The sequence below is a fragment of the Kosakonia pseudosacchari genome, assembly GCF_900184035.1.
GTDB lineage: Bacteria > Pseudomonadota > Gammaproteobacteria > Enterobacterales > Enterobacteriaceae > Kosakonia > Kosakonia pseudosacchari.
Map to the genome: position 1 here is coordinate 344,075 of NZ_FXWP01000009.1, position 57,671 is coordinate 401,745.

General features: G+C 56.7%; 48 protein-coding genes (1 of these 48 cut by a window edge). 27 read left to right on the forward strand and 21 right to left on the reverse strand.

Annotated features, from left to right (window positions below; translation table 11 throughout):
- The first annotated feature begins 205 nt into the window (after nt 1-205).
- Complete coding sequence (gene tehA / locus BN2591_RS03630) at nt 206-1,159, forward strand: dicarboxylate transporter/tellurite-resistance protein TehA (RefSeq protein ID WP_086869097.1); 954 nt, start codon at nt 206-208, stop codon at nt 1,157-1,159.
- Between the two features lie 43 nt (nt 1,160-1,202).
- Here tehA and glgX read toward each other — a convergent pair whose 3' ends face one another.
- From glgX to bla, 4 genes are all read right to left on the reverse strand, one after another.
- A complete protein-coding gene (gene glgX / locus BN2591_RS03635; protein WP_086869098.1) occupies nt 1,203-3,281 on the reverse strand; it encodes a glycogen debranching protein GlgX in 2,079 nt (692 codons plus the stop codon).
- Nucleotides 3,282-3,352: 71 nt separating this feature from the next.
- Nucleotides 3,353-5,863: a malto-oligosyltrehalose synthase gene (gene treY / locus BN2591_RS03640; protein WP_086869100.1), complete on the reverse strand. Its 2,511-nt coding sequence runs from the start codon at nt 5,861-5,863 to the stop codon at nt 3,353-3,355.
- Nucleotides 5,860-7,647 carry a malto-oligosyltrehalose trehalohydrolase gene (gene treZ, locus BN2591_RS03645; RefSeq protein WP_086869102.1) on the reverse strand — a complete coding sequence of 596 codons (1,788 nt, stop codon included), beginning with the start codon at nt 7,645-7,647 and terminating at the stop codon, nt 5,860-5,862. Before treZ ends, treY begins: the two co-directional genes overlap by 4 nt.
- A 296-nt stretch (nt 7,648-7,943) precedes the next feature.
- Entirely contained in the window at nt 7,944-8,813 is an 870-nt protein-coding gene (gene bla / locus BN2591_RS03650) for a class A beta-lactamase (RefSeq protein WP_086869104.1), read from the reverse strand.
- A gap of 45 nt (nt 8,814-8,858) precedes the next feature.
- On the opposite strand from bla, the gene BN2591_RS03655 reads away from it, so the two are divergent.
- Complete coding sequence (locus tag BN2591_RS03655) at nt 8,859-9,800, forward strand: zinc-dependent alcohol dehydrogenase family protein (RefSeq protein ID WP_086869106.1); 942 nt, start codon at nt 8,859-8,861, stop codon at nt 9,798-9,800.
- Here the strand turns inward: BN2591_RS03655 and BN2591_RS03660 are convergent.
- Nucleotides 9,797-10,621: an SDR family oxidoreductase gene (locus BN2591_RS03660; protein ID WP_208616131.1), complete on the reverse strand. Its 825-nt coding sequence runs from the start codon at nt 10,619-10,621 to the stop codon at nt 9,797-9,799. The genes BN2591_RS03655 and BN2591_RS03660 overlap by 4 nt on opposite strands.
- Before the next feature lie 101 nt (nt 10,622-10,722).
- Between BN2591_RS03660 and BN2591_RS03665 the strand changes: the two genes are divergently transcribed.
- Nucleotides 10,723-11,625, forward strand: a complete 903-nt coding sequence (locus tag BN2591_RS03665; RefSeq protein WP_086869108.1) for a LysR family transcriptional regulator — start codon at nt 10,723-10,725, stop codon at nt 11,623-11,625.
- On the opposite strand, the gene BN2591_RS03670 is transcribed toward BN2591_RS03665, so the two are convergent.
- A complete protein-coding gene (locus tag BN2591_RS03670) occupies nt 11,626-12,231 on the reverse strand; it encodes a hypothetical protein (RefSeq protein WP_086869110.1) in 606 nt (201 codons plus the stop codon).
- A gap of 153 nt (nt 12,232-12,384) precedes the next feature.
- Here BN2591_RS03670 and BN2591_RS03675 point away from each other — a divergent pair, with 153 nt between their 5' ends.
- The gene (locus BN2591_RS03675; RefSeq protein ID WP_086869112.1) at nt 12,385-13,113 is read left to right on the forward strand and encodes a metallophosphoesterase; all 729 of its coding nucleotides are present in this window, start codon (nt 12,385-12,387) and stop codon (nt 13,111-13,113) included.
- Between the two features lie 113 nt (nt 13,114-13,226).
- Here the strand turns inward: BN2591_RS03675 and BN2591_RS03680 are convergent, their stop codons facing one another.
- The 3 genes from BN2591_RS03680 to nifJ all read right to left on the reverse strand — a co-directional run bounded on the left by BN2591_RS03680 (nt 13,227) and on the right by nifJ (nt 20,572).
- Entirely contained in the window at nt 13,227-16,115 is a 2,889-nt protein-coding gene (locus tag BN2591_RS03680; RefSeq protein WP_086869114.1) for an RHS repeat domain-containing protein, read from the reverse strand.
- A 258-nt stretch (nt 16,116-16,373) separates the two neighbouring features.
- Nucleotides 16,374-16,871: a cupin domain-containing protein gene (locus BN2591_RS03685; protein ID WP_086869116.1), complete on the reverse strand. Its 498-nt coding sequence runs from the start codon at nt 16,869-16,871 to the stop codon at nt 16,374-16,376.
- A 188-nt stretch (nt 16,872-17,059) separates the two neighbouring features.
- Nucleotides 17,060-20,572 carry a pyruvate:ferredoxin (flavodoxin) oxidoreductase gene (gene nifJ / locus BN2591_RS03690; protein ID WP_086869118.1) on the reverse strand — a complete coding sequence of 1,171 codons (3,513 nt, stop codon included), beginning with the start codon at nt 20,570-20,572 and terminating at the stop codon, nt 17,060-17,062.
- Between the two features lie 368 nt (nt 20,573-20,940).
- On the opposite strand from nifJ, the gene nifH reads away from it, so the two are divergent.
- From nifH to nifM, 14 genes are all read left to right on the forward strand, one after another.
- Complete coding sequence (gene nifH, locus BN2591_RS03695) at nt 20,941-21,822, forward strand: nitrogenase iron protein (protein WP_017456751.1); 882 nt, start codon at nt 20,941-20,943, stop codon at nt 21,820-21,822.
- Between the two features lie 16 nt (nt 21,823-21,838).
- The gene (nifD, locus tag BN2591_RS03700) at nt 21,839-23,287 is read left to right on the forward strand and encodes a nitrogenase molybdenum-iron protein alpha chain (RefSeq protein WP_017456750.1); all 1,449 of its coding nucleotides are present in this window, start codon (nt 21,839-21,841) and stop codon (nt 23,285-23,287) included.
- 55 nt (nt 23,288-23,342) lie between these two features.
- Nucleotides 23,343-24,905, forward strand: coding sequence for a nitrogenase molybdenum-iron protein subunit beta (gene nifK / locus BN2591_RS03705; protein ID WP_086869120.1), 1,563 nt, complete (start codon nt 23,343-23,345; stop codon nt 24,903-24,905).
- Between the two features lie 40 nt (nt 24,906-24,945).
- Complete coding sequence (gene nifT, locus BN2591_RS03710) at nt 24,946-25,164, forward strand: putative nitrogen fixation protein NifT (RefSeq protein WP_017456748.1); 219 nt, start codon at nt 24,946-24,948, stop codon at nt 25,162-25,164.
- An 11-nt stretch (nt 25,165-25,175) separates the two neighbouring features.
- Nucleotides 25,176-25,838 carry a NifB/NifX family molybdenum-iron cluster-binding protein gene (locus tag BN2591_RS03715; RefSeq protein ID WP_086869122.1) on the forward strand — a complete coding sequence of 221 codons (663 nt, stop codon included), beginning with the start codon at nt 25,176-25,178 and terminating at the stop codon, nt 25,836-25,838.
- Nucleotides 25,839-25,993: 155 nt separating this feature from the next.
- A complete protein-coding gene (gene nifE, locus BN2591_RS03720) occupies nt 25,994-27,367 on the forward strand; it encodes a nitrogenase iron-molybdenum cofactor biosynthesis protein NifE (protein ID WP_086869124.1) in 1,374 nt (457 codons plus the stop codon).
- A gap of 10 nt (nt 27,368-27,377) precedes the next feature.
- The gene (gene nifN / locus BN2591_RS03725; RefSeq protein ID WP_086869126.1) at nt 27,378-28,763 is read left to right on the forward strand and encodes a nitrogenase iron-molybdenum cofactor biosynthesis protein NifN; all 1,386 of its coding nucleotides are present in this window, start codon (nt 27,378-27,380) and stop codon (nt 28,761-28,763) included.
- Nucleotides 28,750-29,208 carry a NifB/NifX family molybdenum-iron cluster-binding protein gene (locus tag BN2591_RS03730; protein ID WP_086869128.1) on the forward strand — a complete coding sequence of 153 codons (459 nt, stop codon included), beginning with the start codon at nt 28,750-28,752 and terminating at the stop codon, nt 29,206-29,208. The genes nifN and BN2591_RS03730 overlap by 14 nt, the downstream gene beginning before the upstream one ends.
- 206 nt (nt 29,209-29,414) lie before the next feature.
- Nucleotides 29,415-30,239: a Fe-S cluster assembly protein NifU gene (gene nifU / locus BN2591_RS03735; protein WP_086869130.1), complete on the forward strand. Its 825-nt coding sequence runs from the start codon at nt 29,415-29,417 to the stop codon at nt 30,237-30,239.
- A 32-nt stretch (nt 30,240-30,271) separates the two neighbouring features.
- Nucleotides 30,272-31,465: a cysteine desulfurase NifS gene (gene nifS, locus BN2591_RS03740; RefSeq protein WP_086869132.1), complete on the forward strand. Its 1,194-nt coding sequence runs from the start codon at nt 30,272-30,274 to the stop codon at nt 31,463-31,465.
- 9 nt (nt 31,466-31,474) lie between these two features.
- On the forward strand, nt 31,475-32,620 hold the full coding sequence (nifV, locus tag BN2591_RS03745) for a homocitrate synthase (protein WP_086869134.1): 1,146 nt from the start codon (nt 31,475-31,477) through the stop codon (nt 32,618-32,620).
- Nucleotides 32,621-32,622: 2 nt separating this feature from the next.
- Nucleotides 32,623-32,880 (forward strand): nitrogenase-stabilizing/protective protein NifW, encoded by a 258-nt coding sequence (locus tag BN2591_RS03750; RefSeq protein ID WP_086869136.1) that lies wholly within the window; start codon nt 32,623-32,625, stop codon nt 32,878-32,880.
- Nucleotides 32,877-33,320: a nitrogen fixation protein NifZ gene (locus tag BN2591_RS03755; protein ID WP_086869138.1), complete on the forward strand. Its 444-nt coding sequence runs from the start codon at nt 32,877-32,879 to the stop codon at nt 33,318-33,320. The genes BN2591_RS03750 and BN2591_RS03755 overlap by 4 nt, the downstream gene beginning before the upstream one ends.
- Nucleotides 33,317-34,102 (forward strand): nitrogen fixation protein NifM, encoded by a 786-nt coding sequence (gene nifM / locus BN2591_RS03760; protein WP_086869140.1) that lies wholly within the window; start codon nt 33,317-33,319, stop codon nt 34,100-34,102. Before BN2591_RS03755 ends, nifM begins: the two co-directional genes overlap by 4 nt.
- 37 nt (nt 34,103-34,139) lie before the next feature.
- On the opposite strand, the gene BN2591_RS03765 is transcribed toward nifM, so the two are convergent.
- Nucleotides 34,140-34,670, reverse strand: a complete 531-nt coding sequence (locus tag BN2591_RS03765; protein WP_086869142.1) for a flavodoxin — start codon at nt 34,668-34,670, stop codon at nt 34,140-34,142.
- 50 nt (nt 34,671-34,720) lie between these two features.
- On the opposite strand from BN2591_RS03765, the gene BN2591_RS03770 reads away from it, so the two are divergent.
- The 7 genes from BN2591_RS03770 to BN2591_RS03800 all read left to right on the forward strand — a co-directional run bounded on the left by BN2591_RS03770 (nt 34,721) and on the right by BN2591_RS03800 (nt 43,401).
- Nucleotides 34,721-34,945: a hypothetical protein gene (locus tag BN2591_RS03770; RefSeq protein ID WP_086869145.1), complete on the forward strand. Its 225-nt coding sequence runs from the start codon at nt 34,721-34,723 to the stop codon at nt 34,943-34,945.
- Nucleotides 34,946-35,024: 79 nt separating this feature from the next.
- Complete coding sequence (nifL, locus tag BN2591_RS03775; RefSeq protein WP_086869147.1) at nt 35,025-36,512, forward strand: nitrogen fixation negative regulator NifL; 1,488 nt, start codon at nt 35,025-35,027, stop codon at nt 36,510-36,512.
- Nucleotides 36,509-38,083 carry a nif-specific transcriptional activator NifA gene (gene nifA, locus BN2591_RS03780; protein ID WP_086869149.1) on the forward strand — a complete coding sequence of 525 codons (1,575 nt, stop codon included), beginning with the start codon at nt 36,509-36,511 and terminating at the stop codon, nt 38,081-38,083. The genes nifL and nifA overlap by 4 nt, the downstream gene beginning before the upstream one ends.
- A gap of 146 nt (nt 38,084-38,229) precedes the next feature.
- Nucleotides 38,230-39,624 carry a nitrogenase cofactor biosynthesis protein NifB gene (nifB, locus tag BN2591_RS03785; protein ID WP_086869151.1) on the forward strand — a complete coding sequence of 465 codons (1,395 nt, stop codon included), beginning with the start codon at nt 38,230-38,232 and terminating at the stop codon, nt 39,622-39,624.
- Nucleotides 39,621-40,133, forward strand: coding sequence for a nitrogen fixation protein NifQ (locus BN2591_RS03790; RefSeq protein ID WP_086869153.1), 513 nt, complete (start codon nt 39,621-39,623; stop codon nt 40,131-40,133). Before nifB ends, BN2591_RS03790 begins: the two co-directional genes overlap by 4 nt.
- Before the next feature lie 206 nt (nt 40,134-40,339).
- Nucleotides 40,340-41,578: an EAL and HDOD domain-containing protein gene (locus BN2591_RS03795; protein WP_086869155.1), complete on the forward strand. Its 1,239-nt coding sequence runs from the start codon at nt 40,340-40,342 to the stop codon at nt 41,576-41,578.
- Between the two features lie 257 nt (nt 41,579-41,835).
- Complete coding sequence (locus BN2591_RS03800; RefSeq protein WP_086869157.1) at nt 41,836-43,401, forward strand: methyl-accepting chemotaxis protein; 1,566 nt, start codon at nt 41,836-41,838, stop codon at nt 43,399-43,401.
- Nucleotides 43,402-43,445: 44 nt separating this feature from the next.
- Here BN2591_RS03800 and BN2591_RS03805 read toward each other — a convergent pair whose 3' ends face one another.
- Nucleotides 43,446-44,861, reverse strand: coding sequence for an aldehyde dehydrogenase family protein (locus BN2591_RS03805; RefSeq protein WP_086869159.1), 1,416 nt, complete (start codon nt 44,859-44,861; stop codon nt 43,446-43,448).
- A 99-nt stretch (nt 44,862-44,960) separates the two neighbouring features.
- On the opposite strand from BN2591_RS03805, the gene BN2591_RS03810 reads away from it, so the two are divergent.
- Complete coding sequence (locus BN2591_RS03810) at nt 44,961-45,851, forward strand: LysR family transcriptional regulator (protein WP_086869162.1); 891 nt, start codon at nt 44,961-44,963, stop codon at nt 45,849-45,851.
- Here the strand turns inward: BN2591_RS03810 and BN2591_RS03815 are convergent, their stop codons facing one another.
- A complete protein-coding gene (locus BN2591_RS03815) occupies nt 45,852-46,331 on the reverse strand; it encodes a carboxymuconolactone decarboxylase family protein (protein WP_017456727.1) in 480 nt (159 codons plus the stop codon).
- A 92-nt stretch (nt 46,332-46,423) separates the two neighbouring features.
- Between BN2591_RS03815 and pdxR the strand changes: the two genes are divergently transcribed.
- On the forward strand, nt 46,424-47,842 hold the full coding sequence (gene pdxR / locus BN2591_RS03820) for a MocR-like pyridoxine biosynthesis transcription factor PdxR (RefSeq protein ID WP_086869164.1): 1,419 nt from the start codon (nt 46,424-46,426) through the stop codon (nt 47,840-47,842).
- 165 nt (nt 47,843-48,007) lie between these two features.
- Here pdxR and BN2591_RS03825 read toward each other — a convergent pair whose 3' ends face one another.
- From BN2591_RS03825 to BN2591_RS03865, 9 genes are all read right to left on the reverse strand, one after another.
- Entirely contained in the window at nt 48,008-48,922 is a 915-nt protein-coding gene (locus tag BN2591_RS03825; RefSeq protein WP_086869167.1) for a bestrophin family protein, read from the reverse strand.
- Between the two features lie 300 nt (nt 48,923-49,222).
- The gene (locus BN2591_RS03830) at nt 49,223-50,674 is read right to left on the reverse strand and encodes a tagaturonate reductase (protein WP_086869170.1); all 1,452 of its coding nucleotides are present in this window, start codon (nt 50,672-50,674) and stop codon (nt 49,223-49,225) included.
- Nucleotides 50,675-50,790: 116 nt separating this feature from the next.
- Nucleotides 50,791-51,315 carry a GNAT family N-acetyltransferase gene (locus BN2591_RS03835; RefSeq protein ID WP_086869172.1) on the reverse strand — a complete coding sequence of 175 codons (525 nt, stop codon included), beginning with the start codon at nt 51,313-51,315 and terminating at the stop codon, nt 50,791-50,793.
- Between the two features lie 79 nt (nt 51,316-51,394).
- Nucleotides 51,395-52,363, reverse strand: a complete 969-nt coding sequence (locus tag BN2591_RS03840) for a sensor domain-containing diguanylate cyclase (RefSeq protein ID WP_086869175.1) — start codon at nt 52,361-52,363, stop codon at nt 51,395-51,397.
- A gap of 102 nt (nt 52,364-52,465) precedes the next feature.
- Nucleotides 52,466-53,458 carry a sensor domain-containing diguanylate cyclase gene (locus BN2591_RS03845; protein WP_086869177.1) on the reverse strand — a complete coding sequence of 331 codons (993 nt, stop codon included), beginning with the start codon at nt 53,456-53,458 and terminating at the stop codon, nt 52,466-52,468.
- A 190-nt stretch (nt 53,459-53,648) separates the two neighbouring features.
- Entirely contained in the window at nt 53,649-55,091 is a 1,443-nt protein-coding gene (locus tag BN2591_RS03850; RefSeq protein WP_086869179.1) for a GGDEF domain-containing protein, read from the reverse strand.
- 72 nt (nt 55,092-55,163) lie between these two features.
- Nucleotides 55,164-55,526, reverse strand: a complete 363-nt coding sequence (locus tag BN2591_RS03855) for a DUF4186 domain-containing protein (protein ID WP_086869181.1) — start codon at nt 55,524-55,526, stop codon at nt 55,164-55,166.
- Nucleotides 55,526-56,452 (reverse strand): glutaminase B, encoded by a 927-nt coding sequence (gene glsB / locus BN2591_RS03860; protein WP_086869183.1) that lies wholly within the window; start codon nt 56,450-56,452, stop codon nt 55,526-55,528. The genes BN2591_RS03855 and glsB overlap by 1 nt, the downstream gene beginning before the upstream one ends.
- 62 nt (nt 56,453-56,514) lie before the next feature.
- Nucleotides 56,515-57,671, reverse strand: partial view of a methyl-accepting chemotaxis protein gene (locus BN2591_RS03865; RefSeq protein ID WP_086869185.1) — the 3' portion only. Its footprint extends 433 nt past the window's final position; only the last 1,157 of its 1,590 coding nucleotides appear in the window; its start codon lies off the right edge, out of view — the gene reads right to left on this strand; the stop codon is at nt 56,515-56,517.

The following is a 57,671-nucleotide window of genomic DNA, read 5'->3' on the forward strand; positions in this document are numbered from 1 at the left end:
TTTGAGATGGCTGTAAATAACAGGAAAGCACAGTCGATCATTTACGCTTTAACGGTAGACCAAGGTAAAAATAATTCAATACCGTTAATTAATCGGTTATTTAATCAACAGATTAAGCTGAATAAAAAGTGAAACCTGCATATGAAATGTCATATATAATGGCGCGCGTCTTACTTCAGGGTTTACACATTTCAGGAGTTTGGTGATGAAAGCGTCACACCTCAATCTTCCGGCCGGTTACTTTGGCATTGTGCTTGGCATTATCGGGCTCGGCTTTTCCTGGCGTTTCGCCGCCACTATCTGGCCGGTAACCCTGCTGCCCGCGAATAGCTTAATCATTCTGGCGATGGTCATCTGGGCGCTGTTGATGCTGGCCTTTATTAGCCGCATGTTCCGCCACGGCGCAAGCGTGCTGGAAGAGATCACCCATCCGCTGAAAAGCAGTTTTGTCAGCCTGGCACCAGCAACCTCGATGCTGGTCGCCATTGGCCTTGCGCCGTGGTTGCACACGCTGGCGCTGGGGCTTTTTCTGGTTGCTGTCGTTATTCAGCTCACCTATTCCGCCTGGCAAACCGCCGGGCTGTGGCGCGGTCAGCATCCGAAAGAAGCGACGACGCCGGGTCTTTATCTGCCCACGGTTGCCAATAACTTTATCAGCGCCATGGCCTGCGGCGCGTTCGGTTTTAACGATGTCGGGATGTTGTTTCTCGGCGCCGGGCTCTTCTCCTGGCTGAGCCTTGAGCCCGCGATCCTCAGTCGGATGCGCAATCTTGATGAAATGTCGCCCGCCGTGCGCACCTCGCTTGGCATTCAGATGGCACCTGCATTCGTCGCCTGTAGCGCCTGGCTGAGCATCAATGGCGGGCAGGCCGATGTGTTCGCCAAACTGTTATTCGGTTATGGCCTGTTGCAGATGCTGTTTATGATAAGGCTGCTCCCCTGGTACAGTTCGCAGCCGTTCAACCCGTCGTTCTGGAGCTTTTCATTCGGCGTGGCGTCGCTGGCGACCACCTCGATTCGTCTGGGGCACGGCACGCCAGGCGGCGCACTGTACTGGATGTCATTTCCGCTGTTCATCGCGGCTAATCTGGTGATCACGCTGTTGATGATAAAAACCTTCGCGCTGTTACTGCGGGGCAAATTACTGATTCGTACATAATCGAGAATGCGCCAGGCATGTTACCTGGCGCATCGCTTGCTGTTTACGGGCGACGGAACAGTACGATACTGCGCCCTTCGAGTTCGAAATCCTTCTCCTTGGTGATCACAATCCCGCGTTTCGCGCTATCCGTCGTGGTCAACTCCAGCACCCAGCCACCTTCGCCGAACTGCGGAATACGAAACGGCACCGTACCTTCAAACGGGTTAAACAACATCAGCACGTCATGCCAGACGCCCTCTTCTTCCTGCAAATCCGGGCGGCCGATATAAACGCCGAGCGTCGAGCCTTCATCCCACTGTTCCGGCAACTGCTCGCCGCCACCCGCGTTGTACCAGCGGATCTCCATGCCATCGCGCCAGTTTTCACGCCGCAGGATCGGCTGTTGGGCGCGCAGCGCAATGACGTGACGGGTAAATTCCCGCAGCGCTTCACCGTTGCCGCTGTGCGGCGCGTCCCAGTTGATCCACGAGATTTCACTGTCCTGGCAGTAGCCATTGTTATTGCCCTGCTGGGTACGGCCAAACTCGTCCCCGGCCAGCAGCATTGGCGTGCCATGGGAGAAGAACAGTGTGGCGAGGAAGTTGCGTTTTTGCCGTTCGCGCACGGCATTGATGCCTTCATCCTCAGTCACGCCTTCCGCGCCGTAGTTATAGGAGCGGTTGTCGTTGTGACCGTCGTTATTGTCCTCGCCGTTGGCTTCATTATGTTTTTCGTTGTACGAGACCAGGTCGTTCAACGTAAAACCGTCGTGGGCAGTAATAAAATTGACGCTTGCCCACGGGCGACGCCCGCGCTGATCGTAGAGATCGCCGGAGCCCAGCAAGCGGGCGGCAAAGTCCGTCGAGACGTTATCACCCTTCCAGTATTCACGCAGCGTGTCGCGGTATTTGTCGTTCCACTCCGCCCAGCCCGGCGGGAAACCGCCCACCTGATAACCGCCGGGACCGATGTCCCACGGTTCGCCGACCAGTTTCAGCCTGGACAGGAGCGGGTCCTGCGTCATGGCGTCAAAAAAGCCGCCGCGCTGGTCGAATCCTTCCGGCTCGCGCCCGAGAATGGTGCCCAGATCGAAGCGAAAACCGTCGATATGCATCGCTTCTGCCCAGTAACGCAGCGAATCCATCACCATCTGCAATACGCGCGGGTGTGAAGTGTTCACCGTATTGCCGGTGCCGGTGTCATTGATGTAGTAGCGGTGCTGATCCGGTAACGTGCGGTAATAGGAGAAGTTGTCGATGCCTTTAAACGACAGCGTTGGCCCCAGTTCGTTGCCTTCTGCCGTGTGGTTATAAACCACATCAAGGATCACTTCGATACCGGCATCGTGAAACGCCCGCACCATATCGCGAAAGCCCTGGATGCCGCGCGGCCCGTAATAGCGCGACGCCGGAGCGAAGAAACCAAGCGTGTTGTAACCCCAGAAATTGCGTAGGCCTTTATCGAGCAAATGTTGATCGTCCGGGAACCAGTGTACCGGTAGCAGTTCGACAGAGGTGATACCGAGGCTTTTGATGTACTCGACCGACGCCTTATGTCCCATCCCTTCAAACGTGCCGCGCAGTTCCGGCGGCAGCGCCGGATTAAGCTGGGTGAAACCTTTGACATGGGTTTCGTAGAAAACCGTACGCGGCCAGGGAATGTTCGGCCTGGCGTGATCCTGCCAGTCGAACGCCTGCGGATCGATAACCCGGCATTTGGGCGTAAACGGCGCGCTATCCTGGGTATCAAACGTCAGGTCTTTATCTTCGTGCTCTAAATCGTAAGCGTAATGGGCCGCGTTCCACTCGATATCACCGGCCAGTTCGCGGGCATACGGATCAATTAAGAGTTTATTGGGGTTAAACCGGTGGCCGTTTTCCGGCTCAAACGGACCATGCACCCGGTAGCCATACAGCGCGCCGGGTTGCAGGCCTGGCACATACCCGTGCCAGATCTCGTGGGTATTTTCCGGCAGATCAAACCGGGCGATCTCCTGCTTGCCATCGGGGGCGTATAAACAGAGCTCCACACGATGCGCATGCGCTGAAAAAAGGGCAAAGTTAACGCCCTCACCGTCGTAATTCGCACCGAGTTGCTGGCCGTGCCCCGCCGTAATGTAAAACTGTTTTCCGTCAGACATTGCTTCCCCTTGATCGCCTGTAAAGTCTCACCAGACATCACGATTGATGAACCACACCCTTTTTTTTGCAATCACGCACTGACCAGTACCGCAAAGGTGAAACCGCCTATCGAGCGCAGGTTCACTTTGTCGGTGAGAAAAACCTCCTCTGAACTGAGTATGTCCCGGTAACGCCGATTCGCCAGTTCCGGCGGCAAGGCAATATTGGCGCCCGCCAGGCTGCCGTCGATGGCATCGAACAGCAGACGCGGGGCGAGCACAATTAACGCATCCTGTTTTTCCACACGCGCAAAGGCGATCAGGTGCTCCGCCTCTTCGCCCGCAACGGTCAAGGGCAGATAGGCCCCCCGGCGGAACAACGACGGCATCTGCTGGCGTAAATGCAGCAGCCGGTAGATGAAAAATTGCTTTAATTGCCCGCTCGACCAGCTCTCCTGCGAATGCGGATCGGCCTGCTCTTCGTCGACCAGCAAGCGTTCCAGCTCGGCGTAATCCGGCTCCAGCCGGTTATCCGGATCGACCAGACTAAAATTGAGCGCTTCGCTGCCCTGATAGATATCCGGCACGCCGGGTGCCGTCAGTTTGATCACTGTTTGCGTCAGGCTATTGACCAGCCCGGCGCGGATAAACGGCTGTAACGAGGCGATAAAATCGGTTAAGAACACGTGGTTGTCCGGCGACAACAAATGCCGCACGTAATCGAGCACCGCCTGTTCATAGGCATCGTTAGTCTCGATCCAGTCGGTGCGTTGCTTCGCTTCGCGCAGCGCTTTTTCGACAAACGCCACAAACCGCTCTTCCAGCGCGCGCAAACCGTCCACGTCATCGGCCTGTAAGTTGACCGGCCAGACACCCGCCAGCGCCTGGTAAATCATCCACGCCACCATCGGTCGCGGCGCGTGACCATCGTCCAGCAGTTGCACTTTGCTATGGTTCATCTGCCGCCAGCGCGCCACGCAATCGGCCCAGCGCTCGGGCGCTTCCGTCAGGGTGTAGAGCCGCGCTCTGGCATCTTCCCCGCGTTTGGTGTCATGGGTCGAAGTGCCGGAAAGCGCGTCCGGCTGGCGCTCAAGCCGGGTTTGCATCTCCGCGTGGAAACGATCGAGCGAAAAGGTACGCGGTAGTGGCTCCGCGCCGACTTCGTTGAGTGCCAGATCAACATGCTGGCGGAAAAAGAGCGTATCTTCGACGGATTTCGCCATCAGCGGCCCGGTGAGCTGCTGAAAACGGGTGCGAAAACGTGCCGCCGCGCTGAGCGCGCTTTTCGCCACATCTCCCACTAAAATGCGGCGCACAAAATCGAGCGCGGCAGCGTCCGGCGCATACGGACTGCGCTGAACGCTCTCCACCACCTTGTTTAACAGCGCGGCGTCAGCCGCCGGTAACCCCTGTTCCGTGCCATAAGTGCGATAAACCGGGAAAGCAATCAGCAACTCGCGCAACGCCTGGCGCACCGCGTCCTCCTGTGGCACCGGGATTTCCGCGTGACCAATGGTGAGCGCCAGCGACACCAGCACGTTGAATTCGCCGTTAAAGTTACGATCGACCATCAACAGTTTGGCCGCACGCAACTCCTCGTGCATATCCACGCGCCGTCCGGCAACGCTGTCGTAGGCTTTGCGCAGGTTGTTGAGCTGTGCGTCATCCACCAGCACGTCCGACAGCGCGGCGATAAATTCATACCCGGTGGTGCCGGAAACTGGCCAGTCCGGCGGAAGATGCTCGCCTTTGCCGAGGATCTTCTCCACCGTGAGGTAACACTCAGCGCCCACTTTCTGACGCAAGCGCGTCAGATACCCCTGCGGATCGGCCAGCCCGTCAATATGATCGATACGTAAACCGTCCACCGCGCCGCTGTGTACCAGTTCCAGGATCAGCCGGTGCGCGTCATCAAATACCGCCTCATCTTCGACACGCACGCCAACCAGGCCGGTGATTTCAAAAAAACGCCGGTATGAGAGATCATTCGCCGCATCGCGCCAGCTCATCAAACGCCAGGGCTGCTGCGCATGCAGTTCGGCTATCAACGTGTGATCGGTCTCACCGATGAGCGCCTGCTCCCGCCCTTGCCAGCTTTCTGCCACCAGCGGATAAAAATTATCGTAATAGGCCAGCGCCGGTTCGCCGGTCAGCGGATCGGCTTTGATCGCCAGCTCGCCGTTCGCCAGCACAATGTCAAAATCATCGCCGAGAAACGGCAGCGTCAGCCGCCGCGACCAGTCGATGTCGAAATGGTGGGCATACGGACTTTTTTCGCCTTTGGCTATCACATCGCGCCACCAGGCGTTTTCCAGCGAGGCGGCCATATGGTTTGGCACAATATCCAGAATCAACCCCAGCCCGGCATTTTTTAACGCCCTCACCAGCCGGTCAAAGCCGTCGCGCCCGCCAAGCGTGGGATCGATCTCATTGGCGTTGGTGACGTCATAACCATGGGTTGAACCGCTGGCGGCGGTAAAAATGGGCGAAGCGTAAAGGTGGCTGATGCCAAGGTGTTTAAGGTACGGAACCAGCGCCGCAGCGCGATCAAACGTCATTCCGTTACGAAACTGCAAGCGATAAGTCGCGGTTGGCGTATTCACATTCCCTCTCCCAAAGCCAGACGAACAATGAACGCATTCGGCGGCAAATCATCCTGTCCGCGCGGCCACGCCGCCAGCGTTTTACCGGGTAGATCCGGCAACGGTTGCGACGTCTCGCCAATATTGAGCGCCAGCGATAATGTCCCTTGCGCGAAGCGCCAGCGCACCGCGATAAACCCCGGCGCGGTGGCGATCACTTCGCCATTTTGCCGCTGCGCATGAGCCAGTAGCGGCACAACATATTTCTGGCGCAGTGTCAGCCAGTCGCGGGTTTGCGTCAGCCAGCGCTGACCGCTCTCCCGCTGCGTTTTTGCCCAGTCAAGTTGCGAACGGGTAAAGGTGTCAGGCGCGTTCGGATCGGGAACGGCTTCCCCTTCATGTCCGGCATGGCCCTGGAACTCCCGCGCACGCCCTTCACGCACCGCGCGCGCCAGATCGCCATGAAAATCAGTAAAGAAGAGAAAAGGATGGGTTTCGCCATACTCTTCGCCCATAAACAGCAGCGGAATATGCGGTGAAAACAGCAGTGCGCCAAGCAGCACGCGCGTTCTCTCCTCGCCCGCCAGCGTGATGAGCCGCTCGCCCTGCGCACGGTTGCCGGTCTGATCGTGGTTCTGGATAAAATCGACAAACGCCACCGGCGGCTGATTGCGGCTGTCCACGCCGCGGGTTTCACCCGTTGAGGGCGCAACTTCCCCCTGAAAAGCGAACCCTTCCGTTAACGCGCGCGCCAGCCACACTTCGGGCTTATCCGCAAAATCCTGGTAATAGGCATGGGTTTCGCCGGTGGCAAACACATGCGCAGCATTGTGCAGATCGTCGTTCCACTCGGCGGTAAACAGCGGCACACGACCGTCCGGCTCGCGCGGATGCAGCGCGATAATGTTGCGGCAATCTTCGGTGGTCAGATGTACCGGCCTGTCGGTGATCTCCGCGCGAATACGTTCGGCAATCTCTACCAGCACGTGCGGCGTCGAACTGTCGTCAATCTGGTCGATGGCATCAAACCGCAGCCCGTCCAGGTGGTATTCGTTGAGCCAGTAGAGCGGTGCTTCAACGATATAACGCCGCACCGCGTCAACGTCATAAGCGATGCCAGGCCCCCACGGCGTCTGGCGTTCGGCGTGGAAAAAATCCGGCGACAGCGCGGGCAAGTAGTTGCCTTCCGGGCCAAAGTGGTTGAGCACAATATCCAGCACCACGGAAAGACCGTAGCCATGAGCCGCGTCGATAAAGGCTTTAAAATCATCCGGCGTACCGTACGCCGAGTGTGGCGCATAGAGCAGCACGCCGTCATAGCCCCAGCCGCGATTGCCGCCAAACTGGGAGACGGGCATCACTTCTATCATCGTGATGCCGAGTTGCGCGAGGTACGGCAATTTTTCCATCGCCGCGCGAAACGTCCCCTGCGGGGTAAATGTCCCGATGTGCAGTTCATAGACCACCGATTCTTCCCACGGGCGGCCCTGCCACTGCGGGTGCTGCCAGACGTAATGATCAGGATCGACGACCAGCGAAGGGCCGTTCACGTCGGCGGCCTGCGCGCGCGAGGCGGGATCGGGAACCGCCATACCATTATTCAGGACAAACTGGTACGCCGTACCCACGGCGATATTTTCGACGGTCAGTTCAAACCAGCCGTCATCAAGGCGTTGCATTGGCATTTCGCCAGCCGGTAAACGCAGTGAAACGTGCTGCTGCCCGGTGGCCCATAACCGAAAACGCACGCGACCATTCGCGAGGTATTCGGCTCCCCAGCTTTTAGAAAACGATTTCGACGCCATGCAATTACCTCTCCACGATGTCACGAAGAACAATCATAGTCGATAATCTGCAAAGCCATTGGCGGGCCGCCCGGTGATGCTGACGCATACCGGGTGGTGAGTGGGTTATTGCTGATGTTTCTCTGGCACCACGCTGGCGTTAAGTCATCACGCCGCGACCAAAGCGCACAAACGGTCTGGTCGTGACATAAATGCGCCAGACAGGCGATCGTCACCATGCCCGGCGCGCGGGTAATTTGGGACAGAAAGTTATTTAACTCATATTAGCGGCAGAGGTATTTCCTCTGCCTTTTTCATTATTTGGTCGCACTGAATATGGCTTTACCGATACGGGCGATGGCGTCATTACTTTGCGCCATTGTCGCTTTAGTATCCGTTATATAAATAGATACGATACGAGGCGCGCCTTTTTTCGGCCAGACAATACTGATAATCGAGCGCGAACCATAGCCGCCTGCTCCGGTTTTATCGCCAATCACCCAGCCTTTTGGCAATGTGGAACGCAGCAGCGCACCGGCAACTTTATCCTCTTTCATCCACTGCACCAGTTGCGCGCGCGAAGCGGGAGTCAGCGCACTGCCCAGGGCCAGCTTTTGCAGCGTGTGGCTGACGGCAAGCGGCGTGGTGGTATCACGCACATCGCCCGGCACGGCACTGTTCAGTTCCGGCTCTGCGCGATCGAGTCGCGTGACACTGTCACCTGAATCAGCGAAGAAACGCGTCACCGCTGCCGGTCCGCCCAGCTTTTTCGCCAGCAGATTTGCCGCCGTGTTGTCACTTTCAGTGATTGCCGCGCTGCACAGTTGCTGCCAGCTCATCGAGGCAGGCGCAACAAACTTGCTGGTCACTGGCGAATAGGTCACTACATCGCTTTGGGCAAACTGGGTAGTCTCATTTAACGCCAGTTCGCCTTTATCGACCTTGCTCAGCAACGCGCCGCACAGCAGCGCTTTGTGGGTGCTGTTAAGCGGAAAACGCTCATCGCCGCGATAGCTCACCGTCTCACCGCTGGCGGTATCGATCACCGCAATGCCGATGCGGGCACTCAGGCGTTCTTCCTGCAGGCGGGCCACCGCCGTCAAAGTGGCGTTATCAATGTTGGCGGCGCTGGCGGCAAACGCGCTCAACAACAGTAAAGAACAGATTGATTTTACTGGGAAAAACATAGATATAATCCTTGTTCAAACAGAGCAACATCACAAGTGGGCATCATGTATAACACCGCGTTAGTGTACAGAAATTTCGGCGAACCGCAGACTGTTCTGCACGCTGAAACCAGCGTCCTGGCACCGCTTCAGGCAGGACAGGTTCGCGTCAAAATGCGCCTTGCGCCGGTGAATGCCTCGGATTTGATCCCGGTAACCGGCGCCTACCGCCACCGTATCACCCTGCCCGCCATCGCAGGTTATGAAGGCGTTGGCGTGGTTACAGAAACGACGGAATCAGACGCGCATCTGCTGGGAAAACGCGTATTGCCGCTGCGCGGTCAGGGCACCTGGCAGCAGTATGTTGATTGCCCGGCGGAGCTGGCTGTGCCGGTGCCGGATGACATTGACGATACGCTCGCCGCCCGCGCCTACATCAACCCGCTGGCCGCACAGATGATGCTGGACCATTACCCGGCTCACGGCCAGCATGTGCTGGTCACCGCGGCGGGTTCTGACTGCGCCGCTTACCTGGCGCAGTGGGCCAGGCTTCAGGGGGCGAAAAGCGTGACCGGCATTTATCGTTCCGCCATTCACGCCCGTCGTCTGGCGGCCAGCGGCGTGATCCCGCTGGCCGATACGGACAGCGCCGCCATCACACAGGCGGCGGGCAAAGCGGGTGTTATTTATGACGCGACCGGCGGCACACTGGCAGACATGTTGCTGCAATCGATGCCTGAAACGGGGCAATTGATCAGCTACGGTTTGCTATCCGGGCAGCCGTTCAGCATCCGGCGGCGCTTACCCGCTGTTCACTGGTTCCATGTGCGTAACTATCTTGATGCGATGACGGCAGAGGAGTGGCAGCAGGTGTTTAGCACGCTCTGGGAGCGACTGCGCGCAACGCCCGTGAGCGAGGTGACATTGATTGATTTTCAGCAGTGGCGGCAGGCTATCACGCTGTACCAGACACCAGGCCGGATAGCCAAACCGCTACTGGTGTTTTAATCCCGATCGGCGGAATACGCTACCTCGCGCTGGCGTTCGATTTCCGCTAATCGGGCGCGGAGCGAGGCCACCAGGTGCTCCCAGGCAAGGCTGCCCAGTGGCACCCGGAACGGTGGCGTGGGTGCGTCTGCCGCCGCGATAATCACATCAACCGTGCGTTGGGCGTCGCCTTTTATATCAAAACTGCCGTTGGCGATCCCCCGTCGCACCTCGCCCGCAGGCGTATTGTCATAGACGCCGAGCGGCGTGGCGTGATCGAGCCCGGCACCGAAACCGGTTTGCGTCGGGCCGGGTTCGGCAATCACAATGTCGATACCAAACGGTTTCACCTCCTGCGCCACCGATTCCAGAAAGCCTTCAATCCCCCATTTGCTGGCATGGTAAAGGCTGAAGTTGGGGTAGGCTACCTGGCCGCCTTCTGAAGAGACCTGCACAATCCGCCCGCCTTGCTGCGCGCGCAGCCACGGCAGCACGGCACGGACTAACTGGATGGATCCGGTAAGATTGGTAGCGATCTGCCGCTCGATTTGCTCATCGCTCACCTCTTCCGCCGCGCCAAACAAGCCGTATCCGGCATTGCTTACCACCCGTTCAATCACACCACTGGTGGTAAACGCGGCGTCCACTGCACGACGCAGTGCCGCGCTGTCGGTCATATCAAAACAGCTGACATGCAGCCGCGACGGATAGTGCGCCTGTAATGCGCTCAGCGCGTCCGCACGCCGCACGCAGGCCACCACGCGATCACCGCGCGCCAGCAGCGTTTGCGTCATCAACAATCCCAGCCCGGACGAAGCGCCGGTAATCAGCCATGTCGTCATTATTGCCTCCACATGTTTTCAGATGAGTGGATAGCGTAAGCAAGCGACACTGCTATGATAAGACGCACCAATCGGCATGCAGCGGTGAAAAATAGTCAACAATGAAAAATGTCACTCTCGCAGATTTAAAAGCGTTCCTGCTGGTCGCCCGGCACCGCAGCTTTCAACAAGCCGCCAATGAACTGGGGTTGTCCCGTTCCTCGCTCAGCCACGCCATGCGCGGGCTGGAAAGCCAGCTTGGCGTGCGCCTGCTACACCGCACAACCCGCAGTGTCTCGCTGACGGAAGAAGGCGCGGCATTGCTGCAACGCATTGATCCCCTGCTCAACCAGTTAGATACAGCGCTGGATGCGACCCGTTTTCGCCCGCAGGAGCTGCACGGCACGCTGCGCATTAACGCCAATGAAGGTGGCGCGCGCTGGCTGCTGGCGCACGTGGTTGACGGCTTTTTACAGGCGCATCCGCAGGTGGTGCTGGATATTGTGACCGAAGGCCGGCTGGTGGATATCGTCGCCGAAGGGTTTGATGCGGGCGTACGGCTGGCGGAATCCGTACCGCTCGATATGATCGCGGTGCCCTTCGGCGGGCCGCTCCGCTTTATCGCCATCGCCTCGCCGCACTATCTCAACAACGCAGGTGTACCGCAAAGCCCGGCGGATCTTTTGCGCCACCGCTGTATCGCCCAGCGTTTGCCGAGCGGAAAACGCTATCGCTGGGAGTTTGTGCAACAGGGCAAGCCGCTGACGCTCAATGTGCCCGGCAATTTATGCCTGGATAACAGCGCGCTGATGGTCGACGCGGTGATAAAAGGCTTAGGCATTGCTTATGTTCCCGAACCCTACGCCCGCGAGGCGATCAACAACGGGCTGGCGCAACAGGTGCTGTCGCCGTTCAGCCCGCCGATTGCCGGTTTGTGTCTCTATTATTCCGGTCACCGGCAAATACCGGCGACGTTGAAGGCGTTTATCGCCGCCATTCGCGAGGCCAACGAAGCGGTGTTGTAATCAGTCGTCAAGTAACTGCCCGGTGCGCAGATCCAGGCGGAAATCGCGCCCGCCGTCCGGCGGATCCCAGTCGCCGGAGCCATATACCACACCATCTGCTATCCGGTGAACCAGCACGCAGTCATACCCGCATCGCGGCGACGTCCAGACCACGCCGGTGTGCACATTGACCAGATAAACGTTTTGCATCGTGGTCACAAAGAAATCGTCTGTCAGCGTATCGGCATACTCCGGCAACGGGCACATTTGCACCACATCATCGCGCAGAAAATCGCTTGTCGTACGGCGCGACCCGATATCAAACAGATGCACATGCTGACCGCAAATAAACGCAACCGTATGCTCATTACTCAGGGTGTGGCAGAAACAGAGTTCCAGCAGGTAACCGAGCTCATCGACGCCCACAAACACGCGCAGCACCATCACGACTTTATTATCCTGGCAGATCACAACTTTGCGCCGGAACGCGCCGCGCCGCCCGAAGGGATTGACGTCGATTTCGGTAAGCTCGCCTTCCGGCGGCCACTCAACATCCGCCGTATCAATGAAATCGCCCGCTTCATGGGCGGAATGCTCAAGGTAAAGAAAATAAGCCCGGTATGACATGTGATTGTCCGCAAAGGCGCTGGTGATTCAGCTCTCGGCAGATAATAAAACCAGATGACCTTTTTCACCATTAATGCAGTCACTTATGCCGTTTCTGCGGCGCGCCTGATTAGGCTACGCTTTGACGGTGGACACGGATAAACCGGAGAGAGAATGCTGATTGCCCAACTGAGCGATATTCATGCCGCGCCGGAGAATGACAACCTTCAGCGCCTGCAGCGCGCCATCGACTGGTTGCTTGCGCTCAACCCCGATCTGCTGGTGGTGAGCGGGGATTTAACCGATAACGGCTGGAGCGCAGGCTATCGCGCCATTGACAGCGCATTACAGCGCCTGGCGTGCCGCTCGCTGATCCTGCCGGGCAATGCCGATGATAAAACCGTGATGTGTGAAAATCTGACCGCGTTTGCGCACCGCTCTGCGCGCGACGCCCTGCATTTTCATGAGTACGTGAATAACGTGCCGGTGATTGGCGTGGACGTGACGGTAGCGGGTGAAAGCCGGGGCGATATTCGCCCGCATCTGCGCTGGCTGGAAGCGGCGCTGCGGGCACAGCCGCAGCCAACGATGGTCTTTTTGCACCAGCATCTTTTCCCGAGCGGCATTGCCCCGCTGGATAACGCCATGTGCGAGGGCGGTGAAGCGCTGGCACAACTGCTGGCGCGCTTACCGCACCCGCCGCTGGCGCTGTGCGCCGGCCACGTCCACCGCGCGATGTCCGCCACCTTTGCCGGGATCCCGGCCTATCTGTGTGGCTCCATCTGCCCGGCGAACCCACTTATGCTCAATGCTCAGCACATCCCGGTGGCAAGCGATCCGCCTGCGCTGCTTATTCACGAACTGCGCGGTGATACCCGCGTCAGCCATTTTGTCAGCCTGTAGCTCCAGCGAGGAGATGCTGGCGGGTCATCATGCCGACCCGCCACTTTTTCACGCTATATTTTCCTGTCGGGTACGCGTTCTGACACCCGGTACTTATTTATTGACCCACAACATCAGCCATTGAATTTATAGCTTGCAATTTCAAACTGCTGAGGTCGAACACCGCGACGTAATAAAAAATCATGAATATGCGTCAGCGATTCCCCGGATGGCTTATAGTGGCCGGAAAAATTAGTGATCGAAATCTTATTATTTTCCACAAACAGGGTGCCCGCACTCAGAATATCCATTCTGGTTAAATATATATTATTATGATGAAATACATGCTCATTTATATTTGAATATAACCGCCCTCTTTCCATTATTCTCAACCCAGCGCTTTCAGATAGAGCAAACAAATATTCATTATGTTTTCTGAGGGATTTATGCTCACGTATGAGCTGACTTATTTTCTCATTAGCATTTTCTTCGCTGTTGGATATATTGATATAAGAAATTACCCCCTGATTATAATGCTTCCTCATTTCACTAATACTTAATGGTTCAGAACCAATATTTTTAATATATTTGTCGCCAGCAATTTCCGGCTCAGAAACCGTGTTATTGGCTACATCGGAAAGTGGCCTGCCCGCCCGCTGATTACTCGCATAACTTTCTGATAAAGAGGCCCTTTCACTGGGCAAGGAGGCAGGCAGTGGTATCGATGCAGAGGTCAATAGCTGCCCCCGAACCTGACGCTGATAGGCTTCAAGCCAGTTGCCTTTATTACCTGCTTTTGCTTGCTGATACTGTTGCTCGATTTGCCCTCTTCTGCTTTTTATATTTGGCGCATAAACAGGCTCGTCAATCGCTGGTTTATTTGTTTCGACTTTATCAACTTTAGACAAGGATAATTTTCGTAGTGGCTGAAAAAGATTATCCAGCACAGGTTTTCGTCCATCCGGATCGCTTAACGTAACAGGATTGTTTCGCACCATGCGGAACATATTAAGTCCATCGAGATTTCCCGACGGATCTGCCGAAAGCCAACGCCCCAACCACGGCTGATAATACCGGTAGCCAAAATTATACAGCCCGGTCGCATCACGCTCTTTACCAGAGTACCGCACGGTTTTATATTCTGCTTCTGTCACGCTACGGGCGCTCCAGATTGCTGTCCCCCCGTAGGGATAGAACGCTTCCATACTGATGACATTACCCTCGCCGTCCAGCTCAAGCAGGCTGCTGCCTGTGAGATTATCGTAGCTGTAACGCACCTGCACATGGCTAATATCATCGGGTGCACCGCTCTCCCAATAGAGAATCCGCGTCTGCGCGCGTCCCGCCTCTCTTGCAGTAATAACCTGCAAATTTTCAAGCTCACTGCTACCGTTTGTTTTGGTTCTCAGCTCCAGGCATGGCAGGTAAATGACCTGTCGCATCAAGGTGCTGGTGTTTGTTTTCTGCAAACTGATTTTAAGCACGCGGTGACTATCAGCTTCATAACGGTAGTTTTCCTGATCATCATCGCCATCGTCACGCACCACAGATGAGCATTTCAGGAGTTCGTTGCGCGTTGTCCAGCTCAGATACTGACCGGGCCACAACTGTTTCTGCTGCCCGCCGGCAGTAAACAGTGCTTCCACGTCTGTTGGGTTTTCAGCAAGACTGTTGGCCACCGCCCGGTTGCTGCGATTGCTGACAGTAATATCCGTTGTATAGCTATTGTTTGTCATGGGTGCAATATGACGGATCTGCGTCATATTGCCTGCCCTGTCATAAGTGTAAGTGCGCGTGTAACTGGAGAATGCAGAACTGTCGGCAGGAATGGGGATCATCACGGAGGGTAAGCTGCGGCCTGATGGGTTCGCGGTTGCCATCTCGCGTCCGCTGGCACTGACCAACTGGTAAAGACTGTCGTAAATATAGACGTTGTCGGGCACCACTTTTTGATTACGCCAGAAACGTGTCTCTTCAGCATCGTTATGCACGACCAGCACATTGCCCACCGGGTCATATTCATAGCGAAGATCTTGCAACACCTTCGCACCAGAAGCGTGGCCTGCCGGGCGTTCCGTTTTAACCGCGATGAGACGTAATGTTTCTGGCTCATAACTATAGGTGACCACCACGCCATTACCCTGTTCTTCTCGCAGTTTCTGCCCCGCAGCAGAGTAGGTAATATTTTTCACGATGACCCATTCCGTACCGTCCTTTAGCTTCAGCCAGCTACCGGATAGTTGTCCCGCTTTGTCATAGGCTACTCGCTGCTGATTGCCTTTTGCATCGGTGGACGTTAGCCACTCGCCCGTGGCGTCCGTCGTGGTCAGCGTGGTGAATCTTTCTTCACTGAGCTTCTCGTTCCACACCGCAGAATCTTCACCTTGCCAGTCAGCAACCATTTCCGGGTTGTCGGCATTATTCAGCAACCTGCGGGTAACGGAAAGTGAGACCCCCGTCAGGGATATGCTCTCAGTCTGAACCAGACCGGCAGGGGTGTAGTGGCAGATGCATTCGCCGGCCAGGTTCCATTTTTTCTCTGCGTCGGTGTCACCCGCATATACCCGCCGCTCAGTTATACAGGCAATGCCACCATTTATCTGTTCCCGCATGCTCAATAAACGACCCGGTAATCCGGCGTCTTCATACTGCCAGACACAGGTCACTGCCTCGCTTCTCTCCTCCAATCCATCGCCAGTAATACGGATATTTCTTATCTCGATAAACGGCCGGTTGGCGGCGTCGCTAAGCGTCACGGTAGTACCCGCATCAACGCTCTGGGTGCATAAGATGTGCCCGCCAAGATCGTTGCGATAGGTTATGTTCGCCACTCCCTCGTCATACAGGCGTGGATCGGTGCTTTGTGCCAAATTGCCACGAGCATCGTAGCGATGGCGGGTAATTCGCTCATCATTTTCGTCTGGTCGGTCGGGATGGCGATAATAAGCAATATCACGCACGGTTCGCCCGCAGTTGTCAAAGACTGACACCATTGGCGTTCGATTACATAGGGATGCGCTCATTGGCTTCTCCTGTTTACCTTATGTCAACGTGAGCTTTTACAGGGCAAATCGGTCGCCAGCAGGATTACCGCGTCTGAATAACCGGCGTTAGAACACACGGCGAAAAGGGCGAAGCTGATTGCCATAACGACAAGGTTTGCCTTAAGAAAACAGATAATTCACTGCTCTCACAGGCCACGAATACCTTTCATCATCGTGAAATAGCTCAACCATGAGCGCCAGGGGAACCTCGCTATACGGAGTAAGCGTCGTCTGTTTTCACGGCTCACTTTCCCAGTAATCCACGCCTTCGCCGCGAAAATCGACGCGCCGGAAATCATCCCGGCCATTTGTGCGTGCTCTCGCCAGAAATTTATCGGCGTCCGGGTATTCGCAGATTTCCGGGCTTTCCATGGTGCTAATCGAGAGGTAACGCAGCGGCTGATCGGAGGTATTGATAATCTGGTGCGGCCACGCTTTGCCTGGCGGAATGCAGATAACATCCCCTTCCTGGATGGGCCGCTCTTCAGCGCCGATGCGCAACGTACCGTTGCCGTTCAGCACAATAAACATCTCTTCCTGCGCGTGATGAAGATGAAACGGACAGGCGCGTTTGCCCGGCGGCAAAATATCGATCGACGCGCCGAGTTTACTGGCGAGGGTGCCTTTGGTCAGCGAGCCGCCGAGCGATTCATACAGCGGCGGGCGCACGAAGTTTTCCATGTCGATGTGGTTAAAATTGTGGATCACAAACGCAGGCGGGGTGTTGTCGTTCATAAACAGTTCCGGTAAAGGGTTCCTGTTCAGTATTGAAACGCCCCTTCTGCCTGTCAATTTGTGCGGCCAATATCGCATGCACGATCTGCCAACGCGTGCAGGCAGGAAAATGTTGTCTGCGTTATCCGCAACCCCTGCTGCGGGTGTATATCAGCCCGGCAGACGTGCCGCCGCCGGGCTTTATCGTCTTACTCTCCCGCCAGCCGCTGATAGTGGGCAAAACGCTGCTTCGCATCCTGTTCAGTTTGTGCAAACAGTTGCTCAGCCAGTGAAGGTGAGATGCGTTCGAGCGAGGCATAGCGCACTTCGCCGAGCAGAAACTCGCGAAAATCCTCTTCCGGCTCGTCGGAGTCGAGAATAAACGGGTTTTTCCCTTTTTCCAGCAGTTGCGGGTTATGACGCCATAAATGCCAGTAACCCGCGTCGACCGCCCGTTTCGCCTCACGCATACTGCATCCCATACCGGTTTTTAACCCGTGGTTGATGCACGCGGCATAGGCAATCACCAGCGACGGCCCCGGCCAGGCTTCCGCCTCGGCAAGCGCCCGCAATGTCTGGGCTTTATCCGCGCCCATCGCCACCTGCGCGACATACACATTGCCGTAGTTAACCGCCATCATGCCGAGATCTTTTTTGCGCGTACGCTTGCCTTCAGCGGCAAATCTGGCGATGGCGGCCGCAGGGGTTGATTTTGACGACTGCCCGCCGGTATTGGAGTAAACCTCGGTATCAAACACCAGAATATTGACATCCTCACCGGAGGCCAGCACGTGATCCAGCCCGCCGAAGCCAATGTCATACGCCCAGCCGTCGCCGCCAAAAATCCACTGCGATCGCTTGGCGAAATAGTCGCGGTTTTGATAGAGCCGGTTGAGCAGCGGATCATCGCCCTTCTGCTGTTCAAGTAACGCGCTGAGCTGCCCGGCGCGCGCCTGCGTCCCGTCGCCAAGATCTTTATGCTCCAGCCACTGGCGCAGCGCCTGCTCAAGATCGGCACCGAGCGGTAACGCCAGCGCTTTTTGCGCATCGCTGGCGATCTGTTCGCGTATTGCGCGACCGCCCAGCATCATGCCAAGGCCATACTCGGCGTTATCTTCAAACAACGAGTTCGCCCACGCCGGTCCCTGGCCTTTATGGTTTGTTGTCCACGGAATGGACGGTGCGCTGGCTCCCCAGATTGACGAACAGCCTGTGGCATTGGCGATCATCATCCGGTCGCCAAACAGTTGCGTGACCAGCCGTGCATACGGCGTCTCTCCGCACCCGGCGCACGCGCCGGAAAACTCCAGCAGCGGCGTCTCAAACTGGCTACCTTTGACGGTGGTTTTGCTGAAGGGATTGGCTTTGGGTGATAAACCTAACGCGTGATCCCAGACAGGCACCATCGCCTGCTGGCTCTCCAGCGGTTGCATGGTCAGCGCCTTGCCTTTTGCCGGGCAGATATCCGCGCAGTTACCGCACCCGGAGCAATCCAGCGGCGAAATCGCCAGATGGTATTCATACCCTTTCGCCCCCTGCGCAGGTTTGCTCAACAGCGCCAGCGGCGCGGCTTGCCGTTCGGCCTCGTCCAGCAGTGCCGGGCGCACCGCCGCATGCGGGCAAATAAACGCACATTGATTGCACTGGGTGCAGCCTTCAGGGTTCCAGACCGGCACCTGCATGGCGATACCGCGTTTCTCCCAGGCGGCGGTGCCGGGCGGGAAGGTGCCATCTTCCCGGCCAATAAAAGCACTGACCGGCAATTTGTCGCCGCACTGGCGATTCATGGGCTCAAGGATATCGCGAATAAAGTCCGGCATCAGGCGCTTATCCTCGCTGGCATTATCTTCCAGCCATGCCCAGCGCTCCGGCACCATCACCTCCTGCAGCGCCTCCATGCCGAGATCGATAGCGGCATTGTTCATATCCACCACTTTCTGGCCTTTGCGCCCGTAAGATTTCTCGACGGCCTGCTTCAGATAAGCCGACGCCGTTTGCGGTTCGATAATACCTGCCAGTTTAAAAAACGCCGCCTGCATCAGCATATTAAAACGCCCGCCCAGCCCCAGCCTGCGGGCGATGTCCACCGCATTGAGGGTATAAAAGCGCACCCCCTGGCGGGCAATGTAGCGCTTCATCGCATTGGGCAGACGTGCCTCCAGCTCTTCGCCAAACCAGGTACAGTTGAGCAGAAATGTCCCGCCGGGGTTTAACCCCTCCAGCAGATCATATTTATCGACATACGATTGCTGCGAACAGGCAATAAAATCAGCTTTATTAATCAGATAGGGCGAGGTGATGGGGCGTTCGCCAAAACGCAGATGCGATACGGTAATGCCGCCGGATTTTTTCGAGTCATAGGCAAAATAGGCCTGCGCATACATCGGCGTGTTGTCACCGATTATCTTAATCGCACTCTTATTGGCGCTGACGGTGCCATCCGATCCCAGCCCCCAGAATTTGCACGCGGTGATCCCCTCGCGTGAAACCTCTACGTCCCAGGCAGGCAGCGGCAGCGAGGTGTGGGTGATGTCGTCATAAATACCCAGCGTAAAGCCATCTTTTGGCAGCGGTTTTTTCAGGTTTTCAAACACCGAGACAATATCTCCCGGCAGCACATCTTTACCGCCCAGCCCGTAGCGCCCGCCGACAATTAACGGCGCGTTATCATGGTGGTAAAAGGCGTTTTTCACATCCAGGCATAACGGCTCGGCCTGCGCACCGGGTTCTTTGGTGCGATCGAGCACCGCGATGCGTTTCACGCTGGGCGGGATTCTGGCGAAGAAGTGCGCCAGTGAAAACGGGCGAAACAGATGCACCGTCAGCAGGCCGACTTTTTCACCGCTATCGCAAAGGGCGTCCACGACATCCGAAATGGTGTCGCACACCGACCCCATCGCCACAATAATTTGTTCAGCATCTTCCGCGCCGTAGTAATCAAATAAATGGTATTCCCGCCCGGTAAGGGCAAAGATCTCCGCCATATAGTTTTCGACAATTTCCGGCAAGGCATCGTAATAGCGGTTAGCCGCTTCGCGTGCCTGGAAGTAGATATCCGGGTTTTGCGCCGTCCCGCGGATCACCGGATGTTCCGGGTTCAGCGCATTGCGGCGAAAGCGGTTCAGCGCATCGTTATCCAGCAGCGGCGCCAGTTCGTCATACTCCAGCACCTCGATTTTCTGGATCTCGTGTGACGTACGAAACCCGTCGAAAAAGTTGATAAACGGCACACGACCTTTGATTGCCGACAGATGCGCCACCGCCGAGAGATCCATCACCTGCTGGACATTGCTCTCTGCCAGCATCGCGCAGCCGCACTGGCGCACCGCCATCACATCCTGATGATCGCCAAAAATGTTCAGCGAATTTGTCGCCAGCGCCCTCGCGCTCACGTGAAACACGCCGGGCAGCAGTTCACCGGCGATTTTGTACAGATTAGGGATCATCAATAACAATCCCTGCGACGCGGTGTAGGTGGTGGTGAGTGCCCCGGCCTGCAGCGCGCCGTGTACCGCGCCTGCTGCCCCCGCTTCCGACTGCATCTCCATTAAACGGACCGGCTGACCAAACAGGTTTTTTTTACCCGCCGCCGCCCACTCATCGACGTTTTCCGCCATTGGCGTGGAGGGCGTAATGGGGTAAATCGCCGCGACATCGGTAAAGGCATAGGAGATCCAGGCTGCCGCTGCGTTGCCATCCATCGTTTTCATCTTTCCGGACATTGCTCGTTCCTCGGTTCTAAGAGGTGATAATGCCCTCGCTATTGCACAGCCTGTGCCATCTCAGTTTTTTTATTTAATACAAGCAATTAGTGACCGGAGCCGGAAAGGGATTGCGGGGAATAAGACAGCGGACGCGACAGCTTGTTGAACTGCCGACAAAGTGTCACGCCGTGGCGGGCGGCCACGACCGCAAACAGAATTGTGCTGTTTCGTACAATTGGTCAGGTGATTGTGAACTCTTTGTTCCTTCCCTTCGCAGCGACAAAACCGTAAACCCATAAGAATCAAAAGATTAACCAATATGGCATGGCTGGTATGTTCCCTGCACAAGGTGATGTGGCAAACACATAACCAACAGGAGAAACACCATGACCATGCGTCAATGCGCCATTTACGGCAAAGGTGGGATCGGTAAATCGACCACCACACAGAACCTGGTCGCCGCGCTGGCGGAGATGGGTAAGAAAGTCATGATTGTCGGCTGCGATCCGAAAGCCGACTCCACGCGTTTGATCCTGCATGCGAAAGCGCAGAACACCATTATGGAGATGGCCGCCGAAGTCGGCTCCGTCGAAGACCTGGAATTAGAAGACGTGCTGCAAATCGGTTACGGCGGCGTGCGCTGCGCGGAATCCGGTGGCCCGGAGCCAGGTGTGGGCTGTGCCGGTCGTGGCGTGATCACCGCGATTAACTTCCTCGAAGAAGAAGGCGCTTACGTGCCGGATCTGGATTTTGTTTTCTACGACGTGCTGGGCGACGTGGTATGCGGTGGTTTCGCCATGCCGATTCGTGAAAACAAAGCGCAGGAGATCTACATCGTTTGCTCCGGAGAAATGATGGCGATGTACGCCGCCAATAACATCTCCAAAGGCATCGTGAAATATGCCAAATCCGGTAAAGTGCGCCTCGGCGGGCTGATCTGTAACTCGCGCCAGACCGACCGCGAAGATGAACTCATCATTGCGCTGGCGGAAAAACTCGGCACGCAAATGATCCACTTTGTTCCCCGCGACAACATTGTGCAGCGTGCGGAAATTCGCCGTATGACGGTTATCGAATATGACCCGACCTGCAATCAGGCCAACGAATATCGCAGCCTTGCCAGCAAAATCGTCAACAACACCAAAATGGTGGTGCCAACCCCCTGCACCATGGATGAACTGGAAGAACTGCTGATGGAGTTCGGCATTATGGATGTGGAAGACGCCAGCATCATTGGTAAAACCGCCGCCGAAGAAAACGCCGTCTGACCACAGGAGCATATCCATGAGCAATGCAACAGGCGAACGTAACCTGGAAATCATCGAGCAGGTGCTGGAGGTTTTCCCGGAAAAGACGCGCAAAGAGCGCAGAAAACACATGATGGTGACGGACCCGGAGCAGGAGAGCGTCGGCAAGTGCATCATCTCTAACCGCAAATCGCAGCCGGGCGTGATGACTGTGCGCGGCTGCTCGTATGCCGGGTCAAAAGGGGTGGTATTTGGGCCAATCAAAGATATGGCGCATATCTCCCACGGCCCAATCGGCTGCGGGCAGTACTCCCGCGCCGGGCGGCGTAACTACTATACCGGCGTCAGCGGCGTGGACAGTTTCGGCACACTCAACTTCACCTCCGATTTCCAGGAGCGCGATATTGTGTTTGGCGGCGACAAAAAGCTCGCCAAACTGATTGAAGAGCTGGAAGAACTGTTTCCGCTGACCAAAGGCATTTCGATTCAGTCGGAATGCCCGGTCGGCCTGATTGGCGATGATATTGAGGCCGTGGCGAACGCCAGCCGCAAAGCGATCAACAAACCGGTTATTCCGGTGCGTTGCGAAGGCTTTCGCGGCGTGTCGCAATCCCTCGGTCACCATATTGCCAACGATGTGATCCGCGACTGGGTGCTGGATAACCGCGAAGGCAAACCGTTTGAATCCACCCCTTACGATGTGGCGATCATCGGCGATTACAACATCGGTGGTGATGCCTGGGCCTCGCGCATTTTGCTCGAAGAGATGGGGTTGCGGGTGGTCGCGCAGTGGTCCGGCGACGGTACGCTGGTGGAGATGGAAAACACGCCGTTCGTCAAACTGAACCTGGTGCACTGCTACCGCTCGATGAACTACATCTCGCGCCATATGGAGGAGAAACACGGTATTCCGTGGATGGAATACAACTTCTTTGGCCCGACGAAAATCGCGGAATCGCTGCGCAAAATCGCCGACTTGTTCGACGACACCATTCGCGCCAACGCCGAAGCGGTGATCGCCCGATACCAGGCGCAGAACGACGCCATTATCGCCAAATATCGCCCACGTCTGGAGGGTCGCAAAGTATTGCTCTATATGGGCGGGCTGCGTCCGCGCCATGTGATTGGCGCCTATGAAGATCTGGGAATGGAGATCATCGCCGCCGGTTATGAGTTTGGTCATAACGACGATTACGACCGCACCCTGCCGGATCTGAAAGAGGGCACGCTGCTGTTTGATGACGCCAGTAGCTATGAGCTGGAGGCGTTTGTCAACGCGCTGAAACCGGATCTCATCGGTTCCGGCATCAAAGAGAAGTACATCTTTCAGAAAATGGGCGTGCCGTTTCGCCAGATGCACTCCTGGGATTACTCCGGCCCGTACCACGGCTATGACGGCTTCGCCATCTTCGCCCGCGATATGGATATGACGCTCAACAACCCCGCCTGGGGTCAGTTGACCGCGCCGTGGCTTAAATCCGCCTGATTTTTATCCTGTTATCCCGTCTGTTCACCGATTTGTGGCGCGGGAGGAGAACACCATGAGCCAGACTGCTGAGAAAATACAGAATTGCCATCCCCTGTTTGAACAGGACGCCTACCAGACACTATTTGCCGGTAAACGGGCACTCGAAGAGGCACACTCGCCGGAGCGGGTGCAGGAGGTGTTTCAATGGACCACCACCCCGGAATACGAAGCGCTGAACTTCAAACGCGAAGCGCTGACTATCGACCCGGCTAAAGCCTGCCAGCCGCTGGGAGCGGTGCTCTGTTCGCTGGGGTTTGCCAACACCCTGCCGTATGTGCACGGTTCACAGGGGTGTGTGGCCTATTTCCGCACGTACTTTAACCGCCACTTTAAAGAGCCGGTGGCCTGCGTGTCGGATTCGATGACGGAAGACGCGGCCGTGTTCGGCGGGAATAACAACCTCAATACCGGATTACAAAACGCCAGCGCGCTGTATAAACCGGAGATTATCGCCGTCTCTACCACCTGCATGGCGGAAGTGATCGGCGATGATTTACAGGCGTTTATCGCCAACGCCAAAAAAGATGGTTTTCTCGATGCCGCCATCCCCGTGCCCTACGCCCACACCCCCAGTTTTATCGGTAGCCATATCACCGGCTGGGACAACATGTTTGAAGGTTTTGCCCGTACCTTTACCGCAAACCATCAGCCACAGCCCGGTAAACTTTCCCGCCTGAACCTGGTGACCGGGTTTGAAACCTATCTCGGCAATTTCCGCGTGCTGAAACGCATGATGGAACAAATGGAGGTGCAGGCGAGTGTGCTCTCCGATCCGTCGGAGGTGCTGGACACCCCCGCCAACGGCCATTACCAGATGTACGCGGGCGGTACGACGCAGCAAGAGATGCGCGAGGCACCGGACGCCATCGACACTCTGCTGCTGCAACCGTGGCAGCTGGTGAAAAGCAAAAAAGTGGTGCAGGAGATGTGGAATCAGCCCGCCACCGAGGTTGCCATTCCCGTCGGGCTGGCAGGCACAGACGAACTGTTGATGGCGATTAGCCAGTTAACCGGCAAAGCCATTCCCGATTCGCTGGCGCTTGAGCGCGGGCGGCTGGTCGATATGATGCTCGACTCCCACACCTGGTTACACGGTAAAAAATTCGGTCTGTTTGGCGATCCGGATTTTGTCATGGGATTGACCCGCTTCCTGCTGGAACTGGGCTGTGAACCTGCCGTCATCCTCTGCCATAACGGTAACAAACGCTGGCAAAAAGCGATGAAGAAAATGCTCGATGCTTCACCGTACGGCCAGGAGAGCGAAGTGTTTATCAACTGCGACTTGTGGCATTTCCGCTCGCTGATGTTCACCCGCCAGCCGGATTTTATGATTGGCAACTCGTACGCCAAGTTTATTCAGCGCGACACCTTAGCCAAGGGCGAACAGTTTGAAGTCCCGCTGATCCGCCTCGGTTTTCCGCTGTTCGACCGTCACCATCTGCACCGCCAGACCACCTGGGGCTACGAGGGCGCGATGAGCATTCTCACGACGCTGGTGAATGCGGTACTGGAGAAAGTGGACAAAGAGACCATCAAGCTCGGCAAAACCGACTACAGCTTCGATCTTATCCGTTAACCATCAAACGCCCCGCGCCACGCGGGGCCCGGGAGGCTCTATGCCGGTCATTATTCTTCGCCAGCGCGGCGCGGATCTGTACTGCTATATCGCAAAACAGGATCTGGAAGCCCGCGTATTACAGGTTGAACATGACACGCCGGAACACTGGGGCGGCGCGCTTGAACTTGAAGGGGGACGCCGTTATTACGTCAATCTGCAACCCGGCCGCCCTGCTTTTCCGCTCAGCCTGCGCGCCACCCGCGACGCGCAGGTATAAGGAGGTGAGCAATGTCCGACAACGATACGCTGTTCTGGCGGATGCTGGCGCTGTTTCAGTGCCTGCCGGAGCTGCAGCCAGCGCAAATCATGGCGTGGCTTACCCACAGCAGCGATGAAGTGCTGACACCCGATGGGCTGGCCGCACTCGAATTACCGCAACTGGAAGCCCATTTCCCCTATGCGGAAGCCCTGATGTCAAACGGCCGCTGGGCGCGGGTAAAAGCCTGTCTGCGCGGCGAACTGCCGGCGCATTTGCAGGTGCAGGCGGGCAAAACCCGCCGTCCGCAATTGATAGCGGCCTTCTGCTCGCAGGATGGGCTTACCATTAATGGTCATTTCGGCCAGGGACGCCTTTTCTTTATTTACGGGTTTGATGACCAGGGCGGCTGGCTACATGACCTGCGCCGCTACCCTTCTCACCCGCAAAATCAGGAACCGAATGAAATCCGCGCGCAGTTACTCCACGACTGCCATTTGCTGTTTTGTGAAGCGATCGGCGGCCCGGCGGCCGCACGGTTGATTCGTCATCATATTCACCCGATGAAAGTGTCACCGGGCAATACCATTTTGTCCCAGTGCGCCGCCATCCAGAACTTACTGGCCGGACCGTTACCGCCGTGGCTGGCGAAACGGCTTGAACGCGCGAATCCGCTGGAAGCGCGGGTATTTTAAACCGCCCCCTCAGGGGGCGTTTTTTTGCGTGGGCATTGCGCCAATTGTTTGCTTTGTCACAAAGCGCACAACACTTTCTCCTTACAAATCAATCACTCTTTTCTGGCTTGCGATTTGCACTTTTCCCCCTAACCCAAGCAGAAAATGAGGTGATGATGAAGGGGAACGACATCCTGGCTCTGCTCGATGAACCAGCCTGCGAGCATAACCATAAACAGAAAACCGGCTGTAGCGCGCCAAAACCCGGCGCCACCGCCGGAGGCTGCGCCTTCGACGGCGCACAGATCACCCTGCTGCCACTTTCCGATGTGGCGCATCTGGTACATGGCCCGATTGGCTGCGCCGGCAGCTCATGGGATAACCGTGGCAGCCTGAGTTCTGGCCCGCTGATTAACCGACTCGGATTCACCACTGATTTGAACGAACAGGATGTCATCATGGGGCGCGGCGAGCGGCGGTTGTTTCACGCGGTGCGCCATATTGTCGAGCGCTATCACCCGGCGGCGGTATTTATTTACAACACCTGCGTTCCGGCTATGGAAGGCGATGACATTGACGCGGTCTGCCAGGCCGCCGCGACCGCCACCGGTGTGCCCGTGATTGCCGTAGATGTGGCCGGTTTTTACGGTAGCAAAAACCTGGGTAACCGCCTCGCGGGCGAGGTGATGGTGAAAAAAGTTATCGGCGGGCGCGAACCCGCGCCGTGGCCGGACAATACACCTTTTGCCCCGGCGCACCGCCATGACATAGGCCTGATTGGCGAATTTAACATCGCCGGCGAGTTCTGGCATATCCAGCCGCTGCTTGATGAGCTGGGTATTCGCGTCCTTGGCTCCCTTTCCGGCGACGGGCGCTTTGCCGAGATCCAGACGTTGCACCGCGCGCAGGTCAATATGCTGGTGTGCTCCAGGGCGCTGATCAATGTCGCCAGATCGCTCGAACAACGTTATGGCACACCCTGGTTTGAAGGCAGTTTTTATGGCGTTCGCGCCACCTCCGATGCCCTGCGCCAGCTGGCAACACTCACCGGCGATAGCGATTTAATGGCGCGAACCGAACGCCTGATCGCACGTGAAGAGCAAGCCACAGAACAGGCGCTGGCACCGCTGCGTGAACGGTTACGCGGCCGGAAAGTGCTGCTCTATACCGGTGGCGTGAAATCCTGGTCGGTGGTTTCGGCACTGCAGGATCTCGGCATGACGGTCGTTGCTACCGGAACGCGCAAATCCACCGAAGATGATAAACAGCGCATCCGTGAACTGATGGGCGATGACGCCATCATGCTGGATGAAGGCAATGCCCGCGCCTTGCTGGATGTGGTCTATCGCTACAAAGCCGACATGATGATCGCGGGCGGGCGCAACATGTACACCGCCTATAAAGCGCGTCTGCCCTTTCTGGATATCAACCAGGAGCGTGAACACGCGTTTGCCGGTTATCGCGGCATCATCACGCTTGCCGAACAACTTTGTCAGACGCTGGAAAGCCCGGTCTGGCCGCAAACACATGCCCGCGCCCCGTGGCAATAAGGAGCTCTCAATGGCTGATATTGTTCGTAGTAAAAAACCGCTGGCGGTGAGCCCGATAAAAAGCGGCCAGCCGCTGGGGGCGATCCTGGCAAGCCTGGGTTTCGAACAGTGCATACCGCTGGTACACGGCGCTCAGGGGTGCAGCGCGTTCGCGAAAGTGTTCTTTATTCAACATTTTCACGACCCGATCCCGCTGCAATCGACGGCGATGGACCCGACTTCCACCATTATGGGCGCCGATGAAAACATTTTTACCGCGCTCAATGTTCTCTGCCAGCGCAATGCCGCGAAAGCCATCGTGCTGCTCAGCACCGGGCTGTCAGAAGCCCAGGGCAGCGATATTTCGCGGGTGGTGCGCCAGTTTCGTGATGACTTTCCGCGGCATAAAAACGTGGCGCTGCTCACCGTCAACACCCCGGATTTCTACGGCTCGCTGGAAAACGGTTACAGCGCCGTGCTGGAAAGCATGATTGAACAGTGGGTGCCCGCGCAGCCCGCCGCCAGCCTGCGCAACCGTCGCGTCAACCTGCTGGTCAGCCATTTGCTGACGCCGGGCGATATCGAGCTGTTACGCAGTTATGTGGAAGCCTTCGGTCTGCAACCGGTGATCGTGCCGGATCTGTCGCTGTCGCTGGACGGGCATCTGGCAAACGGTGATTTTTCGCCCGTCACCCAGGGGGGAACACCGCTGCGCATGATTGAACAGATGGGGCAAAACCTGGCCACCTTCGTGATTGGCCACTCGCTGGGGCGTGCAGCAGCGTTACTGGCGCAGCGCAGCCGTGGCGAGGTGATCGCCCTGCCGCATCTGATGACGCTTGATGCGTGCGACACCTTTATCCATCGCCTGAAAACCCTCTCCGGGCGCGATGTTCCCGCGTGGATTGAGCGCCAGCGCGGGCAAGTGCAGGATGCGATGATCGATTGCCATATGTGGTTGCAGGGCGCGGCTATCGCCATGGCTGCAGAAGGCGATCATCTGGCGGCATGGTGCGATTTTGCCCGCAGCCAGGGCATGATCCCCGGCCCGATTGTCGCGCCGGTCAGCCAGCCGGGGTTGCAAAATCTGCCGGTTGAAACGGTGGTCATCGGCGATCTGGAAGATATGCAGGATCGGCTTTGCGCGACGCCCGCCGCGTTACTGGTGGCCAATTCTCATGCCGCCGATCTCGCCACGCAGTTTGATATGTCGCTTATCCGCGCCGGGTTTCCGGTGTATGACCGGCTGGGGGAATTTCGTCGGCTGCGCCAGGGGTATAGCGGCATTCGTGACACGCTGTTTGAGCTGGCGAATGTGATGCGCGAACGCCATCGCCCGCTTGCAACCTACCGCTCGCCGCTGCGTCAGCGCTTCGGCGACAACGTTACGCCAGGAGATCGGTATGCCGCATGTTAATCGTCAGTTCAGCACCATTTGCCAGGGCGAATGGTCAATGAAAGTCGCCTTTGCCAGTTCGGATTTTCACCATGTGGATCAACATTTTGGCGCCACGCCAAAATTAGTGATCTATGGCGTGAAACAACGCGAGGTCACGCTGTTGCGGGTGGTGGATTTTTCGGTGCTCGCCGGGCACCAGCAAGAGAAGCTCGATTGTCGCATTCACGCGCTGGAAGATTGCGTCACGCTCTACTGCGTGGCGATTGGTGAAGCGGTTTTTCGCCAGCTTTTGCAAATCGGCGTACGCGCGGTTCGCGTGCCGCAAGCGACTACCATTGCCGGGTTGTTGCAGGAAATTCAGCACTACTGGTATGACAAAGAGCAGCGCAAAACCGCCCGCAACCCGCAACGCTTCGCCCGCATGCTCCAGGAACAAACCTGGCAGGAAGAGGATGAGGGTTAGCCACACGCCGTGTCGGTTGTGTGACAAAGCCAACATAAAATCGCGACACAGCGCCGGGTTTTATGTTGGCACATTAACCTACCTCATTGAAACAGAACGTTTTTCTCTTCTGGTACTGCTTTTGCTTGGTTGTCATTACCCGCCGTTGATTGAGGCGGTGAAATGCGCCACGGCGCTTTCCGTCATCTCTCCTGGGAGCCAGGCACATGTGGAATTACTCCGAGAAAGTGAAAGATCATTTTTTTAATCCCCGTAACGCGCGGGTCGTGGATAACGCCAACGCCGTGGGCGATGTGGGATCGTTAAGCTGTGGCGATGCGCTGCGGCTGATGCTTCGCGTGGACCCGCAAAGTGAAACCATCCTCGAAGCCGGGTTTCAGACATTTGGCTGCGGCAGCGCGATTGCCTCCTCTTCCGCCCTCACCGAGCTGATTATCGGGCGCACGCTGGCGCAGGCCGAGCAGGTGACCAACCAGCAGATTGCAGATTACCTTGATGGCCTGCCGCCGCAAAAAATGCACTGCTCGGTGATGGGTCAGGAGGCGCTGCGGGCGGCGATTGCCCACTACCGTGGCGAAACGCTGATCGATGAACACGAAGAAGGCGCGCTGATTTGCAAATGCTTCGGCGTAGATGAGGGGCAAATTCGCCGGGCAGTGTTAAGCAACGGCCTGACCACCCTTGAGGAGGTGATCAACTACACCAAAGCGGGCGGCGGCTGCACCGCGTGCCATGAAAAAATTGAACTGGCGCTGGCCGATATTCTCGCCCAACACCCGCAGGCCGCTACGGCTATCGCCACACAAAACGATCCGCACTGGCAGGAAGTTGTCGATGCGATCACCGAATTACGCCCGCATATCCAGGCCGATGGCGGCGATATGTCGCTGCTTAGCGTCAACAATCACACCGTCACCGTCAGCCTTTCCGGGAGTTGCAGCGGCTGCATGATGACCGACATGACGCTTGCCTGGCTACAGCAAAAACTGATGGAGCGTACCGGCTTTTATATGGACGTCGTGGCCGCCTGAGCCACCACATGTCACCCGATGGGGGAGAAAATATGAAACAGGTCTATCTGGACAATAACGCCACCACCCGAATCGACCCGATGGTGCTGGAAGCGATGATGCCATTCTTAACCGAACATTACGGTAACCCGTCGTCGATTCACGACTTTGGCACCCCCTCCCGCGCGGCGCTTGAACGCGCACGCCAGCAAGTCGCCGCGCTGCTGGGTGCCGATCACAGTAGCGAAATCATCTTCACCTCCTGTGCGACCGAGGCCACCAGCACCGCACTGCACGCCTGCGTTGAGTTGATGCCGGAGCGCCGGGAAATTATTACCACCGCCGTTGAACATCCGGCCACCCTCGCCGTGTGCGAACATCTGGAACGCCAGGGCTACCTTATCCATCGTATTGGCGTGAATAGCAGTGGCGCACTGGATATGGAACAGTATCGCCGCGCGTTGAGCACGCGTGTGGCGGCGGTCAGCGTGATGTGGGCGAATAATGAAACCGGCGTGCTGTTTCCGGTTATCGAGATGGCCGCTATGGCGCAGGAATATGGCGCGCTGTTTCACTGCGACGCGGTACAAGTGGTGGGCAAAATCCCGCTGGATATCGCCCGCACGCAGATCGATATGCTCTCCTGCTCGGCGCACAAATTGCACGGGCCAAAAGGTGTGGGTTGCCTCTATTTGCGCCGTGGCACCCGCTTTCGACCGCTATTGCGCGGTGGGCATCAGGAACGTGGTCGCCGTGCTGGTACGGAGAATATCGCCGGGATTGTCGGCATGGGGGCGGCATGCGAACTGGCGCAGATACACCTGCCGGGTAGCGTGGGCATTGCCAGCCTGCGCGATCGCCTGCAAAACGAACTGGTAACACAGGTGCCGTCCGTCATGGTGATGGGAAGCGATCAACCCCGCGTCCCCGGCACGGCGAACCTGGCGTTCGAGTTTATCGAAGGGGAAGCCATTTTACTGCTTCTCAACCAGGCGGGGATCGCCGCCTCCAGCGGTAGCGCCTGCACTTCAGGCTCGCTGGAACCGTCGCATGTGATGCGGGCGATGAACATTCCCTATACGGCGGCGCATGGCAGTATTCGTTTTTCACTCTCGCGCTATACGCGGGCAAAAGAGATCGACTATGTGATCGAGACGCTGCCAGCCATTATTACCCGTCTGCGCGCGCTTTCACCGTACTGGCAGGACGGCCCGACATCCGCCACCTTTACGCCGGTTTACGGCTAAGGCGGCGATATGTCCAGGGTACTGATCAATGACACCACGCTGCGCGACGGCGAGCAGAGCCCCGGTGTTGCCTTTCGCGCCAGCGAGAAAATCGCCATTGCCGAAGCGCTGTTTGCCGCCGGGGTGACTGCGCTGGAAGTCGGCACCCCGGCGATGGGCCGCGAAGAACGCCAGCGGATGCGACACGTGCGTCAGCAACTGCCTGACGCCACGTTAATGGCCTGGTGTCGCATGAACACCGACGAAATCACCCAGAGCGCCGATCTCGGCATGGACTGGGTGGATATCTCGCTGCCCGCCTCCGACAAACTGCGGCAATACAAATTGCGCGAACCGCTGCCAATGGTGCTCGATAAGCTGGCTACGCTGATTACCCACGCGCGACAGCAGGGGTTACAGGTCTGTATTGGTTGTGAGGACGCATCACGCGCAAGCGATCGAACCTTAGCGGAGATTGCCCGCGTCGCCAGCCGCGCAGGCGCACAGCGGGTGCGTTTTGCCGATACCCTCGGCCTGCTCGATCCCTTCATCACCGCTCAGCGTATCAGCGCCCTGCGTCAATGCTGGCCCGGTGAAATTGAAATGCATGCCCATAACGATCTCGGCATGGCGACCGCCAATACGCTGGCAGCGGTTCGCGCCGGAGCCACTAGTGTGAATACAACCGTGCTGGGGCTTGGCGAACGCGCCGGTAACGCCGCGCTGGAAACCGTCGCGCTCGGTCTGAACCGCTGTCTCGGGCTGGATAGCGGTTTGGATTTCACGCAATTACCGTCGCTCTGCCAGCAGGTCGCCGATGCCGCCCGACGCCCCATTGACCCACAGCAGCCGCTGATTGGCGCACAGGTATTTACCCATGAATCCGGCGTGCATGTCGCCGCCCTGCTGCGCGATCGCGAAAGCTACCAGGCCATTGATCCGGCGCTCGTCGGGCGTGAGTACCGGCTGGTGCTCGGTAAGCACTCCGGACGACAGGCCGTGGAAGGCGTGTTTACCCGGCTGGGCTACCACCTTAACGCCCTGCAAGTCGACCTGCTGTTACCCGCCATTCGCCGCGTGGCGGAAAGCAGCAAACGCATACCGCAAGACGATGAACTGATTGCGCTTTACACCACACTGTGTGGCACAAGCGCGCCGCACCTGGCGAGGAGCTAAAAATGGAGTGGTTTTATCAGATCCCCGGCGTGGCTGAACTCGACAGCGCCGAGTCCTTTTTTACCTTTTTCTCCGTGCCTTATGAACCGCAGACGCTGCGCCGTTGCTGCCTGCCGGTACTGCGCGAATTTCACCAGCGCCTGCGCAGTAATGTGCCGCTGCGTAATCTGCTCGAAACCACGCCCCGCGAGCCCTGGTTACTGGCGCGCAGGCTGCTGGCGGAAAGCTACGCGCACTGTGCAACGGAGCAGACATCATGAAACGACAGTATGCGTTCGGCGAAGAAGTCCGCGTGAGTCGCACTATCCGCAACGATGGCACCATGCCAGGTTACCGGCGCGGCGATGTGCTGGTGCGCCGCGGGAGCACGGGTTTTGTCCGTGAATGCGGCATTTTCCTGATGGAAAAAGTTATCTATCACATCCATTTTCCCGACAGCGGTTTGATTGTTGGCTGCCGTGAACAGGAACTGCTCCCGCTTTCCGCGCCCTGGCACGCCGGGCAGTTCCAGTACGGTGATACCGTCGCCTGCCGCCACGCGCTGGCTATCGGCGATGACATCGTTGTAGCCGCCGGAGAACAAGGGCAGATCACCGCCACGGGCCAGGGAGAGGATGCAGATAGTTACACTGTCACTTTTTCCGGTCGCTGGTTTCAGGTTTCTGCCAGCGCCATGATCTTGCTGGAGACGCCACAATGATGCCGTGGGAACGTTTCGCCCGCCGACGCCTGGCGCTGACCCGCTGGCACTGCGAACCGGAAAACATCCCGGCAGCACAACAACCAGCATTTGATCGCGCCTGGGCGCGCCAGCGCCAGCTTGAACTGGCGGTTGTGGCGATGACGCGCGACGCAACCATTCCTGACGATCTGCATCATGCCGTGGCCACATCGCTGGCCGCACAGCTTGATGAAAGCCCGTTTTCCCCTGCCGAACGCCATGCGGTGATTGCGCATCACGCCCGTCTGGAAACGCAGTTTGCCGAGGTTGCCAGCAAAGCCCCCGTCCCGGACGACGCGAGCGTGCTGCGCTGGTATCAGCAACATCAGGCACAATTTATGCGCCCGGAACAACGCTTAACCTCGCACCTGCTGCTGACCGCAGAGCAAAATAGCGTCGGGATAAGAAACCAGATCACCCGTTTTTATCAGCAAATCTATGACAATCGCGCTGCGTTTTCCCGGCTGGCAACGCGCCATTCGCACTGCCCCAGCGCGCTGGAAGGTGGGCGTCTGGGCTGGGTAAGTCGTGGTCTGCTGTTTGCTGAACTGGAAAACGCGCTGTTTGCGCTGCAAACGGACGAGGTCAGCCAGCCTGTCGAAACGGCGCTGGGCTGGCATTTGTTGTGGTGTGAACAGATCCGCCAACCGGCACTGATGGCGAAGGCAGACGCGCTGGCGAAAGCGCGGGAGTATTTGCGCCGTCAGTCGCAACAGCAGTGGCAACGCCAGTGGCTTGCGTCGTTATTACAGGCACGCTGAAAAGCCCGGTGATCGTTGCTCGGCCGGGCTTCAGGCATTAGAGGATCAGCGGTTTCAGCGTCTCCAGCCACGCCTCGATGCGTTCATCGGTCAGGTCGTACTGGTTATCCTGATCCAGTACCAGGCCAATAAAGTTCTCCGCCTCAAGCGCGGACGATGAACCAAAGGTATACCCCTCATTGGGCCAGTGACCGACCATTTGCGCCCCGCAGCTTTTCAGCGTGTCGTAGAGCGGGCGCAGACCGCTGGCGAAATTATCCGGGTAACCCACCTGATCGCCCAGACCAAACAGCGCCACCGTTTTACCACGCAGGCTATCGCCCGGCAGTTGGGTGACAAACTCACTCCAGGACTCATCCTCGCAACCGGCAGCCAGCCCCGGCAGTTGCCCGTCGCCCAGCGTCGGGGTGCCTAATACCAGCACCGGATAAGAGAGAAAAGTGTCGACATCGGTCCGGTTGATATTGACCGGCGCATCCGCCAGCTCGCCCAGTTTTTGGTGGATCTGTTTGGCGATTTTGCGGGTCTTGCCGGTGTCGGTGCCGAAAAAAATACCAATATTTGCCATAACACACGCTCCTGTTGAAAAAGAGATCCCGCGGGGAAAATGCGGTGAACATGTCAGATATTGCGAAGAGTGTGCCAGTTTTGCTCACGGGCAAAAGCTGCACCAGAATGGGTATTAATGCACCAGCCTGGCGCTTTTTTTCGCGGCATTTCACCTCGCTGATGCCCGTCTGGCGCGGCTTTGACGCTGATAAGGCGCTGAATACCGATCTGGATCAAGGTTTTGTCGGGTTATCGACCAAAAGGTGCACTCTTTGCATGGTTATAAGTGCCTGACATGGTGTCCGGGCGAACGTCGCCAGGTGGCACAAATTGTCAGAACTACGACACGACTAACCGACCGCAGGAGTGTGCGATGACCCTGAATATGATGATGGATGCCAGCGCGCCCGAGGCCATCGCCGGTGCGCTTTCGCAACAACATCCCGGGCTGTTTTTTACCATCGTTGAAGAAGCCCCCGTCGCTATTTCACTGACCGATGCCGACGCACGTATTGTCTATGCCAACCCGGCATTCTGCCGCCAGACCGGCTATGAGCTTGAGGAGTTGTTGCAGCAAAATCCCCGCCTGCTTGCCAGTCAGCAGACCCCACGGGAAATCTACCAGGATATGTGGCACACCCTGTTACAACGTCGACCATGGCGCGGGCAATTGATCAACCGCCACCGTGACGGCAGCCTTTTTCTGGTTGAGATCGATATCACCCCGGTGATTAACCCGTTTGGCGAACTGGAACACTACCTGGCCATGCAGCGCGATATCAGCACCGGTTATGCGCTGGAGCAGCGGTTGCGTAATCACATGGCGCTGACCGAAGCGGTGCTGAATAACATTCCGGCGGCGGTGGTCGTGGTCGATGAACGCGATCGTGTGGTTATGGATAACCTCGCCTATAAAACCTTCTGTGCTGATTGCGGCGGAAAAGAGCTACTGAGCGAACTCCATTTTTCAGCCCGTAAAGCGGAGCTGGCAAACGGCCAGGTCTTACCGGTGGTGCTGCGCGGCGCGGTGCGCTGGTTGTCGGTCACCTGCTGGGCGCTGCCAGGCGTCAGCGAAGAAGCCAGTCGCTACTTTATTGATAATACCTTGACGCGCACGCTGGTAGTCATCACCGACGACACCCAGCAGCGCCAGCAGCAAGAGCAAGGACGGCTTGACCGCCTTAAACAGCAGATGACCAGCGGCAAACTGCTGGCGGCGATCCGCGAAGCGCTTGACGCCGCACTGATCCAGCTTAACTGCCCCATCAATATGCTGGCGGCGGCGCGGCGTTTAAACGGCAGTGATAACAGCAACGTAGCGCTGGACGCCGCGTGGCGCGAAGGTGAAGAAGCGATGGCGCGCCTGAAACGGTGCCGCCCGTCGCTGGAGCTGGAAAGTGCCGCCGTCTGGCCGCTGCAACCCTTTTTTGACGACTTGCGCGCGCTTTATCACACCCGCTACGAGCAGGGTAAAAATTTGCAGGTCACGCTGGATTCGACGCATCTGGTGGGATTTGGTCAGCGAACCCAACTGCTGGCCTGCCTGAGTCTGTGGCTCGATCGCACGCTGGATATTGCCGCCGGGCTGCGTGATTTCACCGCCCAAACGCAGATTTACGCCCGGGAAGAAGCGGGCTGGCTCTCGTTGTATATCACTGACAATGTGCCGTTGATTCCGCTGCGCCATACCCATTCGCCGGATGCGCTTAACGCACCGGGAAAAGGTATGGAGTTGCGGCTGATCCAGACGCTGGTAGCGCATCACAACGGCGCGATAGAACTCACTTCACGCCCCGAAGGGGGAAGCTGCCTGACCCTACGATTCCCGCTATTTCATTCACTGACCGGAGGTTCAAAATGACCCAGCGAACCGAGTCGGGTAATACCGTCTGGCGCTTCGATTTATCCCAGCAGTTCACCGCGATGCAGCGGATAAGCGTGGTTCTTAGCCGGGCGACCGAGGTTGAACAGACACTCCAGCAGGTGCTGTGCGTATTGCACAATGACGCCTTTTTGCAGCACGGCATGATCTGTCTGTACGACAGCCAGCAGGCGATTTTGACTATTGAAGCGTTGCAGGAAGCCGATCAGCAGTTGATCCCTGGCAGCTCGCAAATCCGCTACCGTCCGGGCGAAGGGCTGGTCGGGACGGTGCTTTCGCAGGGGCAATCGTTAGTGCTGGCGCGAGTGGCTGACGATCAGCGCTTTCTTGACCGCCTGGGACTGTATGATTACAACCTGCCGTTTATCGCCGTGCCGCTGATAGGGCCGGATGCGCAGACTTTTGGCGTGCTGACGGCGCAACCGATGGCGCGTTACGAAGAGCGGTTACCCGCCTGCACCCGCTTTCTGGAAACGGTCGCGAATCTGGTGGCGCAGACCGTGCGTTTGATGACACCGCCGGCTGCACGCCCTTCCCCACGCGCTGCCATCACGCCAACCGCCAGCCCGAAATCGTGCAGTGCTTCACGCGCGTTCGGCTTCGAAAATATGGTCGGCAACAGCCCGGCGATGCGCCAGACCATGGAGATTATCCGTCAGGTTTCGCGCTGGGATACCACCGTTCTGGTGCGCGGCGAGAGCGGCACCGGCAAGGAACTGATTGCCAACGCCATCCACCACAATTCGCCGCGCGCCGGTGCGCCATTTGTGAAATTCAACTGTGCGGCGCTGCCGGACACATTGCTTGAAAGCGAATTATTTGGTCATGAAAAAGGCGCCTTTACCGGCGCGGTACGCCAGCGTAAAGGCCGTTTTGAGCTGGCCGATGGCGGCACGCTGTTTCTTGACGAAATTGGGGAAAGCAGCGCCTCGTTTCAGGCTAAGCTGCTGCGTATTTTGCAGGAGGGCGAAATGGAACGCGTCGGCGGTGACGAGACATTGCAAGTGAATGTGCGCATCATTGCCGCGACGAACCGCAACCTTGAAGATGAAGTACGCCTGGGACACTTTCGCGAAGATCTCTATTACCGCCTGAATGTGATGCCCATCGCCCTGCCGCCGCTGCGCGAACGCCAGGAAGACATCGCCGAACTGGCACATTTTCTGGTGCGTAAAATCGCCCACAACCAGAACCGCACGCTGCGCATTAGCGAGGGCGCTATCCGCCTGCTGATGAGCTACAGCTGGCCCGGCAATGTGCGCGAACTGGAAAACTGCCTTGAGCGCTCTGCGGTGATGTCGGAAAACGGTCTGATCGATCGGGACGTGATTTTATTTAATCATCGCGACCAGCCAGCCAAACCGCCGGTTATCAGCGTCACGCACGACGATAACTGGCTCGATAACACCCTTGACGAGCGCCAGCGGCTGATTGCCGCGCTGGAAAAAGCGGGATGGGTACAAGCCAAAGCCGCCCGCTTGCTGGGGATGACGCCGCGCCAGGTCGCTTATCGTATTCAGACCATGGATATCACCCTGCCAAGGCTATAACGGCGGTTGTGGCATTCGGTACATTGTCAGCCAAATGCCACAAAACCGACAACCTCTCAAAATAAATACCACTGTTTTTCAATGCGTTGGATTAGGAACAGGATTTGCAACCACCAGGGATAATTCCGTAAACGGAGGTACTTTCCATGATGTCCTGTTCATCCACCGCAGGCGGTTCACGGTGTCAGTCAACGCCGTCTGAGCCGCTTTCTGCTGCCATCGCCGGTAAAGTGGCGCTGCACCCGTGCTACTCAAAAAGCGGTCATCACCGTTTTGCGCGTATGCATTTACCGGTAGCGCCCGCCTGTAACCTGCAATGTAACTACTGCAATCGCAAATTCGATTGCAGCAACGAATCCCGGCCTGGCGTCTCCTCTTCGCTGTTAACCCCCGAACAGGCGGTGGCGAAAGTACGGCAGGTTGCGACGGCTATCCCGCAACTTTCGGTGGTGGGCATCGCCGGGCCTGGCGATCCGCTGGCGAATATCGCACGCACTTTCACCACGCTTGAGATGGTGCGTGAACAACTGCCGGATATGAAATTGTGCCTCTCCACCAACGGATTGATGCTGCCTGACGCCGTTGATCGGCTGGTCAGCCTCGGTGTCGATCACGTCACGGTGACCATCAATACGCTCGATGCGGAGATTGCCGCGCGGATCTACGCCTGGCTGTGGCTGGAAGGTGAACGGTACTGCGGACGCGAAGCGGGTGAAATATTAATAGCCCGCCAACTGGAGGGCGTTCGTCGCCTGACGGCACAAGGCGTGCTGGTGAAAATCAACTCGGTGCTGATCCCCGGCATTAACGATTTCGCGCTGGCCGATGTCAGCCGCGAACTGCGCGGGGCTGGCGCGTTTATTCATAACATTATGCCGCTGATAGCCCGCCCGGAGCACGGCACGGTTTTTGGTCTTAACGGCCAGGCGGAACCCGATGCAGAGATGGTCGCGCGCGTGCGCGAAAGCTGTGGCGAAGTGATGCCGCAAATGACGCACTGCCAACAGTGCCGCGCGGATGCGATTGGCATGCTCGGCGAAGATCGCAGCCAGCAATTTGCCCTGGTACCCGTAGAATCCGCCCCGCAGCCGTGGTTGCCGACGCTGTTTCGCCGCGCGCAGCTTCACGCCAGTCTCGTCACTAAAGGCGAATCCGATGACGCGGAAGCCTGTCTGGTGGCGGTGGCGTCGACGCATGGCGAGCTGATCGACTGCCATTTTGGCCATGCGGATCGCTTTCGTATTTACAGTTTATCGGCTGCGGGCGCGGTGTTGGTCAACGAGCGATTCACACCGAAATATTGCCAGGGTACGGAGAGTTGTGAGCCGCAGGAAAGCGATGCGCGAATGGACGCCGTGCTCGACTTGCTGGCCGATGTGAAAGCGGTTTTCTGCGCCCGTATCGGCTACGAACCGTGGCAAAAATTGCAATCGCGCGGTATTCAGCCCTGCGTCGATGATGCCTGGCAACCGGTCGCTTCCTCGCTGTTACGCTGGTGGCAAACGGTGCCGACAAAGGGGCAAAACAAGGGGGTGGCATGATGCCCGTTGATGACTGGTTACGGCGCTTGTTATGGCTTTACCTGCACGGTGAAGGTTGCTACCCGGAAAGAATGGGCTTAAGCGTGAGCGACTGGGAAAACTTGCAGGCGCGTTTCGCCCCGCCTGCGCCAGAAATGCCTGCGGACTGCCGTCTGCGGCAAAAGCTGATGAGCGAACTTAACGCCACGCGCAGTGCAGAGCGCGCGGAACTGGCACAGTGGCTGGCGTGCCATATGTCGGCCGATGCCGCACCGATGCAGCACATTATTGCCAGTGTCTCACTGGCTTTTAATCACCTGTGGCAGGATCTGGGGCTCAGCTCGCGCGCGGAGCTACGAGAGCTGATGAGCGATTGCTTCGCCCCGCTTGTTGAGATGAACAGCAACAATATGCGCTGGAAAAAGTTTTTCTACCGCCAGCGTTGTCTGCATAGCGAAGGTGAAGTGGTTTGCCGCTCACCGAGTTGTGATGCCTGCTGCGAGCGCCCGCTCTGTTTTGAACCCTCGTAACGTAACCAGCCTGATGTTGCGGTAATCAGGCTTTAACACCGCGCCAAAACCCGCGCCGCCTGTACACGTCCCGCTTTGCTGTCCTATTCTTTCACCATAAAAGTCAAATATTATGCCGCAGTCACACGGTTCCGGTAGCCAGGGTGTTAATGTTGCTTATATATTTGGAAAACTTATACAAAAGTACACGGTGTGCGAGGTGGCGAATGTATTCTTTTGTGGCCAGACAGGCGATTTTTGATAAGCAATTGAACACCGTCGGTTACGAACTCCTCTTTCGGAACAGCATGGATAACCGCTTCCCCGATATGTCTGCGGAACAGGCCACCACGCAGTTAATCGAAGAGCAGTTCCTCAGTGCGCCGGTGGGCCGTAAGAGCGACAACAGTACGGTTTACGTCAATTTTCCCTACCAGCTGCTGGTGGAAGGCCTCGCGGAAACACTGCCAATAAACCGCGTGGTGATTGAAATTCTGGAAAACGCCGAGCCGGATATCAAACTGCTGGAAACCGTTAAACGGATGCACACGCTGGGATTTCGCATTGCGCTGGATGATTTCGAACCCGGAAACCAGTGGGAAGCCTTTATGCCCTATGTCAATGTGATTAAATTTGACATAAGGCGAAGCCCGCGCGAAAAAATTAGCGACTATATCCTCGCCAATCGGGAATTATTGCGCCATGCGGTTTTTCTGGCTGAGAAAGTGGAAACTTACGAAGAGTTTGAGACCTTTAAAAAATTGGGTTTTCATCTTTTTCAGGGCTATTTTTTCAGCAAACCTGTCGTCACCCGGAGAAATAAACTGGCGCAAAATCGTGCGTTTGCCCTGAAACTGATGCAGGAAGTTAACGTTGAATCACCCAATTTAAACAAAATAGAAGATTTGCTGAAACGCGATGTGTCACTCTCTTTTAAAATTATGCGTTATGCGCAAAACATTTTATATAACACGCGCGGCATTAGCGGTTTTCGCAATCAATCCCTGCGCGATATCGTGGTCTACCTTGGCATCGGTGAAATGCGCCGCTTTGTCCTGGTCGCCTGTCTGACCTCCTTTGAGGATGTCACCAACACCGAAATCTATTACCTGAGCCTGATCCGCGCCAAGTTCTGCGAACTGGTGGCGGCGCGTACCTCGACCAATAACATCGCTAACGACGCCTTTATGGTGGGCCTCTTCTCGCTGCTGGATGTGATCCTTGGGTTGCCGCTGGAGGAGCTGATGGCGCAAATCGCTGTCTCGCCGGAGGTGGCCAGAGCGCTTGAAGCCAACAGCGGCGAACTCTATCCCTACGTGCAGCTGGCGCGCCTGTACGAGCAGCGGATGTGGGATGAAGCCAGCGATGTGGCACATGAAATTGGCTTACCTAATTCGGCGATTTCAGAGCTGATGAACCAGGCAGCAAAATGGGCAGATGAACTGCCGATTACTATTTCCCATTAATTTTTCTGCGCACTGAACACAGTGCGCAGAAAATAAACCCCAGCACAAAGATACCGCTTGAAACAATATTTCACTTTACTGAAGTATTATTCACCCACTTTTTTAACAACCCGCCTTCCCTTAATTCAAATTAAAAATCCGATGTGTGCTATTGCACAAAAATCATAACAATATGTGATTGAGATCAGATAAATAGATCAATCTTTCCTAAAATATTGCCGTTATTAATATTACCTTTCTTTACATAGTTGTGGATTATGAAAAAAATAGCGCAGGCCACCGTATTAACCAAATTGCTCATCGGCTTCTCCATCCTGATCGTGATGATGTTGTTGCTGGGCGTTGTTTCTATTTATCAACTTAACAGCACCAATAAAAATATTGATCAGTTCCGCGAAAGCAGAATGCCAGGCGTTCGCTATACCCTTGAAATGCGAGGCGTCTTAGCTGAAATGCGCCTGCAACAGGTGCAGTATATTGCCTCCACCACGCCTGCGTCGCTGGATCAACATCGCGGCGAACTGCTGCAAAACCAGGCCACGTTCCTTAATGCTCAGCAGCAGTACGCAAAAATTTCGGCCAATGAGCCGCAAGAGATGCGCGCCCTGTTCGCGACTGTGGTGGATAACTTTAAAAACTTTGTCGACGTTAACGCCAAAGTGATCGACGCCATGAATCGCGGCGATGCTGCCGAAGCGGCCAAAATCAGCGGCGCGGTATCCGCAAAATATCGTACCCAGTTGATGAAAGATCTGGCGACGCTGGTGGATATGGAAGTCGCGATTGGTGATAAAGCCGGGGAGGATTCTCAGGCAGGTTACCGCCAGGCGCTCTATCTGCTGAGCGGCTTGCTGCTGCTGGCGCTGATTGCCACTGGGGTGATTGCGCTGTTTATCTCGCGTAATCTCTCACGCCAGCTCGGTGGTGAACCAGCCTACGCAATGTCGATTATGAAGGCGGTCGCTGACGGTAAGCTGGGCACCCAGGTTGCGCTGCGCGATGGCGACAGCGAAAGCCTGCTGGCGACCATCCATTTAATGAACAATAAACTGGCGGAAATCATCACCGGTATTATTGACGGCAGCGAATCGATTTCCCACGCCGCAGGGGAAATTGCCGAAGGCAACAACGATTTGTCACAGCGTACCGAAGAACAAGCGGCCTCTCTGGTACAAACGTCGTCGAACATGCAGCAAATTACGGAAAACGTGAAGAGTAACGCGGAAAACGCCCGCAAAGCGAGCGACCTGGCGCGTCAGACATCACAAACGGCGGTGAAAGGCGGTAAAGAGGTGCATGACATGTTGAAACGCATGCATGAAATTTCTGATAGCTCGCAAAAAATTGTCGACATCATTTCGGTGATTGAAGGCATCGCCTTCCAGACCAATATCCTGGCGCTGAACGCTGCCGTTGAAGCTGCGCGTGCCGGTGAACAGGGTAAAGGTTTTGCCGTGGTGGCCGGTGAAGTGCGTAACCTGGCGCAGAAAAGTGCCGAAGCGGCGAAAGAGATCAAACAGCTGATTGAAGGCACCGTAGAGAAAATAACCGACGGTTCCCGCTACGCCGATACTGCCAGCCGCGCGATGGAAGAGATTGTGACCTCCGTAAACAAAGTAACGGATATTGTGGCTGAGATTTCCGCCGCTTCTACCGAGCAACATCAGGGGATCAAAGAGATTAGCGTCGCTATCGATCAGATGGACCAGGTGACCCAGCAGAACGCCACGCTGGTGGAACAAGCGGCGGTTGCCGCACAGTCGATGACCGAACAGAGCGAGATGCTGCGCGACTCCGTGCGCTTCTTCCAGCTGGCGCGGTAATCGCACGCCGTGCCACTCGCTGCGGGCGGCACGGCGTTTTCCTGCTACATGACGATGCTTTTCGGCTCCATAAAGGCCGCCAGTCCCCAGCGCCCCATTTCACGACCGATTCCCGAATGTTTAAACCCGCCAAATGGCGCGGAAGCCTCGTGCGCCAGCGTATTGACCAGCACCCGCCCGGCGGTGATTTGCCCGGCAACACGGCGTGCGCGTTCAGGATCGCCCCCCAACACCAGCGCGCTTAAACCATAATCGGTGTCGTTGGCAATAGCGATCGCCTCGGCCTCGTCCCGATAAGCGATCACCGATAACACCGGGCCAAAAATCTCCTCCCGCGCAATACGCATGGTGTTTTTGACCTCGCTAAACAGGGTCGGCCGTACCGACCAGCCGCGCTCGCATCCGGCTGCGCGCCCTTCTCCACCCGCTAACAGGCGCGCACCTTCCTGCTGACCAAGACGAATATAGGACTGCACGCGTTGCCACTGTTTTTCGCTGACCATCGGGCCGACTTCCGTGGCGGGATCGCGCGGATCGCCCGATTTCACCGCCGCGACCGCCTGCGCCAGCGCCGCTTCGCACTCGGTTTTGCGCGATGCAGGCACCAGAATGCGCGTTCCCGCGATACAGGCCTGGCCGCTGTTCATAAACCCGGCCTGAATCGCCAGCGGCACCGCGTCGGCTAAATCGGCATCCTCCAGAATAAGGGTCGGCGACTTGCCGCCCAGTTCCAGCGTGACGCGTTTAAAGGTCTCTGCCGCGTTACGCAAAATGGCTTTGCCCGTTGCCGTCGAGCCGGTAAACGAGATTTTCGCCACGTCCGGATGACGACTTAGCACCTCACCAACCACATCGCCGCGTCCGGTAACAATATTGAAAACGCCTGGCGGCAGCTGCGCCTCGTGCAGAGCCTGTGTGACGATGTGGGTTTGCAGTGCACTCATTTCGCTCGGTTTCACCACCGCCGTGCAGCCCGCAGCGAGCGCCGCCGCCAGTTTGCCGCAGATAAACCCGGCATCGCTGTTCCACGGCGTGATCAACCCGGCGACACCGAGCGGTGTCATCACAACACGCGCCTGACCCACCACAGATTCGAACTCAAACGCTTTCAGCGCGTTGATCGCCTCTTCAATGACTGAAACCGGATAACGCGCCATCCAGTTAGCGCGCGACGCCGGTGCACCATACTCTTCGACAATCGCCTGCAACAGCGCGGGCTGGCAGGCTTCCAGCGCATCGCGCATCCGTATCAGAGCGGCAATGCGCTCATCGCGGCTGGTTTGCGACCAGCCGGGAAACGCCGCCTTTGCCGCCGCAATGGCGTTAAGCGCGTCGGCTTCACTGGCGAGCCGCACCTGGCCGATGACGTCTCCGGTTGCCGGGTTAAACAGGTCGAAACGTTCTGTACCTTGCGGTGTGACCCATTCGCCATTGATTGAGATCTGTTCAATTGCCTGCATAACCACCTCCTCTTCACAGTGAAGCCAGTGTGGCACGCCTTTATCGCGCTGATAATCCACGCTATGCTGCAAAGGTTGTTGCGAAATTCGGGATAATCTATGCATCGTTCAGGTTTGATTGAGCTGGAAGTGGTGATGGCGGTGATGCGCCGGGGCAGTTTTCGCGCCGCCGCACAGGAGCTGGGAATGTCGCCGACGGCGGTGAGTAACGCCATTGCCGGGCTGGAGAGCCGCCTGGCGATTCGCTTGTTTCACCGCACCACCCGCAGCGTGGCGCTGACCGAAGCCGGGCAGCGGTTTGTTGCGCGTATTGGCCCGGCACTGCGCGAAATCCAGCACGCGCATGAAGAGATCCACAGCGTGGCGGATGAACCTTCCGGCACGTTGCGCCTGAATGTCCCGCAAGCCGTCGGGCAACTGTTCTTGGATGATCTGCTGGTGCGTTTTCTGGCGCGTTACCCGCAGATGCGCATGGAAGTCGCCTCTGAAGCGAAGATGATCGACATTGTGGCTGACGGTTACGATGCCGGGATCCGCCTGGCGGAGTCTATCCCACAGGATATGATTGCCGTGCCGCTCACGCCGGATATCCGTATGCGCGTGGTGGCAACACCTGAGTGGTTTGCCGCGCACGGCACGCCGCAAACGCCGGACGATTTACGCCAGCACCAGGGCATTTGCATGCGCATGTCCAGTGGCGGGAATTACCGCTGGGAGTTGTCGCACCACGGCGAGCGCATGACGGTTGCCGTTCCGGCGCGGCTGTCGACCACCGATCTGTTTACTTCGATTGCCGCCGTGCGCGCGGGCCTGGGCGTGGGCTTTCTGCCGGGGTTTTACATTGAAGAAGAGTTGCGTAACGGAACGCTGGTTAGCGTGCTGGATGAGTGGACACAGCCCTTTAAAGGGCTGTGTTTGTACTATCCCGGACACCGCCACATCCCTGTGGGGTTACAGGCATTTATTGCCTTTATCCGGGAGGCGCGTTAATTACTCAAGGTGTGCGCGATCGAGCCCGTAGGCTTTATCCAGCGCGCCCGGCAACGTTTGCGACAGCACCATCAGGCGGTTCCAGCTGTTGATAATGGCAATGGAAAACGCCAGTTCGGAAAGCTCCACTTCACTGAAATGCTCCCGCGCTTCGCGGTACAGCTCATCAGGCACGCCATGCGCGTCGAGTTTGGTCAGCGCTTCACACAGCGCCAGCGCGGCTTTCTCTTTAGCGGTAAACAGTGGCGATTCACGCCAGATAGCGACGTGGTAGATGCGCAGTTCACGCTCACCGTGCAGTTTCGCCTGCTTCACATGCATATCCAGGCAGAATGCGCAGCCATTAAGCTGCGAGGCGCGGATATCAACCAGGTTTTTAATGCCAATATCCAGACTGCTGGCGTGCGACGCCTGGCTGGCATCGCCGAGGGTTTTGATTAATGCCGGAACAGTCTGGAACAGATTTACGCGATTGCTCATCGTCTTTAGCCTCGTTTATGGATTCAACAGCGGCTATAGTACGCCTTTATGCCATAGTAAAAAGATGCAAAAACCGTAAATAGAGGTAGGACATGAAGCCGGGTTATAAAGCCATTTACGAGCAGTATCGACACAGCATTGCCAGCGGGTTGCTGAAACCGGGTGATAAGGTGCCTTCGGTGCGCGTACTGGCCAGCGAATTGGGTGTCGCGCGCAAAACCGTGGAAACAGCGTGGGCGATTCTGATCGGTGAAGGCTACCTGGTAAGCCAGGGCGCGCGCGGTACGCGGGTCAATCCGGATTTGGTGCTGAGCGAACCGCCCACGTCGCCCATTGCGCCGCAGGCAGCAGACGCGCCACCAGGCATTGCGGATGTGCTGCGCGATCGCCCCGGTTTTTTGCGCCCCGGCATTCCGTCGCTGGATGCCTTCCCCTACAAAAAGTGGCTGCTGTTGTGCGGCAAAGCGGTGCGTTCGATGTCGCCGATGGAAATGACCAACCCGCCGCTACTGGGTTACACGCCGCTGCGCGAAGCGATTGCCCATTATGTGAATGTGTCGCGCGGCTTATCCTGCACGGCGGACCAGATTTTCATTACCAGCGGGTATAGCAACAACCTGCGGCTGATCCTCAATGCGCTTACCACCGCACGCGATAAAGTGCTGTTTGAAGATCCCGGTTACTATTTTGGCAGCCAGGCGCTGAAACGCGCTGCCAATAATCTGCACTTTGTCCCGGTGGACAGCCAGGGCCTGAATGTCGACTATCTGCAGCAATATCACCGTGATGCGCAGCTGATTTTTGTGACACCGTCACATCATAGCCCGCTGGCGGTGACCCTTTCGCTGCCGCGCAAGCAACAGCTACTGGCCTGGGCCAGCCAGCATAACAGCTGGATCATCGAAGATGATTACGACGGTGAGTTTCACTACACCCGCAAAGTGCTGCCGGCGTTGAAAAGCCTTGATAGTGATGATCGGGTTATCTATATGGGCACTTTCAGCAAGACGGTGATGCCTGCGCTGCGCATTAGTTACATTGTGATGCCGCGCGCGACGCTTGCCGCGTTCCGTGAAACGGCGGAACTTACCGAAAGCGGCCAGCCGGTGCTGACGCAAAAAATCCTCGCGGCGTTTCTAGGCGAAGGCCATTTCTATAAGCATTTAAAAAAGATGCGCACGCTCTATTCGCAACGCAGAAAATATGTGCTGGACGCGCTGGAGCATATTTACCCTGGGCTGTTTACCGTGGAAGTGAGCGATGGCGGGATGCATATCACGGCGTTTTTACGCACCAGCACGCAGGATATCGCGCTGGCGAACCTCTGGCAGCAGCATCAGTTGCAGGTGAGTCCGCTCTCTCGCTGGTATAACTCGTCCGCCAAACGCTACGGCGTGATTATCGGTTATACCAATGTGCGCTCAGCGGAAGAAGCGCTGGCGCTATTGCAGCGCCCGGCTGAGGAAACGCGGGCGCTGCTGGCGGCCAAAGAGGTTATGGCAAGCTACTGACGAAGGAGAGATCCCACGCCGTGGCGATAAGCGAGAAGCTGACCAGCAGGGTCAACGCTAATGAGATAGTTCTGTCGGACTTTTCCATCGCACGTCCCTCTCTGTTGTGGGTTTCGCTATCAGACTGAAAAAATCGTAAGGATTAATAACTCTCCAGAGCAAAGTTTAGGTTAATTGATAATTTTTGCCTGGTGTCATTTTGTGCGGAAGCTCATCAGCATCCACCATTTGCAGTAAATCAATCTCGATGGCGTTGCTGATAGCGTCCAGCGGCAGGTCGTTATCCTCTTCGCCAAACGGGTCTTCCAGCTCTTCGGCCAGCGTATCCAGCGAGATAAAGGTGTAGGAAATCAGCACCGAGATAAACGGGGTCATAAAGTGCAAATCCACCACCAGCGCGAACGGCAGCATGATGCAAAACAGGTACACGGTGCGATGCAGGATCAGCGAATAGGCAAACGGGAGCGGCGTAGTAAAAATGCGCTCACAACCAGAAAGCACGGCGGACATATCATGCAGTCGCTGGTTGATGCTGCTGAATAATACATCCGACAGCGCCCCCTTCGCCCGGCGTTCACCTAACCATTCGCCCATTAACAGCAAAATGCGGTTGGCCGGAGAATGGGCATTCAACACGTGATGCAGCGCGTTTTGGTCCAGGTATTTCGCCAGCACCTCCCCCTGCGGCTTGCGGCGCAACGTCATGCGCAGCGAGTGCGCGAAGGCGATTTGCAACTGGATAAAGTGCCGTAATCCCTCATCTTCTGGCAGCGTGGTTTTCACTTCACGCAACAGAGAGCGCGAGGCGATCATCAACTGTCCCCACAACACCCTTGCTTCGCTGTAGCGGGCAAAACAGGCATTGTTACGAAAACCTAAAAAGATAGCGATAGCGACACCGAGAATGCTGAACGGTGCGACGGTTAGCTTGATACCGAGCGAGGTGTACCACGGGAGCACGCCGATCACAGCGATGGAGAGCAGGAAATTCATCAGCAAACGCGACGTGATTTTTGGCAGTACGGAACCGTGCCAGACGAAAAGACGAGGAAGCCAGTGTTGTTGAGGTCGAACGATCATCTTGAATTGTGTGCCTAAGGGAGAGCGGCAGTATTAAACGTGATCGCAATCACGGTTGCAAGTTTGATAATAAATTGTGACAAAAAATCGCCCTGTTCGACGACTGGTGGCGCAGAAGTTGCTGAAACCTGTTATACAACTATTTAAAAGTATGTTGTAACTAATGAAGGATAAGCACCGTTTTCCCGCGTTGTTACTCTTCTTGTCGCTCAACGAGCTCCTCACCAGCCATTCGGTAAATTCGGTAAAAAAGAAAAACCCGGCCGGAGCCGGGTTGGATATTCACTTAATATTGTGCGATTAGCACAGCGGTTTAACCGCATCGCGCATGCCACGCAGCAGAATAGCGTCCAGATCCAGCGAAACCTGCTCCACCAGACCCGCAACTTTACTCAGATCCTGTTCCCAGTGATCGCTTACGGAGAGCACCGCTTTTACCAGTTCGCTGGTACTGATCTGGCGATCGCCGTGCTGGCTCCACAGCTGCTGGTAGCGTTCGATCCAGTGCGCGTCATCCTGCACCGGGTACGCCTGCCCGTTACGCTCACCGCGATAAAACGCAATCAATGCCGCCAGCGCGAAGGTCAGGCGCGCAGGCAGTTTGCCGTGGGCTTTTTGCCCTGCCAACAATTGCGGCAGAATACGGGTGCGGAATTTGGTCATGCCGTTCAGGGCAATCGACAGCAACTGGTGCTTGATGTACGGGTTACGGAAACGCCCGGTCACCGCACTGGCGAAGGATTCCAGCTCATCGCGCGGCAGATCCAGCACCGGAATAATCTCTTCGTAAATCGCTTTTTCCACAAACGCGCAGATTTCACTGTCGTTCATCGCCTCGCCCACGGTATCCAGGCCCGCCTGATACGCCACCGGCACCAGCGCAGTATGCGCGCCGTTGAGGATCGCCACTTTACGCTCTTTGTACGGTTTAATGTCGTCAACAATCAGCACGTTAAGCGGGAATTTATCCAGACGCAGCTCAGACGCCAGCGATTTCGGCCCCTGAATGACAAACAGATAGAAATGCTCAGCGGTATCAAGGAACGAATCCTGGTAGCCCAGTTCCGCTTCCAGTTTCGCCACTTCATCACGCGGGTAACCAGTAACGATCCGGTCAACCAGCGAGGAACAGAAAGTGTTGGCGTTATCCAGCCACTGGGTAAATTCGGCACCCAGCGACCACTCCTGCGCATAACGCAGCACCAGCTCACGCAGCGCGTCGCCGTTGTAGTCAATCAGTTCACACGGAATAATCACCCAGCCTTTATCCGCCGCGCCAGCGAAGTGCGTGAAACGTTCGAACAGCAGGCGCGTCAGTTTTGCCGGGTAGCTAACGGCCGGAGCATCGTCAAATTTATCGCCCGCGTGGTAGCTGATGCCCGCTTCAGTGGTGTTTGAAAAAACAAAGCGGATATCCGGATTATGAGCAAGTTTCAGGAACTCGTCGTACTGGGAATAGACGCTGATTTCACGGTTCACCGAGCGGATCAAGCGCGCGTCGCTCACCGCTTCACCCTGCTCGTTCAGACCGCGAATAATCGTGGTATACAGGCCATCCTGAGTGCTCAGGGACGGCGGGAAATCACTTTGAATCGGGCGAACAACGACCACACCGGCGTTCAGGTCGGTGTGCTCATTCAGCAGATCGATTTGCCAGTCGACAAAAGCGCGCAAAAAATTCCCTTCGCCGAACTGAATAATACGTTCAGGGTATTCAGCGCCGGGAAAGTTGCGACGGTTTAATGTGTTCACAGTGGGTTCCTTTTTTGATTAGTCATACAACCTGGGAAGATTGGTGTAATAACTTACCAGACTTTTAGACCATGAAACCCTGTTTTGATCAAAATGGGATCGCTTATTGGCGGGAATTATAAGAGCTTGTAAAAAATTGTCGTCGCCGTCACATTTCCGTCCGGCATCAGCGCAAAGCGCGGGATCTCACCCACCCGCTGCCAGCCGCATTGCAGATAAAAATGTTCCGCTCCGCTGCCGGTGGAGGTATCCAGTACCAGTACGGTTTTACCGTGCGCCAGCGCCTCACTTTCCAGCGCATCCATCAGACGGCGCGCCAGCCCCTGACGGCGGGCTTTTTCATGCACCAGTAACTTTGACACATCGGCACGATGCGGCTGATTTTCAGGTTGCTCCAGCACCATCTGCACCGTGCCAACAATCTCACCAGCCTCATCTTGCGCTACCAGCACAATGCGTTCCCCGCGCGCGGCACTTGCGGCGACACCAGACCAGAATTGCAGGGATTTCTCACGAGAAAGCGGATGCATAAAACTGACGGAAGCGCCGCCGGAAACGCAGTTTTCCAGCACGTCACAAAGGGAATGAAGATGTGATGCGAGCGCGTCGCCCGCAAGGGAATGGATATGATAAGTGGTCATTTTTGTTCCTTAAAAACAACCACTATCAGCCTTACAACTTTTTAACACAAGCCCGGCAAACATAGGTTTTTATGATGATTTAGCGGCCGCGATGATTGCGCTCTTTCATGGCATACATCTGTTGATCCGCCGCCTTCATCCACGGCTTCAGTTCACCACAACCATCATGATCAAACTCGCTGATCCCCCAGGAAAACGCCAGCTTCCACGGCTTACCAGAACCCTTATTCCAGGCTTCAACCTGCTCGACCAGATGCTGCATCGCAATCCATGCGCCCTGCTCATCGGTATCGGAAAAGAGGATCGCGAATTCATCGCCGCCATAGCGCACCCGCAGATCCGCTTCGCGCAGGCTGGCAGTCATCACCGTGGCCATCGCTTTCAGCGCTTCGTCACCCTCAGCGTGTCCCCAGGTGTCGTTGATCTCTTTGAAATTGTCGAGATCGATCCACGCCAGCGTTAACGGTTCCGCGCGACGACGCGCGCCCACAATGGCGAACTTCGCCAGGCTTTCAAACCCGCGGCGATTAAATAAACCGGTCAGTTCGTCCGTGGTGGCTGCGCTCATCACCGCGAACTCATCTTCAACGATCATGGCGAAATCTTTCAGATAGTCCTGCTCAGCGTCCGTGAACTGCCGCGCGCTGCTATCCACCAGGCAAAATGCGCCCACCACCGCGCCGTCCGGCAAACGTAATGGATACCCGGCATAGAAACGGATATTCATCTCCCCGGTCACCAGCGGATTGTCGGCAAAACGATCATCGCCGTAGGTATCCGGAATAATCAACGGTTCGGTATGCAAGATGGTATGACCACAAAAGGTGATCTTACGCGGCAGCGGTTCACGCACGGTACCCGACGTGGATTTGAAGAAAAGCATCTCTTCATCAACCAGCGTGATCAACGCCGCACGGACATCGAACATACGCTTAGCCAGCCGGGTAAGCCGGTCAAGACGCTCGGTTACGCCGGTTTCCAGAAGCCCGGAGTCGCGCAGCGACGCCAGTCGTTGTTCCTCATCTGCGGGAATAGCAGGTATTTTCATAAGGGGCCGTTTCCATTCTCAGGCTGTTAATGCGCAACACGATAAAAAGTGACGTTAATTTCACGGCATACAGCATAAAGCGTAGCTTATTCAGCACGTTTGTCAGTGTGAGTAGATCTGGTTTTTTCCCAGTCGTTTAGCCTGATAAAGCGCGTCGTCTGCGGCTTTTAACCAGTCGGTAACACTGCGCATTTCCGGTAGCGCGCTGGCAATACCGATGCTCAACGTACATTTGAACGCATGCTCCTGCATCACTGTCATTACCGCAGCCGCATCCATGATCCGGGTTGCCACCGCGTACGCCTCCTCTGCTGGCGTATCGGGCAATAAAATCACAAACTCATCGCCACCGAGGCGCGCGGGCGTGTCCGTTGTGCGGGTGGTGATATGCAAAATTTTCGACACGGTGACCAATAATGCATCGCCAATTTTATGACCAAAGCGGTCATTCACCTCTTTAAAGTTATCAATATCGATAAACATCAACGAGGAGTGGCGCGGCGTCACGTGCAGTTTTTCCAGCTCATACTGAATCCGTTTTTCCAGCAGGCGGCGATTGGCGATATCAAGCAACGGATCCATCATCGCGATACGCTCAAGCTCGCGGCTTTTTATTCGCAACCTGACGGCAATGCTGTCGGTGAGTGCGCTGAGCGCCAGGATATAAATGCCAATGAGCGGCAACGTGGCGAACATCGTTCGCTGTGTCACCTGCAACTCCAGGGGTAAACCGAGCGCCAGCAAGGTAAGTAAGAACGCCGCAAGCAGGGCCAGTGCCGCTTTACGCATCAACCCAAACCCGCCCGCCGATAAGCGATCAGAGAGCAAAATGGTGGCAATCACCACCGACGGCAGCGGGTTGACCGCCATTAACGCAATCCAGAACCCGCCTGCGCCAGCGTCAAGGACCAGATTTTGATGTTCAATTTGCAGCGGCATCAGCGCGTTGCGCGCGCGCAAAAACGCGAGGGTAGGCCATATAAAGGCATTAGCGCACAGCAACACTACGCTCCACACGGGGCGATGCAGTTCAAGAAGGACGGAAAGAATGGGGAAAAAGCAGAGTAGCGTTCCCAGAATACGCATCAGATACATCCGCCTGGCAAAACGCCTGCCTGGGATCCGCTCGTGTTTATTCAAATTATCCGATCCGCTCATAACGCGATGATTCCGCTACGTATACGCAATAATAGTATTGACGATAAAAATTAGTAGCAAGCAATTTAATAAGTTATCGATATTAATTGCCGCTATCATCATCACCAGCTGCGACACGCGCGGGGAATTATCCGCCGATGGCACTACCCGCTATTTCCGGCATGTTATGTTCAGCATCTGTTGTGCAGTTACGCCCGCGTTTTTTCGAGCGGTAGAGATTTTCATCCGCCACCGCCAGGAGCGCGTTGAACATTGCCGTTAATTGCCCGGCATCGGCTTTACCATGGCTGATACCAATACTGACGGTTAAATGCAGCGTTTGCTGCTGCCATTTGAACGGGTACAACGCCACCGTTTCGCGTAGCGTTTCCGCCAGGTGTTTACCGTCGCTGGCATCTTGTGTTATCGCCACGACAGCGAACTCTTCCCCACCCATGCGGGCGAGCACACCGCGCGTATCCAGCGCCCGCTGCACTTTTCGCGCAAAGGCGGTCAGCACCCGATCGCCACATTCGTGACCATAGTTGTCATTGACACTTTTGAAGTAATCAATATCCAGCAACATCACGGTGATGTGTTTGTCGGTAAAGCGTTTTGCGTCGCGGTTTAACGCCTCATACAAACCCGAGCGCGAGTAAACGCGGGTCAGGAAATCGAAATCGGCGCGCAGGGAAACCTGGCGCATCAGGCGGTTTATCGCCTCAACGCTGACCGAGACAATGACCGGGCAAATGGCCATGGTGGCAATCCCCAGGCGCGCGGAGAACATATGCGGGATCTGCAGCGGTGAACTGACGAAAATATTGATATGCCCGCTGGCGACAAGGATTATCTCCAGGCCGCCGGTCAGTAGCGTCACCAGGCATGTCAGCGGCAGTGAGTAACGCACCGCACACCAGATCAGCGCCGGAAGCGGAAACGCCAGGCTGCCTGCACCGCCAATCGCGACCGACGCGACAATCGATACGCCGACGGCGAGCACCGGCATAAAATCGCGCATCTCGACGTTCAGCGGTTTACGCGGCCAGCTCATGGTCAGCATACAAGGCAGGATCAGCACACCCGTTGAGAACTGCTCGCCAAACCAGTCGGCCAGCAGCAGGCCAAACCCCTGACCATTGATCCCCACGGAACCCAGCGCGCCAAAAAACGCGCACAGCAGCGCGGCAAGCAGACAGTAGCCAAAGAGTTTCAGCGCGTTAACCGGCTCCGGCGCTTTGGTCATCTGGTTACGTTCAAGCCCGATAAGCTGCGCCATGGTGATGATAAACACCATATTCGAGAAGTTGATAATCAGCGACGCCATGCCCCAGGTGGTGGTGATGGCGTCATACGCCAGCATGGCAACATAGCTAATCAGGTAGTAATGCCAGCGCTGCAAGCAAGCATAACGCGCGAAAACAGCGGCCATCACCGCATTGAGCGGCCAGAAGAGGGAAAGCTCTTCCACCAGGCGCATCATCGCACCCAGCAGATAAAACAGCGTTGTCAGGACAAACACCATGACCGCATTGGTGTACGGCGTCTCTTCCCGAAAAGGGCGGAAAGGGGATGAAAAAAATGCGCGCATCAACTCTCAATCCATATCACGAACATGACTATCGACCCGCAGCACCAGCGGCGCAGGCTTACCCGACGCTTTTCAGCGCGGCGCATTCATCTGTATGACCAGCCACTGGTAAATCACCGCAACAATGTATTGTTGTTGCGATTCCGTTAGCGCCTGACCATGCGGGATGTGGTGCCACTTTTCCAGGCATCCACGGCAGCAGGTAGCCGTGGCATGCTGAGCGATAAACACCGGGTGGCCGCGCATTGGCGTCTGTTTGCCATCATTTTGTGGTTGCGCTGGCGCAAGGCGTTTTGCGACAAAATCCGCCGCATGGGAAGCAATCACCTCCGCACCTTTATCCAGACAGTACTGGCGCTCTTTCACCCCAAGGCGAAAACGCGAACGAAATGTTGACTGTCCCAGCCGGGCAAACAACGGCGCGAAATCATTCATCAATAGACCGATCTCCCCAGTTTTCGCGTTAACGCTTCCAGCACTGCAACACCAGCCAGTGAGTTGCCCGCTTCATCCAGCTCCGGGCTCCAGACCGCAATCGCCATCTCATGCGGCACAATCGCCACAATGCCACCGCCGACGCCGGATTTCGCCGGTAACCCGACGCGCCAGGCAAACTCTCCGGCGTTCTGGTACATGCCACTGGTCGCCATCAGGGCGTTAATCTGGCGCGCCTGCATCGGCGTCACCACCGGCGTGGCCTGCTGCACGCTGTGTCCGCCATCGGCGAGAAATAAAAAGGTGCGCGACAATTCGGCACAGCTCATTTTGAGTGCGCAATAGTGGAAGTAGTTCTGTAATACGGTGGCGACATCGTTGTGAAAATTACCGAAGGACTTCATCAGCCAGGCGATGGCCATATTGCGGGCGGAGTGCTCGAATTCAGAACGCGCGACCAGGCTGTCGTAAGCGATATCCGGCGCGGCGCAGAGTTTACGCACAATTTCCAGCATGCGCTGGCGCGGTGCGCTAAGGCGGCTTTGCAGCATATCGCACACCACCAGCGCCCCGGCGTTAATAAAGGGATTACGCGGCTTGCCCTGCTCAATTTCAAGTTGTAACAGCGAGTTAAACGGCTGACCGGAGGGATCTTTGCCCACCCGCTGCCAGATCTCTTCTTCTGCGTAGTGGTTCATCGCCACCACCAGACTCAGTACTTTTGAAATTGACTGAATGGAGAAACGCTCGTCGGCATCGCCCGCCTGGAAGTGTTCACCCTGCACGGTGCTGATGGCGATACCCAACTTGTTGCCGCTCACCGACGCCAGCGCCGGAATATAATCCGCAACCTTGCCACGCCCCAACAGCGGGCGTACTTCAGCGAGCACCGCTTCCAGTACGTCGTTATCCATCACCGTTGCCACTCTGACTCCTTGCCCACAGGCCAAAAATGGCCTGCGAGTATAACAGAGGCGAATGTGTTGCGTCAGGCAGGAAGTCGAAAACGCGCAACCGCTTGCATCAATTGATGAGAATCGTTGTGCAATTTTTCCGACGCTTCGGTGGCCGTTGAGACCAGTTCCCCGGTGCGACGGGCAACATTGTTAAGCGAGTGCAGGCGGCGCGTCATTTTGTGAATGCTGTCGCCCTGGCTGAGCGTGGCGGCAGAAATTTCACTCAGGACACCGCTTAAATGCCCGACCAACCCGGTGACCTGTTGCAGGTTATCCTCAAGGCGACTTACCGCCTGGGTACCGTCGTTGATGCCCTGCAAGGAGTGGTTGATCAGTTGCTGAATGGTTTGCGTGGAGTGGCTGCTCTTGCGCGCCAGCAGCCCCACTTCTTTCGCCACCACCGCGAAGCCGCGACCATGATTGCCCGCATGCGCCGCTTCAATCGCCGCATTCAGCGCCAGAATATTGGTCTGGAAAGCAACGCCATCAATCATCGCCACAATGTTGCGCATCTCCGCTGAACGCTCGACGATCTCGCGCATCGATTGATTCACCGTATCCATCATTCGATCGCCACCAGCGGCCACTTCCCGCGCCTCATCGGCCTGTTTGCGCGCCTGCTCGGCAAAACCGGTGTTGCCTTCAACATGGGACTCCAGCGCGGCGATATGCTCGGTCACATCCGTCAATTCCTGCGCCTGTTTCGCCGACTGCTGATACAGCGACTGGTTGTCCTCAGCGAGGCGGCGAATGGTATCGACCATCGACGAGGTGGCGTCGCTGACTTGCATTACTAGTTGCTGCAACCCCTGCTGCATGGTGCCGATGCTGAGGCCGAGCTGGTCAACTTCCCGGTTAAAGCGTTTCACCGGCGGAAGCGGCGTACCCAGATCGCCCGCCGCCAGAATATTGATATGTGCTATCAGGCTGCGCAGCGGCGTGATCACCCAGCGCGACATGGCAAACCAGACCAGCACCGCAATCACCACCAGCAGCGCAGGCACCAGCACAAACACATGCTGCAATTGCGCAAGGTTCGCCATCAACGCCTGGCGCCCCAGTTCGGCACGCGCTTCGCTGGCCTGCTGGAAACGGGCATAGTTGTCATTGAAATCCGCCTGGAACGCCTGCGCGGGTACGGCGAAGAAGGCGTCAATCGACTGGGTTTTCATCAGCCCGTCGGCCTGCT

What these genes read in the sequence shown, in the direction of transcription:
- tehA (WP_086869097.1), top strand. Translation starts at nt 206, where the DNA reads ATGAAAGCGTCACACCTCAATCTTCCGGCCGGTTACTTTGGCATTGTG.
- glgX (WP_086869098.1), bottom strand. Translation starts at nt 3,281, where the DNA reads ATGTCTGACGGAAAACAGTTTTACATTACGGCGGGGCACGGCCAGCAA.
- treZ (WP_086869102.1), bottom strand. Translation starts at nt 7,647, where the DNA reads ATGGCGTCGAAATCGTTTTCTAAAAGCTGGGGAGCCGAATACCTCGCG.
- bla (WP_086869104.1), bottom strand. Translation starts at nt 8,813, where the DNA reads ATGTTTTTCCCAGTAAAATCAATCTGTTCTTTACTGTTGTTGAGCGCG.
- BN2591_RS03655 (WP_086869106.1), top strand. Translation starts at nt 8,859, where the DNA reads ATGTATAACACCGCGTTAGTGTACAGAAATTTCGGCGAACCGCAGACT.
- BN2591_RS03660 (WP_208616131.1), bottom strand. Translation starts at nt 10,621, where the DNA reads ATGACGACATGGCTGATTACCGGCGCTTCGTCCGGGCTGGGATTGTTG.
- BN2591_RS03665 (WP_086869108.1), top strand. Translation starts at nt 10,723, where the DNA reads ATGAAAAATGTCACTCTCGCAGATTTAAAAGCGTTCCTGCTGGTCGCC.
- BN2591_RS03670 (WP_086869110.1), bottom strand. Translation starts at nt 12,231, where the DNA reads ATGTCATACCGGGCTTATTTTCTTTACCTTGAGCATTCCGCCCATGAA.
- BN2591_RS03675 (WP_086869112.1), top strand. Translation starts at nt 12,385, where the DNA reads ATGCTGATTGCCCAACTGAGCGATATTCATGCCGCGCCGGAGAATGAC.
- BN2591_RS03680 (WP_086869114.1), bottom strand. Translation starts at nt 16,115, where the DNA reads ATGAGCGCATCCCTATGTAATCGAACGCCAATGGTGTCAGTCTTTGAC.
- BN2591_RS03685 (WP_086869116.1), bottom strand. Translation starts at nt 16,871, where the DNA reads ATGAACGACAACACCCCGCCTGCGTTTGTGATCCACAATTTTAACCAC.
- nifJ (WP_086869118.1), bottom strand. Translation starts at nt 20,572, where the DNA reads ATGTCCGGAAAGATGAAAACGATGGATGGCAACGCAGCGGCAGCCTGG.
- nifH (WP_017456751.1), top strand. Translation starts at nt 20,941, where the DNA reads ATGACCATGCGTCAATGCGCCATTTACGGCAAAGGTGGGATCGGTAAA.
- nifD (WP_017456750.1), top strand. Translation starts at nt 21,839, where the DNA reads ATGAGCAATGCAACAGGCGAACGTAACCTGGAAATCATCGAGCAGGTG.
- nifK (WP_086869120.1), top strand. Translation starts at nt 23,343, where the DNA reads ATGAGCCAGACTGCTGAGAAAATACAGAATTGCCATCCCCTGTTTGAA.
- nifT (WP_017456748.1), top strand. Translation starts at nt 24,946, where the DNA reads ATGCCGGTCATTATTCTTCGCCAGCGCGGCGCGGATCTGTACTGCTAT.
- BN2591_RS03715 (WP_086869122.1), top strand. Translation starts at nt 25,176, where the DNA reads ATGTCCGACAACGATACGCTGTTCTGGCGGATGCTGGCGCTGTTTCAG.
- nifE (WP_086869124.1), top strand. Translation starts at nt 25,994, where the DNA reads ATGAAGGGGAACGACATCCTGGCTCTGCTCGATGAACCAGCCTGCGAG.
- nifN (WP_086869126.1), top strand. Translation starts at nt 27,378, where the DNA reads ATGGCTGATATTGTTCGTAGTAAAAAACCGCTGGCGGTGAGCCCGATA.
- BN2591_RS03730 (WP_086869128.1), top strand. Translation starts at nt 28,750, where the DNA reads ATGCCGCATGTTAATCGTCAGTTCAGCACCATTTGCCAGGGCGAATGG.
- nifU (WP_086869130.1), top strand. Translation starts at nt 29,415, where the DNA reads ATGTGGAATTACTCCGAGAAAGTGAAAGATCATTTTTTTAATCCCCGT.
- nifS (WP_086869132.1), top strand. Translation starts at nt 30,272, where the DNA reads ATGAAACAGGTCTATCTGGACAATAACGCCACCACCCGAATCGACCCG.
- nifV (WP_086869134.1), top strand. Translation starts at nt 31,475, where the DNA reads ATGTCCAGGGTACTGATCAATGACACCACGCTGCGCGACGGCGAGCAG.
- BN2591_RS03750 (WP_086869136.1), top strand. Translation starts at nt 32,623, where the DNA reads ATGGAGTGGTTTTATCAGATCCCCGGCGTGGCTGAACTCGACAGCGCC.
- BN2591_RS03755 (WP_086869138.1), top strand. Translation starts at nt 32,877, where the DNA reads ATGAAACGACAGTATGCGTTCGGCGAAGAAGTCCGCGTGAGTCGCACT.
- nifM (WP_086869140.1), top strand. Translation starts at nt 33,317, where the DNA reads ATGATGCCGTGGGAACGTTTCGCCCGCCGACGCCTGGCGCTGACCCGC.
- BN2591_RS03765 (WP_086869142.1), bottom strand. Translation starts at nt 34,670, where the DNA reads ATGGCAAATATTGGTATTTTTTTCGGCACCGACACCGGCAAGACCCGC.
- BN2591_RS03770 (WP_086869145.1), top strand. Translation starts at nt 34,721, where the DNA reads ATGTCAGATATTGCGAAGAGTGTGCCAGTTTTGCTCACGGGCAAAAGC.
- nifL (WP_086869147.1), top strand. Translation starts at nt 35,025, where the DNA reads ATGACCCTGAATATGATGATGGATGCCAGCGCGCCCGAGGCCATCGCC.
- nifA (WP_086869149.1), top strand. Translation starts at nt 36,509, where the DNA reads ATGACCCAGCGAACCGAGTCGGGTAATACCGTCTGGCGCTTCGATTTA.
- nifB (WP_086869151.1), top strand. Translation starts at nt 38,230, where the DNA reads ATGATGTCCTGTTCATCCACCGCAGGCGGTTCACGGTGTCAGTCAACG.
- BN2591_RS03790 (WP_086869153.1), top strand. Translation starts at nt 39,621, where the DNA reads ATGATGCCCGTTGATGACTGGTTACGGCGCTTGTTATGGCTTTACCTG.
- BN2591_RS03795 (WP_086869155.1), top strand. Translation starts at nt 40,340, where the DNA reads ATGTATTCTTTTGTGGCCAGACAGGCGATTTTTGATAAGCAATTGAAC.
- BN2591_RS03800 (WP_086869157.1), top strand. Translation starts at nt 41,836, where the DNA reads ATGAAAAAAATAGCGCAGGCCACCGTATTAACCAAATTGCTCATCGGC.
- BN2591_RS03805 (WP_086869159.1), bottom strand. Translation starts at nt 44,861, where the DNA reads ATGCAGGCAATTGAACAGATCTCAATCAATGGCGAATGGGTCACACCG.
- BN2591_RS03810 (WP_086869162.1), top strand. Translation starts at nt 44,961, where the DNA reads ATGCATCGTTCAGGTTTGATTGAGCTGGAAGTGGTGATGGCGGTGATG.
- BN2591_RS03815 (WP_017456727.1), bottom strand. Translation starts at nt 46,331, where the DNA reads ATGAGCAATCGCGTAAATCTGTTCCAGACTGTTCCGGCATTAATCAAA.
- pdxR (WP_086869164.1), top strand. Translation starts at nt 46,424, where the DNA reads ATGAAGCCGGGTTATAAAGCCATTTACGAGCAGTATCGACACAGCATT.
- BN2591_RS03825 (WP_086869167.1), bottom strand. Translation starts at nt 48,922, where the DNA reads ATGATCGTTCGACCTCAACAACACTGGCTTCCTCGTCTTTTCGTCTGG.
- BN2591_RS03835 (WP_086869172.1), bottom strand. Translation starts at nt 51,315, where the DNA reads ATGACCACTTATCATATCCATTCCCTTGCGGGCGACGCGCTCGCATCA.
- BN2591_RS03840 (WP_086869175.1), bottom strand. Translation starts at nt 52,363, where the DNA reads ATGAAAATACCTGCTATTCCCGCAGATGAGGAACAACGACTGGCGTCG.
- BN2591_RS03845 (WP_086869177.1), bottom strand. Translation starts at nt 53,458, where the DNA reads ATGTATCTGATGCGTATTCTGGGAACGCTACTCTGCTTTTTCCCCATT.
- BN2591_RS03850 (WP_086869179.1), bottom strand. Translation starts at nt 55,091, where the DNA reads ATGCGCGCATTTTTTTCATCCCCTTTCCGCCCTTTTCGGGAAGAGACG.
- BN2591_RS03855 (WP_086869181.1), bottom strand. Translation starts at nt 55,526, where the DNA reads ATGAATGATTTCGCGCCGTTGTTTGCCCGGCTGGGACAGTCAACATTT.